The organism is Pseudomonas sp. MHK4 (assembly GCF_054600775.1).
In genome coordinates this window covers 230,687-288,357 of the sequence record NZ_BAAIAK010000002.1, presented here as the reverse complement: position 1 = coordinate 288,357, position 57,671 = coordinate 230,687, and the positions used below count along the sequence as shown (strand labels likewise).

The window sequence follows — 57,671 nt, the reverse complement described above, 5'->3', positions numbered from 1 at the left end:
AGAAAACCTGCAAGTCGAAGGCAAAAAGTAATAGTTCGCAATCCCCCTACTGCCGCATTCTTTCGGATGCGGTAGTTCCCCGCCCCTTTGCGACCCATTGTCGCACCCTCTCCAACCTCACCTTTCGTATCCCCGGATTCGGGTCTACGCTTGGTCGATGCGGACTGGCCCGTGCCGGTTCCAGGTCTTGCTTGCGCGATGTGTTCACCGAATCGGCTGATTGAAAGGCCGCAAAGGCAGGTAGATACCGGCTGTCGTGCCAAATGCCGTCGGTCGGCCGACCAGGCCTTTTCAACACACCCCGTTACAAGGGACCTGAACCCCCTCGCATTTTCCGTTCCCTGCGACATTTTGTCCGAGGCCAATTTTGACCCTACGCGGCGCATGGAAAGGCCGCAGAATCAGCATTTGAACGCATTGACCCAGGTCATGGCGCGTTGCAATGACCCCCTGCTTTCTACATACTTGCGGCCGATTTTTAATCCTAATAAAACACCCAAACCGTGGAACCTTAGAATGAGCACAGCAATCAGTCCGACTGCTTATAACTATAAGGTAGTCCGCCAGTTCGCCATCATGACGGTGGTCTGGGGGATCCTTGGCATGGGGCTCGGTGTCTTCATCGCCTCGCAACTGGTCTGGCCGGAATTGAACTTCGGTCTGCCCTGGACGAGCTTTGGACGCCTGCGCCCGTTGCACACCAACCTGGTGATTTTCGCCTTCGGTGGTTGTGCACTGTTTGCCACTTCCTATTACGTCGTGCAGCGAACCTGCCAAACGCGACTGATTTCCGACAGCCTCGCGGCCTTCACCTTCTGGGGTTGGCAAGCGGTGATCGTCGGCGCCATCGTTACCTTGCCGCTGGGTTACACCACCACCAAGGAATACGCTGAGCTGGAATGGCCCCTGGCTATTCTGCTGGCCATCGTCTGGGTCACCTACGGTCTGGTGTTCTTCGGCACCATCGTCAAGCGCAAGACCAAGCACATCTATGTGGGCAACTGGTTCTACGGCGCCTTCATCGTCGTGACCGCAATGCTGCACATCGTCAACCACATGTCGCTGCCGGTCAGCCTGTTCAAGTCCTATTCGGCCTACTCGGGCGCGACTGACGCGATGATCCAGTGGTGGTACGGCCACAACGCCGTAGGTTTCTTCCTGACCACGGGCTTCCTGGGGATGATGTACTACTTCGTGCCGAAACAGGCCGAGCGTCCGATCTACTCCTATCGCCTGTCCATCGTGCACTTCTGGGCGCTGATCACCCTCTACATCTGGGCCGGCCCGCACCACCTGCACTACACCGCACTGCCAGACTGGGCCCAGTCCCTGGGCATGGCCATGTCGATCATCCTGCTGGCGCCAAGCTGGGGCGGCATGATCAACGGCATGATGACCCTGTCGGGCGCCTGGCATAAGCTGCGCACCGACCCGATCCTGCGGTTCCTGGTGGTGTCCCTGGCGTTCTACGGCATGTCGACCTTCGAAGGTCCGATGATGGCGATCAAGACCGTCAACTCGCTGTCGCACTACACCGACTGGACCATCGGCCACGTACACGCCGGCGCGCTCGGCTGGGTCGCGATGATCTCGATCGGCGCGATCTACCACATGATCCCGAAACTGTTCGGTCGCGTGCAGATGCACAGCATCGGCCTGATCAACACGCACTTCTGGCTCGCGACCATCGGTACCGTGCTGTACATCGCTTCGATGTGGGTAAACGGCATCACCCAGGGCCTGATGTGGCGTGCAATCAACGACGACGGCACCCTCACCTACTCGTTCGTCGAAGCACTGCAGGCCAGCCACCCTGGCTTCATCGTGCGTGCCCTGGGCGGTGCGTTCTTCGCCACCGGCATGCTGTTCATGGCCTACAACGTATGGCGTACCGTACGTGCCTCGAACCCGGCAGAAGCTGAAGCTGCCGAACAGATTGCTGTAGTTGGAGCTCACTGATGAAGCATGAAGCAGTCGAGAAGAACATTGGCCTGCTGGCCTTCTTCATGGTTATCGCCGTCAGTGTCGGCGGCCTGACCCAGATCGTTCCGCTGTTTTTCCAGGATGTCACCAACAAGCCGGTCGAGGGCATGAAGCCCCGCCCAGCCCTTGAACTGGAAGGCCGCGACGTCTACATCGCCAACGGTTGCGTCAGCTGCCACTCGCAGATGATCCGCCCGTTCCGTGCTGAAACCGAACGTTACGGCCACTACTCGGTCGCCGGTGAAAGCGTGTGGGACCACCCGTTCCTGTGGGGTTCCAAGCGTACCGGTCCGGACCTGGCCCGTGTCGGTGGTCGGTACTCCGATGACTGGCAGCGTGCGCACTTGTACAACCCGCGCAACGTGGTGCCTGAGTCGAAAATGCCGGCCTACCCGTTCCTCGTGGAAAACAAGCTCGACGGCAAGGACACCGCCAAGAAAATGGAAGTCTTGCGTACGCTCGGCGTTCCCTACACCGACGAAGACATCGCCGGTGCACAGGATGCTGTGAAGGGCAAAACCGAAATGGACGCGCTGGTGGCCTATCTGCAAGGCCTGGGCACCATCATCAAAAGCAAACGGTGATCTAAATGGATATCGGGATGATTCGTGGCCTGGGCACCGTAGTCGTGATGGTGGCCTTCGTCGGTCTGGCGTTGTGGGTATTCAGCCCCAAGCGCAAGTCGGAGTTCGAAGACGCTACCTTGCTGCCTTTCGCGGATGATCCCGAAGCCATCAAGCACGTCGAGCAAGCTTCTAGGAGTAACAAAGAATGACTACATTCTGGAGTCTGTATGTCACAGTCCTCAGTCTCGGTACGATCTTTTCCCTGACCTGGCTGTTGCTGTCGACCCGCAAGGGCCAGCGCACCGAGGCGACCGAAGAGACGGTTGGCCACTCCTTCGACGGGATCGAGGAGTACGACAACCCCCTGCCGAAATGGTGGTTCATGCTGTTCGTGGGCACCATCATCTTCGCCCTGGGTTACCTGGTGCTGTACCCGGGCCTGGGCAACTGGAAAGGCCTGCTGCCGGGTTACAACTACCTGGATAACGAGAAGCAGACCGCGTTCGCCAACGGCCAGACCGGCTGGACCGGCGTTCATGAGTGGGAAAAGGAAATGGCCCGGTCGGACGCCAAGTTCGGGCCGATCTTCGCCAAATTCGCTTCCATGCCGATCGAAGAAGTGGCCAAGGATCCACAGGCGCTGAAAATGGGCGGCCGCCTGTTCGCTTCCAACTGCTCGGTCTGCCACGGTTCCGACGCCAAGGGCGCCTATGGCTTCCCTAACCTGACCGACGCCGACTGGCGCTGGGGCGGCGAAGCGCAAACCATCAAGACCACCATCATGGGTGGCCGTCACGCAGTGATGCCGGCGTGGGCTGAAGTGATCGGCGAGCAAGGCGTTGCGGACGTTGCCGCGTTCGTCCTGACCAACCTCGACGGCCGCAAGCTGCCGGAAGGCACCAAGGCCGACCCGGTTGCCGGGCAGAAACTGTTCGCGGCCAACTGCGTGGCGTGCCACGGTCCGGAAGGTAAAGGCACCCCCGCGATGGGCGCGCCCAACCTGACCCACCCGGCCGCGTTCATCTACGGTTCGAGCTTCGCGCAACTGCAGCAGACCATCCGTTACGGCCGTCAGGGCCAGATGCCTGCGCAAGAGCAGATGCAGGGCAACGACAAGGTTCACCTGCTGGCCGCGTACGTCTACAGCCTGTCGCATGGCGAGAAGGCCCCGGCGGAAGATGCCCAGTAAGGCAAACGCTTGATGCAACAAATGAGGCCCCGTCATCTGACGGGGCCTTTTTTTATCTGTCGAACAATGACCGGCGGTCGAGCGTTCGTACGACGACGTTGCGGGACACGCAAGTAGGTAGTAACGTTGCTACATCAGAACATTCAGGAGGCGCAGGCATGATGGCCATCACCACTATTTCCAGCCGTGAATTCAACCAGGACACAAGTGGTGCCAAAAAAGCCACGCTTGAGGGGCCGGTTTTCATCACTGACCGAGGCAAACCGGCGCATGTACTGCTAAGCATTGAGGACTACCAAAAACTGACCGGCACCAGCGCCGATATCGTCGAACTGTTGGTCATGCCGGAAGCGGCAGACATCGAGTTCGAAACCGAGCGTGCCGTGATCACTCACCGCCCCGTGGATTTGTCCTGATGTATCTACTCGACACCAATGTGATTTCCGAGCTGCGCAAACCCCAGGCTGACGCCAATGTCGTCGCCTGGGCCAAAAGCATCATCGCACCGCGCATGTTCATTTCAGCCATTACCTTGAAAGAACTGGAGACCGGGGTCCTGCGCATGGAGCGTCGCGATCCCGCCCAGGGAAAGGTCTTGCGCACCTGGCTCAAGCGCCACGTCCTTCCCGCTTTCGATGCCCGGATCCTGCCGATCGATGCCGCCGTGGCGCTTCGCTGCGCCAGGTTGCACGTTCCGGATTGCGCCAACGAAGCAGACTCCCTGATTGCCGCGACGGCACTGGTCCATGGGTTGACCGTGGTCACCCGCAACGTCAGCGACTTTGAATCCAGTGGTGTGCAGTTGATCAACCCATGGACCGATTGAGCGCTGACAGTCACAAAACCGTCCATAATTCTCAAGTCAATTGATTCAAGTCATTACACCATCGATTAAATTCTCCCAACGTGACCAAAGGTCGCACCCTTGAGCTAGAGCGACAGGCGTATCATTGGGCCACTGCGACACCTCTTTTTGACCGCGGTCGGCACGTACTGACCGAGGCATTTTTCCACTGCCGTGGGATGCAATGATGAGCAACCAGATTCCGGTACACGACGTCACCCCGCCCGCCAAGAACGCGAACAACAGCGTCGACCTCTACGCCTCCAGGGAAAAAATCTACACCCGCGCCTTCACCGGCCTGTTTCGCAATTTGCGCATGGCGGGCGGCGCTTTCCTGTTCCTGTTGTATTTCGGTACGGTGTGGCTCAACTGGGGCGGGCACCAGGCCGTCTGGTGGAACCTGCCGGAGCGCAAGTTCTTCATCTTCGGTGCCACCTTCTGGCCACAGGATTTCATCCTGCTGTCCGGCATGCTGATCATCGCCGCCTTCGGCCTGTTCTTCATCACGGTGTACGCCGGCCGGGTCTGGTGCGGCTACACCTGCCCGCAAAGCGTGTGGACCTGGATCTTCATGTGGTGCGAAAAGGTCACCGAGGGCGACCGCAACCAGCGCATCAAGCTCGACAAGGCGCCGATGAGCGCCAACAAGTTCCTGCGCAAATTCAGCAAGCACGCTCTGTGGCTGCTGATCGGATTCGTGACCGGCATGACCTTCGTCGGCTACTTCTCGCCGATTCGCGAACTGGTGATTGAGTTCTTCACGGGCCAGGCGGATGGCTGGTCGTATTTCTGGGTCGGTTTCTTCACCCTCGCCACTTACGGCAATGCCGGCTGGCTGCGTGAGCAGGTGTGTATCTACATGTGCCCGTACGCACGTTTCCAGAGCGTGATGTTCGACAAGGACACGCTGATCGTCTCCTACGACCCGCGCCGTGGCGAAAGCCGTGGCCCGCGCAAGAAAGGCATCGACTACAAGGCCCAGGGCCTGGGCGACTGCATCGATTGCACCATGTGCGTCCAGGTCTGCCCGACCGGGATCGACATCCGCGACGGCCTGCAGATCGAGTGCATTGGCTGCGCCGCATGCATCGATGCCTGCGACGCGATCATGGACAAGATGGAGTACCCGCGCGGCCTGATCAGCTACACCACCGAGCACAACCTGTCCGGGCAGAAAACCCATAAACTGCGCCCGCGCCTGATTGGCTATGCCGTGGTGCTGATGGCGATGATCGGCGTGCTGGTGACCGCGTTCTTCATGCGTTCGCTGGTCGGTTTCGACGTCAGCAAGGACCGCGTGCTGTACCGTGAAAACGCTGAAGGCCGGATCGAGAACGTCTACAGCCTGAAGATCATGAACAAGGACCAGCGCGACCACAGCTATGTGCTCGAGGCCACCGGCCTGCCGGACCTCAAGCTGCAAGGCCGGCGCGAGATCAAGGTGGCGGCTGGCGACATCATCAGCCAGCCGGTCGAACTGTCGGTGGCGCCGGAACAATTGCCGTCGAGCACCAACGAGGTGAAATTCATCCTCAAGGACGCCGACGATGCCAGCATCCACGTTGAAGCCAAGAGCCGATTCATCGGCCCACAAAATCGTTGAGAGAAGTGATCATGCCCGCAGCAACTGCCGCAAGTCCCTGGTACAAGCACCTTTGGCCGTGGATCATCATCGGGATCCTGGCCTGCTCGGTGACCCTGACCTTGTCCATGGTGACCATCGCGGTGAAGAACCCGGACAACCTGGTCAACGACAACTACTACGAGGCCGGCAAAGGCATCAACCGTTCGCTGGACCGTGAACTGCTGGCGCAGACCCTGCTGATGCGTGCCAGCATTCATCTGGATGACGTGACCGGTGAAGTCGACCTGCGCCTGAGTGGCAACAGCCAGCCTGCGACGCTTGAACTGAACCTGATTTCGCCGACGCAACCGGAGAAGGACCGCAAGATCACCCTCACCCGCAGCGACACCGAAACGGGCCGCTACATCGGCCAGTTGAGCGACAAGATCGAAGGCCGCCGCTTCATCGAATTGCTCGGCAGCCAGGACGACCACATCTGGCGCATGTTCGAGGAAGAACTGGTCAACCACGACAAGGCGCTGCTGCTGGGTGACGAGCCGCTGCAAGGCGCGGAAGACCTGAAGAAATAGAAAGCTGCGCTTCGCGCATCGCTGGCAAGCCAGCTCCTACAGGATCGCGTGACTCCTGTAGGAGCTGGCTTGCCAGCGATGGGGCTCTCCCGGACGATATAGATTCCAGCTCATGAGTACTCCTACCCCCTGCTACCACTGCGCCCTGCCCGTCCCGCCCGGCAGTCGCTACACCGCCATCGTGCTCGGGGAGTCACGGGAATTCTGCTGCCCGGGCTGCCAGGCCGTGGCCGAGGCCATCGTCGCCGGTGGGCTGGAAATCTATTACCAGCATCGCAGCGAAACCTCCGCCAACCCCGAAGCGCTGCCTGTGCAATTGGTCGATGAACTGGCGCTGTACGACCGCGTCGACGTGCAGCAGCCCTTCGTTCGCCACGAAGGTGAACTGGCTGAAACCACGCTGCTGATCGAAGGCATCAGTTGCGCCGCCTGTGGCTGGCTGATCGAGAAACACCTGCGCACCTTGCCCGCCGTTGCCGAAGCTCGGCTGAACCTGTCCAACCATCGCCTGCATGTACGCTGGGCGGACGCGCAATTGCCACTGAGCCGAGTGCTCGCCGAGCTGCGCCACATCGGCTACGCCGCCCATCCCTACCAGGCCGACCGCGCCAGCGAACAACTGGCCAGCGAAAACCGCCGGGCCCTGCGCCAACTCGGCGTGGCCGGGCTGCTGTGGTTCCAGGCAATGATGGCGACCATGGCCACCTGGCCGGAATTCAACATCGACCTCAGTCCCGAGCTGCACACCATCCTGCGCTGGGTCGCGCTGTTCCTGACCACGCCGATCGTGTTCTACAGCTGTGCGCCGTTCTTCAAGGGCGCCATGCGCGATCTGCGCACCCGGCACCTGACCATGGACGTGTCGGTTTCGCTGGCCATTGGCAGCGCCTACATCGCCGGGATCTGGACCTCGATCACCGGGGTCGGCGAGCTGTATTTCGATGCGGTCGGCATGTTTGCGCTGTTTCTGCTGGCCGGGCGCTACCTGGAACGGCGCGCCCGGGAACGCACCGCCGCCGCGACCGCGCAGCTCGTCAACCTGCTTCCCGCTTCATGCCTGCGCCTGGGTGGCGACGGCCAGAGCGAGCGCATCCTGCTCAGCGAACTGCGGGTTGGCGATCAGGTGTTGGTGCATCCCGGGGCGATCCTGCCGGCCGACGGCAAGATCCTCGACGGTCGGTCGAGCATCGACGAATCGCTGCTGACCGGCGAATACCTGCCGCAACCACGCACCCCGGGCGATGCCGTCACCGCCGGCACCCTGAATGTGGAAGGCCCGTTGACCGTCGAAGTCCTGGCCCTCGGCCAGGACACCCGCCTCTCTGCCATCGTGCGCTTGCTCGACCGTGCCCAGGCGGAAAAACCGCGCCTGGCGGAAATCGCCGATCGCGCCGCGCAGTGGTTCCTGCTGCTGTCGTTGATCGCCGCCGCCGCCATCGGCCTGCTGTGGTGGGAGCTGGACCCTTCGCGGGCGTTCTGGATCGTGCTGGCGATGCTGGTCGCGACCTGCCCCTGCGCCCTGTCCCTGGCGACGCCCACCGCCCTCACCGCCGCCACCGGCACCCTGCACAAGCTGGGATTGTTGTTGACCCGCGGGCATGTGCTGGAAGGCCTGAACCAGATCGACACGGTGATTTTCGACAAGACCGGCACCCTCACCGAAGGTCGCCTGGCGCTGCGTTCGATCCGCCCCCTCGGCGCCCTCGACAGCGATCAGTGCCTAAGTCTCGCCGCGGCCCTGGAGAACCGCTCCGAACACCCGATTGCCCGCGCTTTCGGACGCGCGCCGCTCGCCGCCGAGGACGTTCACAGCACGCCGGGGCTTGGCCTCGAAGGGCGGGTTGGCGTTCAACGCCTGCGCATCGGCCAGCCCGGTTTTGTCTGCGCACTCAGCGGCGCTGCCGTGCCAACCATTCCGGACGAAGCCGGTCAATGGCTGCTGCTCGGCGATAGCCAGGGGCCGCTGGCGTGGCTGGTGCTCGACGACCGTCTGCGCGCCGATGCCCCCGCCCTGCTGGCGGCCTGCAAGGCACGCGGCTGGCGTACCTTGTTGCTGTCGGGCGACAGCTCGCCGATGGTCGCCAGTGTCGCGGCTGAACTGGGTATCGATGAGGCTCGCGGCGGCTTGCGCCCGGACGACAAGCTGCAGGTCCTGCAACAACTGCACAAGGAAGGCCGCAAGGTGCTGATGCTCGGTGACGGGGTCAACGATGTGCCGGTACTGGCCGCCGCCGATATCAGCGTGGCCATGGGCTCGGCCACGGACCTGGCGAAAACCAGCGCCGATGCGGTGCTGCTGTCCAACCGCCTCGATGCCCTGGTACAAGCCTTCAGCCTGGCGCGACGCACCCGTCGGGTGATCATCGAGAACTTGCTGTGGGCCGGGCTGTACAATGGCCTCATGTTGCCGTTCGCCGCCCTCGGCTGGATCACGCCAGTATGGGCCGCAGTCGGCATGTCGATCAGTTCGTTGACCGTGGTGCTCAACGCCCTGCGCCTGACTCGCCTGCCGAGCGCGCCGGCTGCCCGCACCACGCCAGCAACCCGCCCGCTGCCGGCCTGAGCCGCGCGGGCATGGAGTCCAGATGCCAGCTCTCTACGTGATGATTCCGGCCGCGCTGTTGATCGTGGCCATCGCCGTCTACATTTTTTTCTGGGCGGTCGACAGCGGTCAGTACGACGACCTTGACGGCCCGGCCCACAGCATCCTGTTCGACGACCAGGACCCGAACCACACCGCGGCAGTCGACGAGGCCAGCGGCCACCCGCCCAAACCCGACGACAAGGCGCCGCCCCATGCTTGAATTGGCGCCCCTGCTGGTATCGGCGCTCATCCTCGGCCTGCTCGGTGGCGGGCATTGCCTGGGCATGTGCGGCGGCCTGATGGGCGCATTGACGCTAGCCATCCCCAAGGAACAACGCAGTCGACGCTTTCGCCTGCTGCTGGCCTACAACCTGGGGCGCATTCTCAGCTACGCCACCGCCGGCCTGCTGATCGGCCTGGCCGGCTGGGCGGTGGCCAACAGCCCGGCAGCGATGTTCATGCGTGTGCTCGCCGGCCTGCTGCTGATCGCCATGGGCCTGTACCTGGCCGGCTGGTGGAGCGGGCTGACGCGCATCGAAAGCCTCGGTCGCGGCCTGTGGCGACATATCCAGCCGGTGGCCAACCGCCTGCTGCCGGTGTCGAGCCTGCCCCGAGCACTGCTGTTGGGCGCGCTCTGGGGCTGGCTGCCGTGCGGCCTGGTCTACAGCACCTTGCTGTGGTCGGCCAGCCAGGGCAATGCGCTGGACAGTGCGCTGTTGATGCTGGCGTTTGGGCTGGGCACCTGGCCGGTATTGCTTGCCACCGGGTTGGCGGCCGAGCGGGTGACGGCGTTGTTGCGTAAACGCAGCGTGCGCATGGCGGGTGGGTTGTTGGTGATGTTGTTTGGGGTCTGGACGCTGCCGGGGCCGCATCAGCATTGGCTCATGGGGCATTGATCCGCGGCGCGCCCTTCGCGAGCAAGCCCGCTCCCACATTTTGAAATGCGTTCACCCTGTGGGAGCGGGCTTGCTCGCGAAGGGGCCCGCACAGACAACACAACTCCACACCCTTGACGCAAATCAAGATGCCCCACCACCCCGCCCCCTAGAATGGCCCACACTGCCAGCCTATCCGGGGGAATGCCCGCATGATGCTCGACGCCATTCGTTGGGACACCGATCTGATCCGCCGTTATGACCTGGCGGGACCGCGCTACACCTCCTACCCGACCGCCGTGCAATTCCACAGTCAGATCAGCCCCTTCGACCTGCTGCATGCCCTGCGCGACAGTCGCAAGGCCGTGCGTCCGTTGTCGCTGTATGTGCACGTGCCGTTCTGCGCGAACATTTGCTACTACTGCGCCTGCAACAAGGTGATCACCAAGGATCGCGGTCGCGCGCTGCCCTACCTGCAGCGCCTGGAACAGGAGATCCAGTTGATCGCCTGCCACCTCGACCCGATGCAAAAAGTCGAGCAACTGCACTTTGGCGGCGGCACACCGACCTTCCTCAGCCACGATGAACTGCGCCAGTTGATGGCGCACCTGCGCAAACACTTCAATCTACTGGACGACGATAGCGGCGACTACGGCATTGAAATCGACCCCCGCGAAGCTGACTGGTCAACCATGGGCCTGCTGCGCGAACTGGGTTTCAATCGGGTCAGCATCGGCCTGCAAGACCTTGACCCGGCCGTGCAACGCGCGGTCAACCGCCTGCAGAGCCTGGAGGAAACCCGCGCGGTGATCGACGCCGCCCGGACCCTGCAGTTTCGCTCGATCAACATCGACCTGATCTACGGACTGCCCAGACAGACCCCGGAGAATTTTGCCCGCACCGTCGACGAAGTCATCAGCCTGCAACCGGACCGACTCTCGGTGTTCAACTACGCGCACCTGCCGGAACGCTTCATGCCGCAACGGCGGATCAACAGCAACGAGCTGCCGACGCCGGCGCAAAAACTACAGATGCTGCAGGGCACCATCGAACAGCTGACCGCCGCCGGCTACCGCTACATCGGCATGGACCACTTCGCGCTGCCCGACGATGAACTGGCGATTGCCCAGGAAGAATCGACCCTGCAACGCAACTTCCAGGGCTATACCACCCACGGACATTGCGACTTGATTGGCCTCGGCGTGTCGGCCATCAGCCAGATCGGCGACCTTTACTGCCAGAACAGCAGCGACCTGAATCAGTATCAAAATACCCTGGCTTCGTCGCAGCTGGCCACCAGTCGTGGCCTGCTGTGCAATGCCGATGACCGTCTGCGCCGCGCCGTGATCCAGCAGCTGATCTGCAACTTCAGCCTGGAGTTCGCCAACATCGAACAAGCCTTCAACATCGATTTCCAAGGCTATTTCGCCGAACTTTGGCCGCAATTGCAGTGCATGGCCCAGGATGGCCTGATTGAGCTCGACAGCGAACGCATCACTGTGTTGCCGGCTGGCCGCCTGCTGGTGCGCTCGGTGTGCATGGTGTTCGATGCCTACCTTGCGCAACACAGTCACCAACGGTTTTCCCGAGTGATCTAGACCCTGCGACAAATCCGCCGCGTGCTGGCCTCAATGTCCTACAGTGGGTTACCCTTACGTCTTATGTGTGTTTTCCCACAAGGATTGAAGAAATGTCCGAGCCAGTAAAATTGCGCGCTCACACTCAGGCACATTGCAAGGATTGCAGTTTGGCCCCGCTGTGTTTGCCACTTTCTCTGAATCTGGAAGATATGGATGCGCTGGACGAAATCGTCAAACGGGGTCGCCCGCTGAAAAAGGGTGAGTTTCTGTTCCGCCAGGGTGACAAGTTCGACTCGGTCTACGCCGTGCGCTCCGGCGCCCTGAAGACGTTCAACCTGAGCGATGGCGGCGAAGAACAGCTCACCGGCTTCCACTTGCCGAGCGAGCTGGTCGGGCTGTCGGGCATGGACACCGAAAAGCATCCGGTGTCGGCGCAGGCGCTGGAAACCACTTCGGTGTGTGAAATCCCCTTCGAACGTCTCGATGAACTGGCCCTGCAACTGCCGCAGTTGCGCCGTCAGCTGATGCGCGTGATGAGCCGCGAGATTCGCGACGATCAGCAGATGATGTTGCTGCTGTCGAAAAAGACCGCCGACGAGCGGATCGCCACCTTCCTGGTCAACCTGTCCGCACGCTTCCGCGCCCGGGGCTTCTCGGCCAATCAGTTCCGCCTGAGCATGTCGCGCAACGAAATCGGCAACTACCTGGGCTTGGCGGTGGAAACCGTGTCGCGGGTGTTCACGCGCTTCCAGCAGAACGAACTGATCGCCGCCGAGGGCAAGGAAATCCGCATCCTCGACCCGATCCAGCTGTGCGCCCTGGCCGGTGGCTCCCTCGAAGTCTGATTCGGCCGATCGCGGCTGAGCGAAACGGTTCAGCCGCCGTTATACTGTGTCGTTTGCAGCCTGCCAGGACACCTTCGATGGTCTTCGACTCCTTCGACATCAAATCCCTCATCCGCCCCGTGATCGACTTTCCGAAGCCCGGCGTGATCTTTCGCGACATCACCCCGCTCTTCCAGTCGCCCACGGCCCTGCGCCTGGTGATGGACAGCTTCGCCCACCGCTATGTCGAGGCGGATTTCACCCACATTGGCGCGATGGATGCCCGGGGTTTCCTGATCGGTTCAGTGCTGGCCTATCAGCTGAACAAGCCGCTGGTGCTGTTTCGCAAGCAAGGCAAGTTGCCGGCCGACGCTCTGGCCGAAGGTTATGCGACTGAATACGGCGAAGCCTTTCTTGAAGTGCACGCCGACAGCCTGTGCGAAGGCGATTCGGTGGTAATGTTCGACGACCTGATCGCTACAGGCGGTACCCTGATTGCGGCAGCGAACCTGGTTCGGCGCATGGGTGCGCGGGTTCATGAAGCGGCGGCGATTATCGATTTGCCGGAGCTGGGTGGTTCGCAGCGCCTGGAAGACATGGGGATTGCGACGTTCTGCCTGACGCAGTTTGCCCTGACCGATAAATAAGTAGCGCCTGAAAGGGCCTCTTCGCTGGCAAGCCAGCTCCTACAAAAATTCGTGGACGACGCCTATCTCTGTAGGAGCTGGCTTGCCAGCGAAGGCGTCAGTCGCAACACCACAAGACTTAGAGCCCCATCTGCTTGCTGATGATCTCGTTCATCACTTCCCGCGTGCCCCCGCCAATCGAAAGAATCCGGTTATCCCGGTACAACCGTTCCACCAGGCTCTCGCGCATGTAGCCCAGGCCACCGAGGATCTGCACCGCATCGTGGGTGATCCGGTCCGCCGTATCGGTGGCAAAATTCTTGGCCATGGAAATCTCCTTGATCACGCTCTTGCCCGCCGCCATCTTCGCCGCTTGCCGGTAGGTGAATTCCCTTGAGACTTCCAGCACCGTGGCCATGTCCGCCAGGCGATGCTTGATCACCTGGAACTTGCCGATCGGTTTACCAAAGGCTTCACGCTCGCGCGCCCACTTGAGGCTCTCCTCCAGGGCCAGCTGCGCAGTCATGTTGGCCATCAATGCCAGGGCCAGGCGTTCGTTCTGGAAGTTGCCCATGATGCAGGCAAAGCCCATGTTTTCGCTGCCGATCAGGTTGCCTACAGGCACTGGGCAATCATCGAAGAACAGTTCGGCCGTGTCCGACGCCCACCAGCCCATTTTCTTCAATGGCCGTCCGACGGTGAAACCCGGGGTGCCCTTCTCGATCAACAACAGGCTGATGCCGGCGAAACCCGGCTCGCCGGTGCGCACCGCGACGGTGTAGAAATCCGCCCGGACACCGCTGGTAATGAAGGTTTTACTGCCGCTGACCCGGTAGAAGTCGCCATCACGCACGGCGCGGGTTTGCAGGTTGGCGACGTCGGAACCGCCGCCGGGTTCGGTGACCGCCAGGGCGCTGATTTTTTCGCCGGACAACACCTGTGGCACGACCCGGTCACGGACTTCAGGCCTGGACCACTTGAGAATCGGCGGCAAGCCGATGTCCAGCGACCCCAGCCCCGCCACCAGGCCACCGGAGCCACAGCGCATCAGCTCCTCACTGGCGGCGACCTTGGCGAACACATCGCCCTCGTGGCTGCCGCCCAGGCTCTGTGGATAACCGATGCCGAGGATGCCCGCCGCGCCGGCCTTCAGATAGAGTTCACGGGGGAAGTTTTCGGCTTCTTCCCATTGGTCGATGTCCGGAAGAATCTCGCGCTCGACGAAGCGTCTGACGCTGTCGCGAACCATTTGGTGGCTGGGGTCGAAGTATTCCTCGAAGGCAGGCATCGGCGAACTCCACTGAAGGGTTCAGCGAAGTTAACCGAGCGCTTGCTTGGCTTTCAACAGGAATGAGTGAATCAGACAGACCGGGGTGCGCCCTTCGCTGGCAAGCCAGCTCCTACAGGATCGCATGATTTCGGATCAACCCAATTCTGTAGGAGCTGGCTTGCCAGCGAAGGCGTCAGTCAAAATACCGCGCACCTTAGAGCGAAATCGGCTTGCGCCCCGCAAACGAATGAGCCAGCGTTCCGCCATCCACCAACTCCAACTCGCCCCCCAGCGGCACGCCATGGGCGATGCGTGAAGCGATCAGGCCTTTGCTGCTGAGCAACTGGGCAATGTAGTGTGCGGTGGCTTCACCTTCCACCGTCGGGTTGGTGGCGAGGATGACTTCGGCGAATGTACCCGCCTCCTCGATCCGCGCCATCAATTGCGGAATGCCGATGGCCTCCGGCCCCAGGCCGTCAAGCGGAGACAGGTGCCCCTTGAGCACGAAGTAGCGGCCACGGAAACCGGTCTGCTCCACGGCGTAGACATCCATCGGCCCTTCCACCACGCAGAGCAAGGTGTCGTCACGCCGGGTATCGGCGCATTGCGGGCAGAGGTCGTCTTCGGTCAGGGTGCGGCACAGGCGACAGTGACCGACCCCCTCCATGGCCTGGCTCAGGGCCAGTGCCAGGCGCGAGCCGCCACTGCGATCACGCTCGAGCAATTGCAACGCCATGCGCTGGGCGGTTTTCTGACCCACGCCGGGCAAAACTCGCAAGGCGTCGATCAGTTGGCGAATCAAAGGGCTGAAGCTCATGGGGAAAAGTCCGACGAAAACAACGAGACGCGGTTTATACCCGCGCCTCCGTTGAGCGTCAATTATTGCGCGGGCGCGACCCGTACCACCAACTTGCCGAAGTTGCGGCCTTCAAGCAGGCCGATGAACGCATCGGGCGCATTCTCCAGGCCATCGACCACGTCTTCGCGGAACTTCACCTTGCCGTCCCGCACCCACGGCGCCATCGCGCTGATGAATTCCGGCTGGCGATCACCGTAGTCGTCGAACACGATGAACCCCTGGATCCGCACCCGCTTGGTCAACAGCGTGCGCTGCAACAGCGGCAGGCGGTCCGGGCCGCTCGGCGCTTCGCTGGCGTTGTAGGACGCAATCAGGCCGCAGAGCGGAATTCGTGCCTTGGGGTTGAGCAAGGGCACCACCGCGTCGAACACCTTGCCTCCGACGTTCTCGTAATAGATATCGATGCCCTTGGGGCACGCCTGCGCCAGCTCGTCGACGAAGTCCGGGCTCTTGTGATCGATGCAGGCATCGAAGCCCAGCTCTTCGACCACGTAACGGCACTTGTCCGCGCCACCGGCCACGCCGACCACCCGCAGGCCCTTGATCTTCGCCACCTGGCCCACCACCGAACCCACGGCGCCAGAGGCCGCCGCGACCACCAGGGTCTCGCCTTCCTTTGGCTGGCCGATGTCCATCAGGCCCATGTAGGCAGTCATGCCCGGCATGCCGAGCACACCCAGGGCCATGGACGGGCTGGGCAGCCCCGACGGTACCGGAATGATGCTGCGACCGTCGTTGTTGCTGTGGCTCTGCCACCCCGTGGCGCCGACCACCAGGTCGCCTTCATGGAACTTGGGATGGCGCGAACGCTCGACCCGACTGACCGCACCGCCGGTCATCACCTCGCCGATTTCCACCGGTGCGGCGTAGGACGGCGCATCACTCATGCGCCCACGCATATAGGGATCCAGGGACAGATAAAGGGTCTTGAGCAGCACCTGACCCTCTTCCAGATCAGGGAGCGCGACCCGCTCCATGCGGAAGTTTTCCGGTGTTGGCGCGCCGACCGGGCGTGAAGCCAGGACGATTCGTTGGTTGAGGGTCATGGGGTCGGACATGGCAGCGTCTCCTTTGATCGATGAGGTACGGTGATATAGGGAGCAGACCTTTGTGGCGGTATGGCGTTCGATGTTTGTTCGGTTGGACCGAGGGGACTTTATCGCCAGCAGGCTGGCTCCCACAGGGATCACCTCGATTCTGTGGGAGCCAGCCTGCTGGCGATAGCGACCGGGCAGACACCGCACCTCTACCTGCCAGAAACAAAAATGCCAGGCGCGATGCCTGGCATTTTTTGTAACTCATCTGAGGCCTGAAGGCGAATCAGAATGGCAGTTTCATGCCCGGTGGCAGTTGCATGCCAGCGGTCATGCTGCCCATTTTGTCCTGGCTGTTGGCTTCGATCTTGCGCACGGCGTCGTTGACGGCCGCGGCGAACACCGCCTCGAGCATTTCCTTGTCATCTTCGCTCAGGCCTTCGACCAGGCTTGGGTCGATGGTCACGCGCTTGACGTCGTGACGACCGGTCATCACCACAGTAACCATGTCGCCACCGGCTTTACCGGTGACTTCGGCGTTGGCCAGCTCTTCCTGCATCTTGGCCATTTTTTCCTGCATCTGCTGTGCCTGCTTCATCAGGCCGGCCATGCCACCTTTCATCATGGGAATCACCTCGAAAGTACTTGGATTAAACGGCGCCCGGCCCGATCGGGCGAGCGCCTTCAGTTATTAGCCCTGACTGGCCAGGGCCTCGACAGGTTCAATAGTATCGTTACGGATCACCGCACCGAACTGCTGCATCATTTGCTGGATGAACGGATCACCGTGGATCGACTCCTCGGCCTCGCGCTGACGATCGGCACGCCGACGGGACGCCGCCTGGGCCGGGGTTTCCTGCTCGGGCTTGATCAGCTCCATGGTCAGGGTCAGGGTCCGCCCGTGATACTGGTTCAACGCTTCGTTGAGGCGCCGTTGTTGCGTAGCGTTGAACAAGGCGCTGTGGGCCGGGTCCAGGTGCAGCAACCAGTTGTCGCCATCGACCGCGATCAGCGTGCAGTTGGCGGCGATGCTGCCGGTCATGCCGGAGATCGGCAGGTTCGGGAACAACTCCAGCCATTGCAGGGCCAGGCCGGTAGCGGGCGCTGCGGCAGGCTCAGGCTCGGGCTCTGCGGCCGGCTCGGCGGTGTGCTCGCTGGCCAACTCGTCGAGGTAGCTGTAGGCCGAGTCCATGTCTGGCTCGATGTAATCTTCGTCCAGCGGCGGCTCGTCATCCAGGTCCATGCCCGGCGTGGCGGCATCGACTTCGGCTACCGACGGCTCCGGTATGGGCGCGGCAGCCCACTCCGGCGCGTCCGGCACCACGCTGTCCGGCGTCGGCAACGGCATCGGCGGCAACTCGGGCTGCTCGCTGGTGGTTTCCAGCACCGGCTCGACGGCGGGCTGCTGAACGACTGCAGGTTCGACCGGATCATTCCACGGCAGGTCGACCACCTCTTCGACCACGACCGCCTCGACCACGGGCTCTGGTACCGGCTCGGACACAACAGCGGGAGCCACTGGCGCAGGTGCCGGAGGCATCGCAGCAACGGGCGCAACGGCTGCTGGCGCAACGATCGGCGTGGCAGCCACTGACTTGGCGGAATCAACCGTGGCCTGGCTGATCCCCACTGGCTTTAGCGGTTGTCTTGGCGCGTCCGCGCTGTCGGCGGGGCGGAACGCCAGCATGCGCAACAGCACCATTTCAAAGCCACCACGGGGGTCTGGCGCCAGCGGCAGGTCGCGGCGGCCGATCAGGCCCATCTGGTAATAGAACTGCACGTCTTCGGCCGGCAAGGCCTGGGCCAGGGACAGCACCCGGTCGCGGTCGCCATGACCGTTGTCGACGCCTTCAGGCAAGGCCTGGGCAATGGCCACACGGTGCAGCACATTGAGAATTTCCGAGAGCACCCCGTTCCAGTCCGGACCCTGTTCGGCCAAATGGCGGACTGCTTCGAGCAAGGCCTTGGCGTCGCCCTCGATCAGCGCATGCAATACGTCGTAGACCTGGCCGTGATCGAGGGTGCCGAGCATCGCCCGCACGTCAGCGGCCATGACCTTGCCTTCACCGAAGGCGATCGCCTGGTCGGTGAGGCTCATGGCATCGCGCATCGAACCATCGGCGGCGCGACCGAGCAACCACAGCGCATCGTCTTCGAACGGCACGTTCTCGACGCTCAGCACGTGGCTCAAATGCTCGACGACCCGCTCCGGGGTCATGTTCTTCAGGGAGAACTGCAGGCAACGCGAGAGAATCGTTGCAGGAAGTTTCTGCGGATCAGTGGTGGCCAGGATGAACTTGACGTAGGGTGGCGGCTCTTCGAGGGTTTTCAACAGCGCATTGAAGGAATGGCTGGAAAGCATGTGCACTTCGTCGATCAGGTAGACCTTGAAGCGCCCGCGACTGGGGGCGTATTGCACGTTGTCGAGCAGCTCGCGGGTGTCCTCGACCTTGGTGCGGCTGGCGGCGTCGATCTCGATCAGGTCGACGAAGCGGCCTTCATCGATCTCGCGGCACACCGAACACTCGCCACAGGGCGTTGAAGTAATACCTGTTTCACAGTTCAGGCATTTGGCGATAATCCGCGCAATGGTAGTCTTGCCGACTCCGCGCGTACCGGTGAACAGGTACGCGTGGTGCAGCCGCTGGCTGTCCAAGGCATTGATCAGAGCCTTGAGCACATGGGTCTGGCCGACCATTTCGCGGAACGAGCGCGGACGCCATTTACGTGCAAGAACCTGATAACTCATCGAAAACCGTCGCAGCGAAGGAAGCAGAAGCGGCTAATGCTAGCGGAGCAAGGCACAAATTGCATCCGGTGCGCTCGTCTAATCTGGCTAAGCTGCACTTTGGAAGGATTTATCGGAGCGTTTATGCGGCTGGGCTTGGGGGCACTGCTGTTGATCAGCCTGGACGGCGCGGCCGCTGACGCGCCGTTGCGCTTCGTGATACCTGACAGCTGGGCAATGCCGATGGTGCAACTTGAACGCGGGCGACCGACCCAAGGCATCCTGTATGACGTGATGCTCAGTCTCGCCACCCAGGTCGGCGTACCGGCGCAGTTTCACGTATTGCCCCGTGGCCGGGTACAGACCGCCATGGAACAGGGCGAGGTCGACATTCGCTGCTACGCCGCGCAGTCATGGACGCCGAACCAGTCCGGCGACTATATCTGGAGCATTCCGCTCTGGACTCAACCCGACCTGCTGATCAGCCGGCCTGACGCAATGACGTCAGTCACCCCGACACAGTTGCCACATCAATCGATCGGCACGGTTCTCGGTTATAGCTACCCAACCCTGCAACCGCTGTTCGACGCCAACCGGCTGCACCGCGACGATGCACGCAACCAGGAACAGGTGCTGGAGAAGCTGCATGCCGGGCGCAACCGTTATGCGGTCAGCAACCAATGGACCCTGGACTGGTTCAACCAGCGATTGCTGCCGCAGCAACAACTGCAAAGCGTGGCGCTCCTGCAGGAACAACAGGTCGGCTGCTACGTACGCAACGACCCCAAGGTGCCGGTGCAGCGCATTCTGCGCACCCTGCTGCGGATGAGGATGTCAGGGGAGATCGATGACATCATTCGGCTCTACATCGGTGGCAAGGCTGAAGCCAGGCCGTGACCGCAGACGGGAGCATCTGCCATTGCCTGTGCCCAGGCCTTGGAGTCGGAAACAAATCGCGTACGACAAAAAACCGCGATGGGCAGACGCCATGACAGCACAGGAAAAATGGTTTCATGGAAATAACGCGAGAGAGGGTCTCGCGGTTCGTTAAGGTGGTAACCCCACCAGCCACACCCCGGCACACAATGTCACCGCTGCGGCTGCTCCCTTCCAGGCCTGACCGGGTTCACGGCTGATCGTTGCGGGGGGACCGATGGGGTCACCATAACGACGCTCACCTGACGGCGAGCCGCGCCATTGTACCTATCTGAGACGAACTTACAACCGTTCCAGTGGATTAAAAAACATGAACCGGTTCAAGGACATGCAATGAACTTGAAAATCTCGTAGTGGAGATCGAGATCCGTACGCATGCCCCTGTAGGAGCTGGCTTGCCAGCGAAGGCGGCCTAAAGTTCACCCAATCACTACTGTGGGAGCCGGCCTGCCGGCGATGGTCGTCAACGATAACGCGTGTCAACTGACTCACCGCAGCGCTCTTGCGTTTTTCGCTGGCAAGCCAGCTCCTACAATTCCCAATCGGCCTTGGCAATCTGCAGCCCATGCAACCCCTTGTACGCCGCACGCTCCGGCTGGCTCCAGCCCTCGAGCAACGCATCATCCAGGCGATAGACCTCCACTCCCAACGGGCGGCACACGCTCAGGGGGTCCTGCGCATCCGGCCCCCACATGGCCAGCGACAGATCGCCACCCGGACAGGTCGACAATGCGCAGAGCAAATCGATTTCGGCAAAGAACTCAAGGTAATCGCCCTTCTGCGCCGGACAGGCCTTCATGAAATACATGTCGTCGTGGTTCAGCCCCGTGCACTGGAAGATGTTCAGCACGTCATGCACGTCGAATTCGGTCAGGCCGTGGGGCAGTACCGCGCGGGTCAGGTTGGAATGACAGTGATGATGAAAGTCCTCGCCGGTGAGCATTTTGTTCACATAGGGATCGCAGCGGGTACCCAGCAAATCGTGCAGGCGCCCGCCATGTTCATCGATACCGTACCCGGCTAGGCTGTCGTCAGTGATGGTCACCAACGGTCGCAAAAAAGGCAGGTTCGACCACAGCCTGTCATGGGTGCTGACGTGCGCCCCCTGCAACTGCCGGGTCCGCGCCGCCCACAAGCGTTCACGCGGATCGTTGGCGTTCCAGACATTGAAATCTCCCACTTGCGGTCCGACCGGCGTGGTGATGCGAAACACGTGGCCGGCCGGGACCTTCCAGGCACGACCGGTGCGAATGGGCACTTCGAACGACTCGACCAAGGCGCGCCCGTCCTTCGCGTCGCGAACCCGCTCGTAGAAGGCCTTGTCCACCTGCAAGGCCGAGCCTTTGCTGACTTGATAGGCCGCTGGATAGTCTTTGTACATGGCACAGATCCTCGATCAGTGATGGGACGAAGGGACAAGCATTTGCAACAGCAGGTGTTCGGAGTCGTCGAGATACAGGTTCATGGCGTCTTCAGCCCCACGCTTGTCACCCTCGATAAGCAACTCATGGATCTGTCGATCGCGAGCAAGCCAAGGCGCCTGAAAACGTGATTCATCGGGGGCGCTACAGAACACCAGGCGCAATTGCGCGACGACGTTGGTAAAGAACTCGTCGAACAAGGGGCTGTGCATCAGCCCGACGATATGTTGGTGAAAGGCCAGGCCATGGGTGCCGACGGCGCGCCAGTCCTCGCGCTCCCGGGCGAGTTCGGCAGCCTCCAGGGAATCGAGCATGCGGTCAGACTGATACTCGCGCAGCGGCTGGCTGACATTGATGGCCTGCAATTCCAGCGTGCGACGAACCTGGAACAGGTCCCGCACATCCTCGATACCCAATCGGCGCACCATGACACCCTTGTTGCGCACATAGCGGGTCAGCCCCTCCTGCCCCAAGCGGTGCAGGGCCTCCCGAATGGTATTGCGCGAAGCGTTGTAGGCTGCCACCAGATCGTTTTCCACCAAGGCCATGCCGGGCAGCAAGCGTCCACCGATGATGTCGGCGCGTAGTTCCAGGGTGATGTGATCGGCCAGTGACAGTCCGCTGCTCATACTCGTTACCTCGGATTGTTCAACAATCGGTAAATAATGAGTAATCACTATTCGTGCCATATTCCATTGGCTTTTGAATCATGTTCGACGCATCTGCATGCTTTTTAGAAATAGAAGTACAGTCACCATCCAATTTTCATTGGTTAATATGGCGCATCGATGTGGAGATATCAGATGCGTTACTCGCAGGACCATAAAGCCCAGACCCACAAACGCATCATCAAGGAAGCTTCCGTACGCTTTCGCCGCGACGGCATCGGCGCCACTGGCCTGCAGCCCCTGATGAAAGCGCTGGGCTTGACCCACGGTGGCTTTTATTCACACTTCACGTCCAAGGACGAATTGGTGGAAAAAGCATTACAGGCGGCCGGGGATGAAGTGGATGTCAGGTGCGCGGAGCTTTTTGCCCAGGACCGCCCGCTGGAGGCATTCATCAACGCCTATCTGTCGCAATGGCACCAGTCTTCGCCCCACGAAGGCTGCCCACTGCCCACCATGTCTTCTGAACTTGGCATGCGCGGCCAGCCGAGCCCCACTTCAGACGCAGTACTCCATGCACGACTGCGCCAGATTCAAGGCACGCTCGAGGGCGAAAACACCGAGCACCGCAGCATCGTCATCATGTCCACGTTGATCGGCGCGCTGCTGCTTTCGCGCAGCGTCGAGAATCCCGAGCTGGCCGCCGAGATCCTCGAGGTGACACGTACCTACCTCAATCGATCCGGGGCTAGCCAACCCAGCGCTTGAACAGCACGCTGGCATTGACCCCGCCAAATCCGAAACCATTGGACAGCGCATACTCGATCGCCATGGGTCGAGCCTGGCCGTGGACAATGTCCACGCCCTCGGAAGCCGGGTCCGGGTTATCGAAATTGAGGGTCGCCGGCACAATCTGATCGCGGATCGCCAGCAGTGTGAAAATGGCTTCGATCCCGCCGGCGGCACCGAGCAAATGCCCGGTGGCCGACTTGGTCGACGTCACGGCAATGTTGTTGTTCGCACCGAACAACGCCTTGATGGCTGCCAGCTCCCCCAGGTCGCCCACCGGTGTCGAGGTGGCGTGCGCGTTCAAGTGCTGAACCTGCTCCGGCAAAATCCCTGCCTGCGCCAATGCCAGAGACATGGCCCGGCGCGCGCCACTGCCATCCTCAGGCCCCGCGGTCAGGTGATAGGCGTCGGCGCTGGTGCCGTAACCCACCACTTCTGCCAGGGGTTGAGCGCCCCGGGCCAAAGCATGTTCCAGGGATTCGACCACCAGCAGTCCCGAGCCCTCGCCCATGACAAAGCCGTCGCGATCGCGGTCGAACGGTCGCGAGGCGCGCTCCGGGGTGTCGTTGAAGCCGCTGGACAAGGCACGCGCCGCGGCAAAGCCGGCGAGACTGACCCGATCGATTGCCGCCTCCGCGCCGCCGCACACCGCAACATCCGCCTCGCCGCAACGAATCAGCCGCACCGCATCGCCAATCGCCTGGACGCCGGCCGCACAGGCTGTGACCGGCGCCCCCAGCGGGCCCTTGAACCCATGCTGGATCGACACATGACCCGCCGCCAGGTTGACCAGGAACGAAGGGATGGTGAACGGCGACAAACGTCGGGGCCCACGGCTGTCCGTCGTGCGCACCGCATCGGCAATCGCGCCGAAACCACCGACGCCGGAACCGATGATGGTTGCCGTGCGCTCCTGGGCCTCGGCCGTTTGCGCCTGCCATCCCGCCTGCTCGATAGCCTGACGCGCCGCCTCCATGGCGAACAGGATGAACCGGTCCATCTTCTTCTGTTCCTTGGGCGGTGTGGCCCGATCCGGATCAAAACCCGCCTCAGGATCCTCTGCCAGGGTCGGCACGGCCCCACCGACGCTGGTCGGCAGATCCGCCACCACCTCGGCTGGCAAGTTGCGCAACCCCGAACGCCCGGCCAACAGCCGCGCCCAGACCGCTTCGACGCCGCTACCCAGCGGAGACACCAGCCCCATGCCTGTCACTACCACTCGACGATCACTCATACCGCAACCACCTCATACCGGTTCGCCCGCGTCATTTGTAACGCGCGGCAGCCTTGCTTTTGGAAAGGTTAGGCGCCATGACGAGACGCGCCGCCACAAATGCATCCCAGTCGCCAGCATTCGGCAGTGAAGGAATGGTCACCAGTTCACCCTGGTCCAGACCCGCCAGGGCGGCATCGACCATCTCCCCCGCCTCCATGACCATCTCCTGCGGAATCTGCGAAGCATCGATACCCGAACGCTCCCAGATCTCGGTACGCGTTACCCCTGGCAACACAGCCTGGACCTTGACACCGGTGCCGTCGAGCTCAGCGTTCAGCGACTGGGTCAGGCTCAACACATAAGCCTTGCTCGCGCTGTACGTCGCATTGAAACGCTCGGGAAACAATGCCACCACCGATGCAATGTTGATGATCGTGCCCCGACCTGCCTTGGCAAAACTCGCCGCCGCAGCCGAAGCCAAACGCGTGACCGCGGTGATATTCAACTGAATCATGCGCTCCAGCTGGTCCAGATCGGCATTGGCCAACAACCCATCCGCCGCCACCCCCGCATTGTTCAGCAACAGGCTGATGCTCGAATCACTGCGCAGACGCTGCTCAAGCTTCAGCACGTCATCCTTCTGCGTCAAATCCGCCTTGAGCACCTCCACCTGCACACCATGGGCATCGCGCAACGCGCTCGCCGCCGCTTCAAGCCGCTCTTGATCACGGGCGACCAACAACAAATCAAAACCACGCGCCGCCAAACGCTGCGCGTAGACCGCACCGATACCGGAAGAAGCACCGGTGACGAGGGCGGTACCTTGGGACTGAAGGGAAGTCATGACGTTGCTCCAGGGAGATGCCAGAGAATGGATAAGCGCCGAATCTCAGCGCGCTTCGACGAAACAGGTATTTATTATATGCATAATCTAATTAACATATGATAGTCGTAATTTTTTCACTGCTGACGAAAGGCAAAACCGCGCCGCATTCGCCAGAACGCAAAAAGGCCGGTCAATGACCGGCCTCCAAGGCTGGGTTACAAGCTTAGTTCACCTGAAGCTTCTCGCGATTCTTATCCAGGAGCGCCTTGCCGAAACCCTTCACTTCGAGCAACTCCTCGACGGATGCAAACGGCCCATTACTTTCACGATACGTAACAATCGCCAAAGCCTTGGCCTGCCCCACCCCGGACAACTCACGCTGCAAGGTCGACGCATCGGCCTTGTTGAGGTCCACCTTGATCAATTGCGAATTCGCGGAAGCCTCCATCGTCACCGGAGCCTTGGAAGCCTCCGGCTTGGCTGCAGGCGCAGCATTGGCAGTGATAGAGGCGCTGGTGAGCAGGGCAAAAACCAGGGAATAGAAATAGCCTGTACGCATAAATGACGCTCCATGACATCGTTTGAGGAAGCAGCTTTTCCGCAGCTGCCTCCTCAAGTTAGGTGATCTGGGGAGGGTGTCAAAAGTGTGTCTATTGCGGGATGTGAGACAATCCGCGATCAGGCCAAGTCATGATCAACAAACAGTCAACGCACTAGCGACTGACCTGCTTCGGATTAGGCGCATCAGGGCGAATGACGTTGGTGTCGCCCGCACTCAACCACGCATTGACACTGGCCACGCTACCTTCCGAGAGCTTTCCAGCCCAACGGTTGAGCGCAAACAGGTTTATGACAAAATCGTATTGGGCCTTGAGCAGATCGCGACGCGCCTTGAATTCGTTCTGCACACTGGCCAATACATCCACAGCGTTCACCACACCATAGGTAAACGCCTTCTGAGCAGCAATGCTGGACTGGCTGGCCGAAGACAGCGCATTTCGGCTCGCGCGAATCTTCTCGACACTGGATTGAGCGGTCAGGTAGGCATTAGTGGTTTCCTTGACCACTTGGCGCCTGACGCCTTCCAGCTGCTCCTCTGCTACTTGCTGATCGTCGTACAAGCCACGAACACGCGCCGAGGTGGAACCACCGCTGTATAACGGCACTTTCACACCCAGGGTGGCGACGTAGCTGTCGCTGCGCGGGGTCTGCGTGTTGTCATACCCCACATCACTCTGCTGGCCGCTCAAACTGAACGTCAGGGACGGATAATGCCCCCCCTTGCCTTCACGCACCGCCGCTTCAGCCGCTTCGACACCGCTCTGGCTAGCCTTCAGGGCCGGGTTACCACTCTCTGCCAGCTGCAACCAGTTATCCAGGCTTTCCATAGGCGCCCGGAACTCCACATCACTGCGCACGCGACTCAAGCGCTCATTGATGGGTCGCCCTACCAACTCGGCCAGCGCCGCGCGACTGAGGCGCACCTGGTTACGCGACTCGACTTCCTGGGCCGCCAGGCTGTCCACCCGTGCCTGCAGGTCCAATTGATCGGTGATCTTGGCCATTTGCCGGGCATACAACGCATTGACCTGGTCGAGATTCTTTTGCGTCGCCCGCCGCTCGGCCATGACCAGCTCCAGATCGTCATCGGCCGCCAACGCGATGAAATAGCGCTTGGCCAGATCCACCGTAGCCTCAGCCTGAGCCTCATCGGCTTCCGAGACCTTTTGCCGGCTGACGCTCTTGGACTTCTGCCAGCTTTCCCAAGCCTGCTTGTTATAGATGTATTGGGTCAGGCTCAACCCATAATTGTTGTTGTCATAAATTTCCCGGGAAGCGTCGTCCTTGCGCAAGATCCGGTTATAGCCGCCGTTGGCCGAGACCTGTGGGAGCAAACCACCCAGCGCGGCGCGCTGCTGTTCGGACGCGGAACGAGCCTTGGCGTAGGCCGAGATGATGCGCGGGTCTTCCAACCGTGACTCGCGATACAGCGCCATGAGGTCAACCGAATAATCATTGGCACTGACACCGCGCTGTTCCTGCATGGGCGCCGCTTGAACCTGACAAACCGATAAACCGAGGAGCACAACGGGTAACAAACGCACAATCATTCCTCGATCATCGACTTGGCGAACATGTTGCGAGCCGGTTTCAGGAGGTACTGCAGCATGGTTCGATCACCCGCATTGATCAGTACTTCGGCCGGCATACCTGGCAACAACTTGCGATCGCCGAGCTTTTTCGCACCATCGTCGGTGAGTGTCACCCGCACCAGGTAATAGCTGTCACCCGAACGCTCATCGGTCAAGCGGTCCGCGGAAATTCGACTCACCTCGCCCTCGATAACCGGCGTGGTCGCATTATTGAATGCGGTGAAGCGAACGTCCGCCGTCTTGCCCAACGAGATTCGATCAATATCATTGGTGCCGACGCGCGCCTCGATCACCAACTGGGAGGCTTCGGGCACGATGTCCATCAAGGGTGTTGCCGAGCTGATCACACCACCAACGGTATGCACCTTCATGTCCAGCACCATGCCACTCTCCGGGGCCCGGATGACAATCCGCGAGAGCCTGTCCTTGAGTGCGCTGACTTTTTCCTGCAACTCAAAGACCTGGCTCTGCACATCGGCAAGGTCTTTCACCACCTCGGAATTGAAGTTCTTGGTGAGCTGAACAATCTCCAGTTGCGTCTCGTTGATCTGCAAACGGGTGGTCAGGATGTTCGACTTGTGGTCGGCCACTTCCGACCTGAGCATGTCCAGCTTGCGCTCCTGCTCCAACAACCTTTGCTTGTCGACGAACCCTTGGGCCAACAGCTCCTTGAGCTCAGTGATCTCACCACTGTAGGACTGCTCCAGCCCCGCCTTGGTACGGACCATCGTCTCCAGACCGGTGATCTGCTGACTGAGCTGTGCGATGCGCTCTTTCTTGACCGCTATTTCCCCAAGACGCGAACCACGCCGAGCATTGAACACGTGGATTTCGCCCTCCAATGCCTCCTGCGCGCGCTGCGAATCAGGGCCATCAATCGACACCGTCGGCAACGCCGGCAAGTCATCGCGTTCAGCTCGCAAGCGGGCTTCCCTGGTTTTGGCGGCAATCAGCTGGCTACGGGTAGACTCATATTCGGAACTGATTTGCGACTCATCCAGCACAATCAACGGATCGCCTTGGTGCACCAGGTCACCATCATGCACGAGCAGCTCCTTGACGATGCCCCCCTCCAGATGCTGAACCGTCTTGCGATAGCTCTGGACGGTGACCTGCCCACTGCCATATACGGCGTTATCCAACGGAGCGAAGGCGGCCCAGCCGCCAAAAAGACCAAAGGTCACAAGCACAATGCCGAGACCAAGCCTGCGTATATTTCGGTCAGAAGTAGGCACCTCATCGAGTTCATCATCGTTGAGGGTTATCAGGGTAGTACGGGTCATCAATGGATTCCTTTCACGCGCCGGCCGAAGCCGCATCTGGAGCGGCCGCTTGGGCTACCCGCTGCTGAGTCTTGGCTTGCTGAGCCGCCAGCTCGGCAATAACTTGCTCCCGCGCCCCATACAGACTGATGGTGCCGGCATTCAGCACCATCACGCGATCGAGCCGGGCAAGAATATTGGGGCGATGGGAAACGATGAACACCGTGGCACCGGTTTCCTTGATTTTCTGCAAGGCGACACCCAGAGCACGCTCACCGACATCGTCAAGGTTGGAGTTGGGCTCATCCAGCACAATCAGTCGCGGGCTACCGTAGAGAGCCCGAGCCAGGCCAATGCGCTGGCGCTGACCGCCAGACAGGTTGACACCGCCACTGCCGATGACCGTGTCGTAACCGTCGGGGAGCATCAGGATCATTTCATGCACACCCGCGACCTTTGCCGCGTGCACGGTTTTCTCGGCATCAATGACTTCAAAACGGGCAATGTTTTCGCTGATACTGCCCTCGAACAACTCGATGTCCTGCGGCAGGTAGCCCACGTGCGGGCCCAGGTCGTGCTTGTCCCAGGTACTGATATCCGCACCGTCCAGGCGCACAACGCCATGTTGTGACGGCCATATCCCCAGCAACGCCCGAACAAGTGTCGACTTGCCCGCTGCGCTTGGTCCGACAATGCCCACCACGGTACCGGCCGGAGCGACGAAGCTGATATTACGAATAACGGGAGCTTTCGCGCCCGGCGGGGTCACGATCAGGTTCTCGACTTGAATATGCCCTTGCGGCGCGGGCAACTTCATGCGCTCAGGTTCGGCACTGAGCTTTTCCAGGGTCTCGTTCAGACGGTTGTACTGCACCCGGGCAGCGACAAAGCCCTTCCAGCTGCCGATCATATGGTCGATAGGGGATAAAGCGCGCCCGAGCAACAGCGAACCGGCCATCAACAAGCCCGGTGTTATCTCGTGGGTGATCACCAGGTATGCACCTAGCGCCAGCATCATGGACTGGGTCCACTGACGAAACGTCTTGGACACCGATGTAATGATGCCGCTCTTGTCGCTGGCATACGACTGCAGCCTCAATACCTTGCGCTGGCGCTTGGCCCAGCGGCTCATCAGGGTGCGAAGCATCCCCATTGATTCGATGACCTCGGCATTGCGCAGCGTTTTGGTGGTGTGCAGGGAGGCTGCAACGTTTTCCTTGTTGGCCTCTACCAACGCCCTGCCAGTGAAGCGCTGGTTCAACACAGCCAGGCAGATCAGTACGACCGCGCAACCAACGGTGACCCAACCATATAAAGGGTGGAACATGAACATGACCGCGACATAAATTGGCAGCCACGGCGAATCGAAGAATGCGAACAGGCCGTTGCCGCTCAGGAACTGGCGCAGGGACGTCAGGTCATTGAGCGACTGCGCCGACGCATCCATTCCGCCACTGTCCAGAGCCCTGCGGAAGCTGGCTCGATAAACATCATGGCTCAACAGCGCATCAAGCCGGTTGCTGATACGCACCATGATCCGCGAACGTACCCACTCCAGTGAACCCAAGGTCAACATCAATACCGTCAGGATGAGTGTCAGCATCACCAACGTAGAGACGCTACTGCTGGGCACAACGCGACCGGAAACCTGGATCATGAAGAACGTCGGAACCAACATCAGCGCATTAATGAACAAACTGAAGAAACCGACGGAAATAAAGCTGCTCTTGCAAACCTTCAAGGCAGCCTGCAAGTTGTTTTCGGGTAGGCGACTCATAGCATCCATACTGTCTGGGAAGGCGTAAAGCGCGGGAGTGTACCACCCACCTCCGGCACCGGCAGCCAGAAAAGCGCCTAGTAAAGGAAGTTTAATGATGGAGGCGACGAATGACGCCAGCTGGAATTAACCCCCCTTCTTACCGCCCCCCTACCGCCGACACTTCCTCTCGACTAAATTGATAAAGTGTAACAATCCACCCTTATATTGACTGACGGGTCAAAACCACCTTTAGGCACCCGGCAGCAAGTCAATTTTCTTTAGGGCGCACCAGAAAATATTTTTTTGCGAAGCGAGAATCGAGTCGACCACTGGTCAAGACAATTCGTTTTTTTGCCTCTAACATAGCCCCCAATTTGCATGCCCAGCCGAACACCCAGATCATCAGGCGGGCTCAAAAGCACAACTAGCATGATCCACCCAAAAACGCATGACCTGCTTTTTACTGACTTCCCAAATCCATGAACATACTGTCTGCCAATCAACATATTGTCGGTCTGCGTCAACCTGCCGTGCAAGATTTTACCCAGCCAAACACCAGATCCGGGCCATGAAGTTGCGCCGCGAGATTTCGGCCGTCGCATCAGGTAAGACGGGCGTTTGCGTCGATCAGCGAGGGGACGGATGCCGTATTTCACGGGGTTCAGACAAGTTTTTTGGCAAGACTCAAAAATTGGATCACGCCGAAAAACCGACCGCTTCCCTTGCCATGAAAAAATTGTTTCGAGACAGGATTGTTTAAAAAATCCAAATAGCTTAATCTTCCTGCCGTCAAGGAAGCCACCAATCCGCCATTAGCCTTTATTTATATAGGCCACATGCGTTCAACAGATACCTGTCGAACCCTGTTTGGATTATCCAGTTCAAGGATTGAAGGAGTTTTACCGCGTGTCTTCGCAAAGCACTGATGGACTTAAGATCACGTCCCGGGTCACTCTTCTTGAGCCAGGGATGTATATCTTTCGTTATGCCTCACAAACCAGTACAGACAAAACTGTTTGCATAGCGCTTCAACAAGCGCCCCTTGGCAAAGGTCTTATCGACTTTTTTCCAGCCGAGGGCGTTAGCAAAAACATGCTGACCAAACTGGGTGACTGCATCATCGGTCGCGTCAAAAACGGCGTAACTACCGTACTGATTACCGAATACCACTTGGCCAATGTCCAAGTCGATCCTGTTGATCTGCGCATCGACCGAATCGACACTTCCGCCGCCATCATGCGCAACTTCGCGCCCCCCGCCCCCGCCAAAGAAACCAGCAGCGAGTTACAGCCTGCGGTTGCGCCGGGGACTTTAAAATTGATCGGCCATATTCAGTCCCGCGGCGACGTCACTGCCACCCAAGAGTGGCTCGGTGAGCGCCAAGGCACGACCGGCATTGAAGGCTTCCTGGTTGACTGGGCAGACCGTCCCGATGGCGTTGACCTGGCGTACACCAGTACCGTCGCCGGCTCAGGCCCCAGCCCCAAAGTTCTTTCCGGTCACTATTGCGGTACCCGCGGCAAGGCCGCGGCCCTGATCGCTGTCGGCTTCAGCCTGACCGGCCCCAACAGCAGTCGCTATCGACTGGCTGGCGAGGTCGCCTTCGCTGGCGCCGAACCGCAACCCATTGTTGCTGACCAGATGTTTTTCGGCCCGAGCGGCCAGGAACCCCTGGTTGGTATCAAGCTTTCCATCTTCGCCCATCCTGAGATCAACGCTCCCCGCTATAAGTCTCCCTGGGAAAACCTTGCGACTACGCAAACATATAGCCATGAGGGCCAACTGGCCTGATCTACAGGAATTGAAGCATGCAATACGATAACCCGTTCTTGGCCGCCGACGTCAAAGACGCCCTGACTGCAAACACCAGCATCTCCAGCAACACTGCTGACGCCATCTCGCAAATCCTCAATCTGGATAACGCAGAGACCGTAGCTATCGGTTCGTGGGATGGTGTGGGCAGCGTCGTTGCCCCAACCGGTTCCAACGCCCAGGCGATCTTCGCTGACATCGCTGGCGCTGCCGGTACTGATGTCACTGTTGACCTGACCACCGAAGGCCTGGCCGACGCCAAGGCATTTGTCTTCGCCAGCGACGCCAACCTGACCCTGGACTTCACCGCTGCTCCAGCCGTGAACCTGTTCTCCGCTGATCTCCCAGCCGATGACATCGATCGCGTAATCGTCAGCGGCAACGGTAGCGACCACATCACCGTTGGCGACGGCAACACTACTGTCGACACTGGTGCCGGCAACGACACCGTGACCCTGGGTAACGGTGACAACGTGGTTATCGCCAACAGCGGCGACAACCAGATCTCGACTGGCACTGGCCGCGACACGATCTACACCGGTACTGGCAACGACACCGTCGATGCTGGCGAAGGTTATGACGTGGCTCATGTTGCAGGTTCGCGTGCCGATTTCGCAGCATCCGTATCGGGCACCTCGTTGAACCTGAACGGTGGTGATCACGCCGTCAGCACTTCGAATGTTGAATTCATCAGCTTCGACAATGGCGAGTCGATCGTTGTTGCCAGCACCGATGAAGAAGCGGCTGCTCTGCGCCTCTACAATGGTCTGCTGGGTCGTGACGCTGACGCAGGTGGCGCCGAGGCTTGGGGCAATTCTGCTTCCGGCATTGCACTGACTGACATCGCGCAAGACTTCCTGGGCTCTACCGAGTTCCAGAACAACATGAACAGCGAGTTCATTCAAAGCGTGTACTCCACTCTGCTGGGCCGCGATGCGGACGCTGGCGGCGAGGCGGCATGGCTGAACGTGCTGGCTCAAGGTGCAAGCCGTGCCGACGTCATTGCTGGTATCTCCGGCTCCAACGAAGGCCAGGGTGCAAGCGCAAGCGCCGACGACAGCGATTTCGTCAAGGCGCTGTACACCAGCGTACTGGGTCGTGAAGCCGATGATGCAGGTCTCGATAGCTGGGTTGCTGCACTGACTGCCGGTGTTGACCGTGCCTCGATCGCACAAGACATCAGCAGCTCGGCCGAGTCCAATGCCAAATCGGCATCCGACTTCATCGATGAGCTGTACACCAACGCACTGGGTCGCACCGCAGACGCGGAAGGCAAGGCTGCCTGGACCAACGCTCTGGAGCACGGCGCTACCCAGGCTGAAGTGGCCATCGGTATCGTCGGTTCCGACGAAGGTATCGACCACAACGGCAACGTGGTTGTAGTACACGGCGTAGCGTAACGCTGCACCTTGCAACAAGCCTGAATATCTCCAGCCGCAAGGCTGGAGGTATTTGAAAAGGGGCTCCTTCTCGGGGCCCTCTTTTTTTGTCTTCACAGCGAAACCCAGATAACCATGTCAAAGCATATAGACCATAAGCCGGGATCGCTTATGGACCACTTCCATCGCGACCGCCAAGCCGGTCTCCATGACAGTGCCGAGGCTCACCTCGAATGTGCCTTGCATACCCCCGAATATCGTTCCGAGGCCCTGATCTGGAAAGGGATCGAGGCCTTGCAACACAAAGACCCGCAGCGCGCCTTTCTCTACCTGAGTGGTGCAGCCCATCAGCTACCTCAGCGTACCGACGTTCGCGCACTGCTCGCTCGCAGCCTCCTGGCGCAAAACAACGCCAATGCAGCGACGCGATTACTCAGCGCCGCGTGGCGCGACCAGCCCCATGACCCAACGTTGCGCATGACCCTCTGGCAAGCGCGCAGCCAGTGCGAACAGCCGGCAAAACTTTGCCAGCTGATCCTGGCCCACCTGCCCGAAATCAACGACAGCAACGAACTGAAACTGGTGCTTGGCCTGCTGGCCGCACTACCCCATGCACCCAAAAACGTGGGTGTGGTGCGCTATGACACCGAGAGTGGCGAGATCCGAGGCTGGGCACTGAACCTGCGCGCCCCGCAAACACCCCTGCGCCTGCAACTGCAAGCCAACGGACGCACGACGCAGTTCCCGGCCGACTCAGCTCACCCTCTGCTGCAGCAGGCGGGAATCAGTGCGAACCATGGCGGCATTCAGGTTCAGGTCCCACAACCGACCCCGGAACTGCATATCCGCTTCAAGGATGGCGCCGCTCTTCTGGGCAGCCCACTGTCGGTACTTGCCCCCTTCGTTCCGCCGACGCCAGTCCCAGGCAACGTTGCCCGGCAGCAACCCGTCGATGTGCTGGTCCCCGTGTACGAAGGCCTTGCCGAAACCCTGGAGTGCATTGACAGCGTGCTGCGCAACCGCGGCCTCAACCAGACCGAACATCGATTGGTGGTGCTGGACGATGCCAGCCCGAACCGGGCACTGAGCCAAGCCCTCAAGAATCTGGCCGCCAGCGGCCAGATTCACTACGTGCGCCAACCGACCAACCTGGGCTTTATCCGCAACACCAACCGCGGCATGGCCCTGAGCCCGGAGCGAGACGTGGTTTGGCTGAACGCCGACACCCGCGTCAACGGCAACTGGCTAGACCGCCTCCGCGCGGTGGCATACGAGGCCGAAGACATCGCCTCGGTCACCCCCTTTACCAATAACGGCGAACTGATGAGCTTCCCGCTCAGCCGCGTCAGCCAGGACATGCCCAGCGCCGAACAACAGGCGCAACTGGACCACTTTGCCAGCCAGACCGACAGCGCTGCTGTCGAGATCGAAACGGGCTGCGGCTTCTGCCTGTATATAAAGCGCAACGCGCTGGATCAAGTGGGCTACCTGGACGAGGTCCACCTGTCGCGCGGCTACGGCGAGGAAACCGACTGGTGCCTGCGTGCCCGCACCTTCGGCTGGCGACATATGGGCGCCCCTCGGGTATTCGTCGCGCACCAGGGCGGCATCTCTTTTGGTGATGAGAAGATCCTGCGCGTGGCCCATAACAACGCCATTCTAAGGCGGCGATACCCCGATGCCGAATCGCGCTACAGCGCCTTTTGCCTGCGCGATCCATTGCAACCCGCTCGCCAGGCGCTGCAGCGAGCTCGGTTGGCGCAGTTGCGCAGCTGGATGTCCAGCGAGAAAGGGTTCCCGGGAACACAGGACCTTTCTATCGAGAGTGACCTCCCCTCGACCGCGCCCCTGGCTTTGAAATACCTCAATCGCGGTCAGGACACCGAGGTGACTCTGCTTGCAGCGCTGCCCGGCCTGCCACTGTCACTGGAATACCGGCTGCCTACAAATGCAACGCAACTGCTGGCCGATTTGCAATCACTGCCACTCCAGCAACTGACCTATCAGCAACTCGCCGGCTGCCCCGTAGAACTGTGTGATTTACCGGCCCAGCTGCAACGGCCTTACCAGATCAACTGCCGCGACGACCGCTTGCTTGCCGAACAGGGTGACCTGTACTGGCGGGGCTTCGCCAATCAGGCACAAAGCGTTCAAATGGTTTGGCAAGCACTGAATGCCCGCTATAACGCCGCGCTGCCCCAGGCAAAAGTACAGCGTTCAGCCCCACCCGCCCCCCGCCCAATGAAAACCCGCGCCGTACCCAGCACGCTCTTGATCGCCGATCGGCTGAACAACGCCGATGTGGCGCAGCGTTGGCTCAAGCTTGGCCAACGCATCAAGCGCGAGCAACACCCGTGCCTGCTATTGGTGGTCGGAGAAAGTCCTTGGCTGAGCACACTGCTGTCGACCGGTGCGGTACAGGCATTGGCCCAACTTCCAGGCCTGAACATGACCGAAACCCTTGCCTTGGCAGGGTGTACCGCCGCCCTCAGCCTGGACCCAGCCCCTGGATCTGATTGGGCCGCAGCAGCCCTGGCTAACGAACATGGCTTGGCCCTTTACGCCGAGCCTGGTGATGTCGCTCTGGAAGCCGGTGCCTTGCCAGTGTCTCAACTGTCCGTTTTCTCGACCCCAGCCCCCGCGCCAGTGGATGCCCTATGAATAGCATGACCCTCACTCCACACTCCGAATACCAAGGCGAGATCACCGGGCTATACGGCGACGTGCTACAGGGTTGGGCCCTGGACACGGCCCGACCTGATGCACGCCTGGTGATCGAGGTCCTGGTAGACGGCGCAGGCGTGGCCCTGGCTCGGGCCGATCAGTTCCAACCCAACGCCACCACGGGAGATCAGTTCAACGGCTTTGCCGTACAACTGAAGGACGCCTGGTTGAACAACGCGAGCCGGATCAACATAAAGGTCGCTAACCAAACCGACCTGCTCGCAGGCAGCTTGCAACTGCCCGGCCGACCCGCCAACGAGCCAGCCGCCATCGCCTCCCAGGTCTGGTACAACGGTGGCTTGGGCCTCAGCGGCTGGAGCTGGGATCCGCAAGCCCCCCATCGGCACATGCAGGTCATTGTGCGCGAAGAAAGCCAGGTCCATGCCCGAGTGACCTGCGACCAGCGCCATGTGGCCTTGGTCAATCGCAGCAGCGCTGACCATGGTTTCACCATCGAGCTGCCCTGGTTGTTGGCCGACGGTGAGCCCCATGTCCTGCACATCGAAAACGACCTGGGCCAGGCTCTCTCCGGCAGCCCGGTTACGCTGTGCTGCTGGCCCCAGGGCCTGGAAGGACTTCTGCACGATCACGCAAAGTCACCCAATCCCGACACTTTGAAATTGATCACTCAGTTGGCCAGCGAACAAAACCGCTGGGCACCCAAAAGTGCCGGCTTCCACCATTACGCGCAGTGGTTCGAGTGCTTTCAGCAGGCCGAACCGATGCCGGCCCGGTTGCCGCCGGGCAAGGTCGGTGTATTGCTGATCAGTGCCGGTAACCAGCGAGATGATGCCGTCACTCTGGCCAGCATCCACCAGCAACGCATGGCCGTCAGTGAAGTCGCCGAAGGCCGTATCGAGAACATCCTGCCGGCACTGCTCAAGCTGTTGAGCACTGGCTGCAACACCATTGTCCCGGTCCAGGGTGGCGATCACTTGCCCAGTCACGCGATCGACCATTTGCATGCGACCTTGAGTGGCGGCGGTGCCTGGGCTTTTGCCGACTGTGATCGCGACGGCCCTTCATGGGAGCGCAGCCTGCCCTGGCTGAAACCGGTGTGGGATGTCGATCTGTTTATCGGCGCAGACCTGTTCAGCCCCGGTGCGGCGTTCAGTGCAGACATTCTCCAGCACGCACTGTTGCTACTCACCCCCGACCATGGCCTGCAGGCACTGGATTGGCATCACTTGCTTGCAGCTGTTGCCCTGGCCAGCGAGCGGCGCAAGGCAAGGGTGGTGCACCTGCCAAAGGTGCTTTACCACCGTCAATACCATTCACCGGCAAGTCCCGCTGACGCACCAGCCTCGCCAGATCGCCGCGAAGCGATGGAATGGCTGAGCCAAGGGCTAGCGCGCGGTGCACGCGTTCAATCATTACCGAACTACCCCGGCCTATTGCGCACCCATTGGCCACTGCCGCGGACACTGCCAAAAGTCAGCCTGATCGTACCGACACGCGATCAGGTCGGCCTCTTGCGCACCTGCATGGAAGGCCTGCTGGGCAACACCGATTACCCTGACCTCGAAATAATCGTGGTGGATAACCAGTCCAGCGACCCGGCCGCGCTCGAGTACCTCGCCCAATTACCGGCGCTTGGCGTGAAGGTATTGGCCCATCCCTATCCGTTCAACTACTCCACCATCAACAACCGCGCGGTAGAACTGGCCAATGGCGAACTGATTGGCCTTGTCAACAATGACATCGAGATCATCGAGCCTGATTGGTTGAAAGAAATGGTCAGCCAAGCGATTCGCCCAGGCGTCGGCGCCGTCGGTGCAAAACTCCTATGGCCCAATGGCATGGTGCAGCACGGTGGTGTTGTGGTGGGTATCAACGGCCTGGCTGCGCACACCGGTAATAACCTCCATCAGGACGATCCAGGCTACCTGGGCATGAACCAACTGGCTCGGCAACAAAGCGCAGTCACTGCTGCCTGCCTCCTGCTACGCAAATCACTGTACCAGGCACTGGGTGGACTGGATGAACGCGCCTTCCCCGTGGCCTTCAACGACGTCGACTTGTGCCTGAAAATCCAGCAAAGCGGGTTGAACCTGATATGGACCCCCTTTGCACAACTCATTCATGCCGAGTCTGCGAGTCGCGGCAAAGACCAAACCCGGGAAAAACTAGCCCGCGCCCAGCGCGAGCAACAGGGGTTTATTGAGCGCTGGTCTTTGGCGGGCCAGCATGACCCGCACTACCATCCGGCATTAAGCCTGGACTATCAGAGTGGTCCGTTTGGAGGATTGGCGTTACCACCAAGGACGAACTTGGCTCGGGAAAGCGCTCCTCGATTGATTCGTCCAAAAGTACTGCAGATGGAACAGCAATTTTTTAACTCCTTGCACATTCATAAGGAAATGGCGTGATGAAAATCGCGGGCGCAGCTACTGGTGACGTTAGTCAATTGGACTCAAAAGTCCTTCTCGCCGAACAGACAGCACAAGAATTAGCTCTTGAAATCGGCACATCTTCAAACAAAGTCATTGAGCCTCAAGAGCAAATGAAAAAACAAAATAGCGGAAACATCGCAAACTTAACTGTGCCTGAACAAGCAATATTAGAGACAACCCTTGAAAACGATATATTACTAAACAAAATTTTTGAACTCCAAGAAAAGCTAGAGCAACTAGAGTCAAATAAAAATACATTTAGCACCGAATCCCGCAGCATCGGACACGGTGAAATCCTGATTAAAGAAGTCGAACACGAAAACGAGATTTTAACCACGCAACTGTTGAAAACCCAAGAATTTCTTGAAACAACCTTATCGAACAAAGAACTTCTTAAGGAAAAATACAGCCTGCAAACCGCTAGACTTCAAAAACTAACAATCAAACTTTCCAGCCACTGGGAAGCAGAAAGCTTTGAGGCCAAGAAAACTAGCGGCGAAGAAACTACAAAAACAATAAAATGGAAATTTCATAATCTATACCTCGGAGAGCGATTTTTTCCACAGCTGAATTTCACCACCGAACTGATAGAAACTCATGTAAACCTCAGAATTGAGCGTTCCGTTCGTGGCAGCAAACAACCCTGCCCCCTACTACGCTGGCCAGACTCCTTTGCTCTTGAAGACACCCTTCCTTGCATGCCTATAGCGGGAACAAGTAACCAAGGGACAAACGCAGCAATATCTGAACTGGGCGCATCTGACTGGGTTTTCCTTCTGGACCTCGTTAAAAAGCTCATCGATTATGCTCAAAATCCATTAGAAAGCACGCCTGAAATTATTAAGCACTCGTCCTTTCTGATCGGCCTGAAAAAATTATATAACACGCTTAAATCCTGGCCTTTGCAACTGCGATACGACCACGCCAGCATTAAAGAAATAGACGGGCGCGCCAATTATGCAGGATTGAAATTCAATCTGACCGGTTTAAGTTTCGGAGAAAAACACTGGCCATCACTAAACTACATACTGTCCACAGTCGATGACCTCCGCATGACATTCGGGACTAACCCCAGATTGGAGTTCCCAGACACCGGTTCGAAAAATGTTTTGTCCAGTTGGTACGCAGAGCAAAACGATGAACACGGCCAACGCTTTGAATTGCGATTTGCGCAACCCAACATAATGGACATGCGAGTTTGGAACTCACTGGAAAGCCCTGACCAACTTCTGATTACAGCACTAATAAGCCGTATGCCTCGCATGCTATCACAGCACAAGAATAATAAGATACGTAATGAGAATCCACTTATAGACTGGATTGCACTGGCGGAATCGCTCAGAACCAATCTTGCCTATAATACTATTCCACGCATGCGCCGCAACAAAAAAACGGCTTAAACTACAACATTGCTCTGCACAAAGAACTCAGGATCCTTATGAATAGTGAAACCAAGCTAAGTTTATTAGCATTAGCCAACGCGGCGATGAGAGAAAAAGATTACACTAAAGCTATATCGCTGTATAAGTCCGCGATCAAAGAAAATGCCTCACTCAGTGAACAGGTTAACTTCAATATTGCCTTGGCTGAAAACCGTTTAAAGAGGCAATCCCAGCCAGTTTTATCGTCCGTATTGAAATCGGAAAAAGAATCGCCTGCACCCGTACAGATCGCAGTGACGGTAGAAAAAAAATCCCCTGCATTTGCGCAAACTGCCGTTCCAGAAGTACCAAAAGCACCAACAACTAAAGAAGCTAAAGAAGCTAAAGAAGCTAAAGAAGCTAAAGAAGCCAAAGAAGCCAAAGAAATAAAAGAAATAAAAGAAATAAAAGAAATAAAAGAACATCCCGCGCCATCGCCGGCGGCTGTAACAGTGGAGAATGCCCCCCCTCCCCCTCCACCACCAACAAATATTCAATTCTCACTAATCGAAACAAACACAACAATTAAACCTGGTCTGAGGGGACATATCGACGTAGTGGACCAGAACTTCGTTCACGGGTGGATCTACGATCAAAACACCTTGGATGAATGTATTCATCTGGACCTTTATGCCGACAATGTAAAGCTAGCAACGACGAAAGCTGAGCTTATCCGAAGGGACGTCCAAAACGCCGGAGGTAAAGCCGAGTGCGGATTTAAGCTAGAGCACGGAAAACATACCAATATGGTTGGATTTTCAGAGTTACGCATTTACGTATCAGGCACAACAGATTTGGCCTTCTCCCAAATCATAGAAGTGAACCTGCTATCCGCGCAAGTAGCTGGCATTTCAAAGCTGGCTAAAATCATAAAAAGGGAATTGGCTACACACTCAGACCCTTCAATGCTTTGGCTATCTTCGACACTGATCCCGAAGCTAATGGAAAAGACACGAAAAGGGGAAGTAGAGAAGTCACAATCGAAACACAAAAACTACAATTACTTAACTCAGCCTAAATCTGATGTAGTTAGCGTAATCATTCCTGTGTATGAAGGATATGAGGAAACACTGAACTGCATAAATAGCGTGCTATCTTCAAAAAATGAGCACGCCTATAAACTGACGGTCATCAACGACTGCAGCCCCAATGAAAAACTTACTCAAAAGCTGAGACGTCACTCACAACACCATAAGTATGAGCTGGTAGAAAACAAAAACAACCTAGGATTCGTAGGCACCGTTAATCGGGGCATGCGCCTGGCCGATAAGAATGATGTCATCCTCTTAAACTCAGACACATTAGTACCTAACAAGTGGTTAGACCAACTGGTCACCGCTGCATATTCAGATCCTATCATCGGTACAGTCACGCCATTCTCAAACAATGCAACCATTTGCAGTTACCCAAATTTTTGCCAAGACAATACGTTACCGATCGGACATGATGTAAATTCGCTAAACTCCGTATTCCACGGTTTGAACAACGGAAAGGTCTTAGACCTACCCACAGCACATGGCTTCTGCATGTTCATTAAACGCGCCGTCATCAACGAGGTGGGGGTATTTGATGAGCATAAATGGGGGAAGGGATACGCAGAGGAGAATGACTTCTCGCTGCGCGCGGAGCAACACGGATGGAGAAACGTACTCGCTGTTGATACATTCGTTCAGCACTTGGGTTCGGTTTCATTCTCCTCAAACACCGAGGAGTTTGTTCGTAAAAACCTGAAGATACTGAATGGCATTTACCCAGACTACGCTGCCAGGGTATCTCAGTTTATCGAAAATGACCCCGTGCGAAAGTATAGAAATACTATATCTCGAGATATTCTCTTCCATAAATTAAACAGATTAAAAACCAACTCCAAAACCCCTGGAAATTTTGTACTGTTTGTTTCGCTGACAATAGGTGGCGGCACCCAGGTAGCAACTGACGAGCTTTCAAAGCATTTGACAAAAGAGGGCGCCCCCACCCTGATGCTCACATCTCCCGGACCAGATATCTGGCGGCTTTCGCATACTAAGTGGGATATATATCTAGATTACAAAAACCCACACGAAATCGAAGAACTGATCAATGACCTGAAAGCGCTAGGCGTATGGCATATCAATTACCACAACACAATTGAATTTAGCAAACATGTCTGGGACCTGCCTCACCAGTTAGGTTGCGAGTATGACGTCACGGTTCATGACTATCTTTCAATTTGCCCCCGTGTAAATCTCATAGACAATACACGAGCATACTGTGGAGAGCCGACTGCTGTTGATTGCAATGCGTGCATCAAAAAAAATGGCGCTCACGAAAGTTCTGCCTTGCAGATCTCCGACTTCAACTCTGACATTAGTCAGTGGCGGAATTTTTATGAGGATCGATTCAGCAGTGCTCGCAAAATTTTTGTGCCAAGCAACGACGTTGGCAAACGCCTTAACAAGTATTTTAAAGACTTGGAAATCTTGGTGCGGCCACACCCCGAACCTGTAAAAAATATACTGATAAAAGGTGCATGCAAAACAGAGACTATCAATGTAGCTTTTCTTGGCGCCATTGGAATTCACAAAGGCTATGACTATCTACTGGGATGTGCAAACTACGCAGCGGAAAAAAACCTTCCCATTAAATTCCACGTTATTGGATACACCAAAGACGACCAAGAAGTAAGCAAACTTCCGAATGTAGTTTTGCATGGGCAGTATACAAGATCCGAACTTCCCCATTTGCTAAAAAAATCAGGATGTCGCATAGCAGCAATCTTGAGTGTATGGCCAGAAACTTTTAGCTACACATTCAGCGAGGCTTTGGAGTGCGGCTTGAAAATTTTAACTTTCAACATGGGCGCCCCGGCGGAGCGATTGCCAGCTGGATGCGGCGGTGTTGTAGAGCTAGGGGATGATTATGAGAAAATCTGTTTGAAAATAACCGAATTATCGTCTCTACCAGAAGTAAAAATAACCACAGGTAAAACATACCCAAGCTATCTATCAGAATACTATGACTTTGAATCTATCAATTAAGATTGATAGTTGCATTGACCAGCACAATCCATATTAATAGGATTTAACATAGCGGTGCTGGGACACCTTGAGAAGCGGAGTGAAAAAGACATGGACGCAAAATCCCCGCAACTGGTAAACGTTGCATAAGTGCCCATGCCTGAGATAGCAGCCGTGTGTTTTAGTTCCGCAGGTATGAAGCGCGGTGGTTGCCAGTCAACCGCCGTACACCCAGGATCGACCGTTGAGAGTCACCATTGTCAATATTGTTTTTTACAGCAAAAAGTGCCATATTGGGTTAGGCACGCAAATTTTATGCTTTTAATAAGTTGATTGCTTAGGTGGATTATGAGTGGTGTGACATTCAGTATTGAGAAAAATAAAGACTTTGATCTGCGATGGTTTTTAGATTCGATAAAATTCGATACTGACAGATTACAGCGAGGTGAAACAATAATCGAGGGCTGGGTTATTGGTGACGAAAACCACGCGACTGATTCAATAATTATTGAGAAAAATAATCAAACGATTGAGTTCCCTTTAAATATATCGCGACCAGATGTAGTTAATAAATTCTACCCGATCGACAATGAAACTGGCGGCTATAGACCCGATCTAAAATGTGGATTTAGAGTATCGATTGATTTTAGTCAGGAAATTTTAAAACTTGGCGTAAAAATAAATCATAAAACGCATTGGGCCGCCAGCATCAAACCAAAAAAACCAGACACTTTAATTGGTGCAACTGGATGGATTTTTCTCGACAACGATACAAATGAGAGTGTACCCCAGTTTCTTGGAGAGAAAAAAGTTTCGGAAAGCTGGACACGAGATTGGAAAAATTACTTTCTATCTACCTCAGAATACTTGAACGAACTGTGTAAATACACTTTTCTTATTGCCCCCTCCAAAGAGGAAATTCTCCAAGAAGAATATCCATATATTAGAACAAAAGAAACTCTCGCTGAAAAATTGATACTGAACTTTGGTGACCATATCACATGGCCTGCTGCAAAGCTGAAGGATCAGAAGTATCTTTGTTACGACATGGCAGAAACACACTGGTCTGACCACGGCGCTAACATAGCACTATCTAGCTGCTTGTTAGACATGGAGGAAAACCATCTGAGTAATATAAACTCAACATACAACGTAGTTTCTATCAGAGGAGACCTAGGGGACAAAGTCACTCCTGCAGTGAGGTCAGTTCGACTTAAAACGATCACATCTAACTCCGCAGCCTTACTTACAGATAACAAAATTGTAAATCATGGAAACATAAAAGTTTTTAAGAACAGCGCCCCCTGCTCAAACAAAAAACTTTTAATCTTTGGCGGCAGCTCAGCTAACTTTATGCTACCCCATGCCGCCAATATATTTGGAGAGGTTATGTTTGTGCATTCAACAGGCTCCATTGACAAGAGCATCGTTGAGAGGTTTTCACCAGACTTGGTTATACTTCAAACCAACCAAAGGTTCATTGCCACACCTCCAAAACCTTTTATTAACAATGAAATATTTATAAAAAAAGTCAAGACACCTATTTAACAGCATCTATGAATAGACACCATTTATCCCCCTCAAAAAAATGAAATATTATTATTCAGCTTATGGTATAACTTAAACGGGAACGTCGGGAACTTGCCTAGTATCTATATTGATAGTGAATTGAGTGACAATTCATTTATCTATTCATAACGACATCTTGTGCGTCCAATGTCATTAAGAAGTTATGCGCATGACCCGACCGATTTCCACCTTCGCATAAATGCTGGCTGATATCCCGCTGCGATCCACAAACCTTACATTCAACAAGTTGCTTCCGACTGCTGGCCACTCCCTGGACAAGGAACTGACGATGCGCCCTTACTCCAAATAATTGTGATGCTGAGGATATTTTGCAGTTCTGTTATTTACTTTTGATGAAAAAATTTATTTCTTAGGCCCTACTTCTGTTTAGCAACATACTGTTTTTGCTGCCCGGCGAAAATGACGGGATACAGATCCCGTCTGCTTGCCGAAGTTAAATAAGATCAGGCCGCCAGTTTGTCCCTGTTCTAACGACTCGCGCGGGAGCTCCTACCGCAACGCAATTGTTGGGTATCACACTAGTAACGATAGATCCCGCCCCGATAACCGAATCCTGCCCAATGGTTACACCTTTCATTACATTAACCCCGGCAGCAAGCCAAACGTGGTTTCCTATTATGATATCGCCTGCTTGGTTAATACGATCTCCAGTCTCTATATCATAAATTGTGTGCATATCGCTTGCCATCATCAGCACATTATTAGCGATCAAACATTTTTCGCCGATGGTGATTGATGCAGGCTCATGCGCATAAATTTTAGATTGAAAGGTACATGAAACTCCTTCGCCAATCTTGATCTGTGCTGAATTTACGCAGTAAATATCGACCTTATTCATCTTGCAATTCTTGGAAATTTTGATAATGCAATTGCTACCTACTCGTATTAATGCATCTTTGAATATACAGCCACTTTCTATCGTTACAATATTATTATTACCACTGATCGAAATTTTAGCGTCAGACTTCTCATTCGAACTACTATCAATAGATATTGTGTTGTTCAGCCCTGAGTCAAGTACAGTTATAGACACGTGATATCCTGTTGTAAGAGTTCAACCAAGTTCTGAGTCAACTGGCTTTCCCAGAAAATCTTAAGTAGCCTCAAATTGGTGGTAGAAGCATTGTTACTAGGTTTGAGCTAAACATGTGCAATGGTTTATTGCTGGTAACTGGTATTCTACAGCAGTCACGGCGGGAATAAACCTTGATATCTTTACTTACACGCACCTACATCACCATACTTTCCAACTGCTCGCCGACATGTTCGTCAATGGTGCGCTAACCCAGTCACGGATGCGCATCGGGGGAATGCATGAATGACCTCAATATACAGTATCTTTGTTGGCATCAACTGCCGTTTTTCTTGATACTCATTCAACGCAAAACCGCCAACTTTCGATCCACTCAACGCTGACTGGTCAGCGCGGTTTGCTCCGAAACTCACGACCTTGGACTGCAGCTTGTGCATACCGGGTCATCTGGATGAAGGCAGGTCCACGAAGCATGCCCTGAATTATACCGAATCAGGCCCTCGTAGCGTCAAACTTAATGCGGCCGATTGGGCACTTGGACTGACAGGTTGCCAAAAGATTTTAGAGAAACCACTGACTTGGGGCTGATGTAGACTTTTTAGGTTTTTTCGCCAGAGCCCATCATGAATACGTGCCCCAGAGTTAAGTCGGGAGAGCAGTATCGAGGACGCAGATTACAGCATTCAATTAAGAGATCATGATAACACCAAAATACAATTTGACACCTCAGCACCATGAAATGCATCAAACACCCGCCACAATGCTAGAAAACTAAGCGCATAGAACTTTACTAAAAACGATGATTCTGATCTCCGGCGCATTGACCCACACCAGCAATTAACGAAAATCTTCCGCTCCAACTTATCATGACACGAAGAAAAATTCGAACATATTTAAAAATATTTACACCGCCCAATATCCGCAAAACTTCGACATCAGTTCTCAATCCCACTGATAGCTCAGCACGACTACGGCCCTCACTGGAGCGACAGGCATTAAAAATCATCTCTGAAAAATATTGCCTAGCAATGGCATTCATCCATTTCGTTTTCAACAGACAACCTAAGCTCCACCCTTAAAAAGGTTATATTAATTTCATAGCTCGCAACCTGCATCCAGTATGTTTTTTTTACAAATCACCTCTATATCTGTAATAATAAGCGGGCATTTCAGACTTTAACCGCCAAGAGATATTACGGATGATCTTAATCACAGGCGGAGCCGGGTTTATCGGCTCCAATTTCGCTCAGCAATGGTGTGCACATAGCAGCGAGCCTATCTTGAATCTGGACGCACTGACCTATGCCGGTAATTTGGCGAACCTACAGTCGTTAGAGAATTCGCCACAGCATACATTTGTCCATGGCAATATCCTGGACGCCGAGCTCCTAGCACGCTTGTTCTCCGAGTACGCGCCCCGCGCAGTGGTCCATTTTGCAGCTGAGTCCCATGTGGACCGCTCCATTCACGGGCCGGAGGCATTCGTCGAAACCAACGTGAACGGTACGTTCCGCTTGCTGGAGGCCGCACGGGCTTATTGGTCGGGTCTGGACGCTGAAGCCAAAAGCGCCTTCCGTTTTCTTCACGTCTCCACCGATGAGGTCTACGGAACATTAGGTGCGGACGATCCCGCATTTAGCGAAACAACCCCGTATGCGCCTAACAGCCCCTATTCGGCCAGCAAGGCTGCAAGCGATCACCTGGTGCGGTCGTATCACCACACCTACGGCATGCCGGTGCTGACCACCAATTGCTCCAACAATTACGGTCCTTTCCACTTTCCGGAAAAGTTGATCCCGTTGATGATTGTCAACGCACTCGCCGGCAAGGCGCTGCCTGTTTACGGTGATGGGCAACAGATCCGTGATTGGCTCTTTGTTGAAGACCACTGTGCAGCCATTCGTCGAGTTCTTGAAGCAGGGACTCCAGGAGAGGTTTACAACGTCGGCGGCTGGAACGAGAAGGCCAACATCGACATCGTGCACACCGTCTGCAATTTGCTGGACGAGTTGGCCCCGGCAGCAGGGCGCGGTGTTCACCATGCGTTGACCGGTGCCCCGGTTGAACGTTATGTAGAATTGATCACCCACGTCACTGATCGCCCCGGCCATGACCGTCGCTATGCCATTGACGCGCGCAAGATCGAGCGTGAGCTGGGCTGGTTGCCCGCCGAGACATTCGAGACGGGTATCCGCAAGACAGTGCAATGGTACCTGGCGAATCAGCCTTGGGTGAACGGCGTGCTCGACGGCAGTTATCGGGAATGGGAAAAACTGCAATACAAGACCGAACACGCATGAAGATCTTGATACTGGGCAAAAATGGTCAAGTGGGCTGGGAGCTCCAACGCGCCCTCGCCCCTTTGGGCGAGGTGATTGCGCTCGATCGCCAGGGTGAGAATGGATTATGCGGTGACTTGGCAGACCTCGAAGGTCTGGCAGCGACTGTTCGACGAGTAGCGCCCCAGGTGATTGTCAACGCAGCGGCTTACACCGCCGTGGACAAGGCCGAAAGCGAGCCAGAGATCGCCTTTCGTATAAACGCCGAGGCCGCCGGTGTCCTCGCGAGGGAGGCTGTGGCTCTTGGTGCCTGGCTGGTTCACTACTCCACTGACTATGTATTTGATGGCAGCGGTGACCAGCCCAAAGATGAAACCACCGATGTAGGGCCGTTGTCCGTCTACGGTAGCAGCAAGCTTGCGGGTGAAGCAGCTATTATGGCTTCGGGCGCCAAAAGCGTCGTGTTCAGGACCAGTTGGGTCTACGCAGAGCGTGGTAACAACTTCGCGAAGACCATGCTTCGACTGGCGCAGGAACGCGAACAACTGAACGTCGTCGACGATCAGATCGGAGCGCCGACCGGCGCAGACTTGATTGCCGACGTGACAGCACATGCCATTCGCTTGCTGATGTCAAACGACAGTTACGCCCTGGCAGGGATCTATCACCTGACGGCGAAGGGCGAAACCTCATGGTGCGGATTCGCGCGCCATGTGCTGGAGCATGCCGAAAAGGCAGGCATTCCTCTCAAGGTCAGCGCCGCCCACATCGGCGCAATCATGACCGAGGCGTACCCACTGCCCGCAACACGACCACGGAACTCACGCCTTGATTGCAATCGGCTGGAGTCGACTTTTGGCCTGAGACTGCCCCATTGGCAAATCGGCGTCACGCGCATGCTGAATGAAATAATCAACTAGGAGGCAACATGGCACGTAAGGGAATAATTCTGGCGGGTGGATCGGGAACTCGACTGCACCCCGCGACTTTGTCGATATCCAAGCAACTTTTGCCGGTTTACGACAAGCCGATGATTTACTACCCGCTCAGCACATTAATGCTGTCAGGTATCCGCGACATTTTGATTATTTCTACTCCCCAGGATACCCCTCGCTTTGAACAGCTGCTGGGCGACGGTAGCCAATGGGGCATCAATCTTTCCTATGCCGTGCAGGCGAGCCCAGATGGTTTGGCACAGGCCTTTGTAATAGGCGCCGATTTTATTGGCAACGATCAATCGGCACTGGTTCTGGGCGACAACATTTTCTACGGTCACGATTTCCAACCGCTGCTCGACAGTGCCATGCAACGTGATACGGGCGCGACGGTGTTCGCCTACCATGTGCAGGACCCTGAGCGTTATGGCGTTGCGGAGTTTGATTCGGCTGGCCGTGTACTGTCGCTGGAAGAAAAACCTCTCGTACCGAAATCCAGCTATGCGGTGACCGGCCTGTATTTCTACGACAATCAAGTAGTTGATCTGGCTAAAGAGCTGCGACCGTCACCTCGGGGCGAGCTGGAAATCACAGACCTCAACTCCCTGTATCTTGATCAACAGAACCTGCATGTGGAAATCATGGGCCGTGGCTATGCATGGCTTGACACCGGCACCCATGACAGCTTGCTTGAGGCCAGCCACTACATTGCAACCCTTGAAAGGCGCCAAGGCTTGAAAGTGGCCTGCCCTGAAGAAATCAGTTTCCGGGCAGGCTGGATCGATGCGGAACATTTACTGCGCCTGGCGCAACCATTGGCTAAAAATGGTTACGGCAAGTACCTGCAAAACCTGCTGAAGGACAAGGTGTATTGATGCAAGGCGTTCAACTGGCGATTCCTGAAGTCGTATTGATTACTCCCAAGGTGTTTGGGGATGAGCGCGGATTCTTCTATGAGAGTTTTAGCGCGGGTGCCTTTTACGAGGCCACGGATCTCAAGCCCAACTTTGTGCAGGACAATCATTCCAAGTCGGTGAAAGGTGTTCTGCGCGGACTGCACTACCAACTGCCCCCGCACGCACAAGGCAAGCTGGTACGAGTCGTTCAAGGCGAAGTCTTCGATGTGGCGGTGGATATCCGCCGTAACTCCCCTACATTTGGCCAATGGGTAGGTGAAATTCTTTCTGCCGACAACAAGCGCCAACTGTGGATTCCACCTGGATTTGCCCACGGTTTTGTCACCTTGAGCGATACGGCTGAATTCCTCTACAAGACGACCGATGTCTACACGCCATCTTGCGAGCGGTGCATCATGTGGAACGACCCTGAGATTGGCATCGACTGGGGATATGACGGCGAGCCTATCCTGTCTGGAAAGGACCAGCTTGGTGTCTTGCTCGCCAATGCCGAAGTCTTTTGAAGGTTTGAGCTGAAGTAATAGCAAGTGCTGCACAAGCCCCACCGGAAAATCTCAGGTGGGGCTTTCAATGTTTGGCATTAAAAGCGTGATGCGCTAAACACTATGCGAAACATTCAGGGCTCCAAGCGACGCTGCTGGTAAATCCAGTCGACAATATCGCCGTCAGGGGTGTAGCCGCTGACCGTGTCACGCAGTAGCTGGCGTACTCGTGTGTAATCATCCTTTTCAACGGCGCTGAGCAGTTCCGACAGTTTATCCTTGAGTACTTCCCAGGGCAGGTGATCTTCATTGGCGCTCATGATCATCGGGTGCTGGGTGGCACTTACGTTGTCGCCAATCAGCAGCTCTTCATAAAGCTTCTCGCCGGGGCGCAGTCCGGTAAATTCGATCGAGATATCGCCCTGGAGATTTCTCTCCGAGCGGACACTCAAACCGGACAAATGAATCATCTTCTCTGCCAACTCGACAATCTTCACCGGCTCGCCCATATCGAGCACGAACACATCCCCGCCCTGCCCCATGGAGCCCGCCTGGATCACCAGTTGCGCGGCCTCCGGAATGGTCATGAAATAACGAGTGATTTTCGGGTGAGTGACCGTCAATGGTCCGCCAGACTTGATCTGCTTATAAAACAGCGGAATCACCGAACCTGAAGACCCCAGCACATTCCCGAAGCGAACCATGGTAAAGCGCGTCTTGTTGACTCTGGACACATTGGCCTTGTCGCCGAACAGCACCGGCGCAATCTCATGACTCAAGGCTTGCAGCATCAATTCGGCCAGACGCTTGGTACTGCCCATCACATTCGTGGGACGTACCGCTTTGTCGGTGGAGATCAGTACAAAGTTGGAAACACCTGCCTGCAACGCGGCCTGAGCGGTGTTGAGCGTACCGATGACGTTGTTCAACACACCTTCTGCAATATTGTGCTCGACCATGGGCACGTGCTTATAGGCCGCGGCGTGGTAGACCGTGTCTACATCCCAGGTCTTCATCACATCCACCAGCTTGTCCTGATGACGTATGGAGCCGAGTATCGGCAACAGTCGGATTGGGAACGTCTGCCGGGATCCACGCTGCTCCAGTTCCGTGAGAATGCTATAGAGGTTGAATTCGCTGTGATCAAACAATAAAAGCGTGGTCGGGGCCAGCGAGAAGATCTGCCGACACAGCTCCGAACCGATCGATCCCCCAGCTCCTGTCACCATGACTGTCTTGCCTTTGATGCAGTGCTCGAGCAAGTCCGGTTGTGCAGGCACCGAATCGCGTCCCAGCAAGTCAGCGATATCGACTTCCTGAATGTCTTCGACCTTCACCCGGCCACTGGCCAGGTCGCTAAAATTTGGAACACTGCGAATATGCAGCGGGAAGCGTTCCAGGAAAGTCAGAATCTCCCGACGTCGTGCACGGGTCGATGATGGCAGCGCCAGAAGAATCTCCTGAGCACCCGTCTCACTGATCATCTGCTGTATATGCTTGGGTTTGTAGACCTGCAGACCGGCAATCACCCGATCCGCGATGCTTTGATCGTCATCGATAAACGCCACGGGCCGCATGACCCGCCCCATGCGAAGCGCCGCAACCAGCTGATTGCCAGCCACTCCCGCACCGTAGATCGCGACCTTGGTGAGGCCGTCATCGCGACTTGTAAAAGGTACATGCTGCGCGCCCGCGAACCAGTCGCCCATGAAGTAATGGCGCATGCACAGACGTAGCCCTCCAATGATAACGAGGCTTAACCACCAGTAGTTGAAGACGATGGATCGTGGCACCACTGTCTGGTGATTGCTGTACCAATAGACCACGAGCGCCAGGATCAACGAGGAAAGACTGACTGCCTTGATTATGGCAATGAGCGCGTCATTGCCGAAGTAGCGCATGACTGCGCGGTACATGCCGAACCTGATGAATAGAGGTATGGCGACGAGAGGGGCACTGACAAACAACCATAAATGAACCCTGAAAGGGTTGTACATATCGTCGATACCCAGCCGCACGAGGAAAGCCAACCACAGAGCCCCCCAGACCAGAATAATGTCTGTGGTGACCTGTATCAGTCGCTTGCGGCGCCTGGGAAGCCCTACGAGGCCTGCCCTGACCTTATCCATGAAGTCTTCAAACACCACTGCCTTCTCCCCTCAACTGCCCTATCACCGTAGTGGCCTTGTAGGCCATCTTATCCACTTCAGAATCGAAATGATCGAACTGTCACTCAGGGTTTCACCGGTGGGGTTTCAAGTTCACCCGCGTGAAACTTGATGGCCAGCGCAATTAATGGAGCATAGGCCAGAATCAATCCCACCCCTGCGTTCAGGCCAAAATGTGTAATGCCTACTGCAATAGGCAACAACCAAAGCAAATTGATCGCCCCCACGACCGCTGTAACCATCAAATGGCTGCCAAACCGACGAGAGGCGAACTGATAGGCGTGACTGCGATGCGCTTCATAGACCTTGTCGCCACGAAGCAAGCGGCGAAAAAGAGTGAACGTTGCATCGACAATGAACACGCCCAGCAGGATCAGCCAGCCCCACAGCAAGTCTGCCGAGACCCACGCTGCCTGGAGTGAGAGCCCCCCAAGGACAATCCCCAGAAAACCACTCCCGGCGTCCCCCATGAAAATTTTTGCGGGGGGGAAATTCCAGACCAGGAAACCGGCTACGGCGATTGCCAGCAATAACGGAGCCCAGATCAAGTGCGCCGCATCACTCACCCAGTACAACAGACAAGCCCCGAGACAAACACAAATCGCCTCGACACTGGCAATTCCGTCGATACCGTCCATGAAGTTGTAAAGATTGAGCAGCCACACCAGATAAAACACCGCTAGTACATGACCCAACCATCCAAGGTCAAATGCATACCCGAATAACTCGACAACGGGCAAGCCACCGAGCCAGAACAGCAACCAGATAGATGCAGCGAAATGCCCCAACAAGCGCCAACGGGCGGCGATGTGTCCGTGGTCGTCCATGAATCCGATAACGGCAATCAGGGCACCGGCGCCAGTAATGCCGAGAAACGCCGGGAAGGTCATCAACTTTGCAAACCAAAGTATGAACAGCGCCAAGGTAAAGGCCAGGACAATTGCCACTCCTCCACCCCGAGGCGTGGGTATCGAGTGGGAGCTGCGCGCATTGGGGATATCCATCAGGCTTCGCGCCAGGGCATAACGACGCAGAGCCCAAGTCAGGGAAAAAGACACAGCGACAATGACAGGGATAAACCAGCCATAACTCATGATTGATGGGAGTCCAGAAAATGTTGCGCCGTCAGGGCCAAAGCTTGATCGAGTGTGACCGGAGGTATCCAGCCCAATAGTTGGCGGTTTTTGCTGATATCAACTTTCAAGGACCCAAGAACACGGTCAGCCAGTGCTCGCTTGCCAAGTAACGTGGCAATACCACTCATGAGTCGCGCCGGTACGGGCAACAATCTGGCTGGCTTGCCCAAGGCGGTCGCTAACTTGTGCAACAGTTGCGTGGTCGAGACGTCTTCACCGTCGCTGACCAGGAATACTTGATTGGCGGCCGCCGGATGATCGGAACAGGTGAGGATCAAGTCCACCAGATTGTCTACGGCAACCAGGCTACGCCGATTGTCAACCGCGCCAAAAGGTAACGGAACGCCACGATACAACCAACGCATCATACTGAGAAAGTTGGCTTTGACGCCGGGGCCATAGACCAATACGGGACGGATGATGACCACCTCCATCCCCGTGGTTGCGGCGAGCTCCATCAACCCTTTCTCTGCCTCAAGCTTGGAGATGCCGTAAGGGTCAATGGGGGCTGGTACATCATCTGCCCGGTATACGGCGCCAGGCTGAGTGCCTTCCCCATTGACCTTGATGGAACTGATGAAGATAAAACGCTTCACTCCGCACGCCGCAGCCTGACGGGCAAGGTTCAGAGTAGCCTCGACATTGACTTCACGAAACGCCGCCAACGGGTCCAAAGCCACTTCATTCATGACGTGAACCCGAGCAGCCGCATGGACAACTACATCGACGTTTGTCAGGGCAGTCGTCCAATCGTTTGTGCCATCGAGGTTGCCCAACCGCAGCGAACGCACACCCACGGGCAGCGTGGCGGGCGGCGTCCGCAGAGGCGCCATGACAGAACATCCAGGGATCTGCACCAATCGATTGATCAACGCCCGCCCCAGAAATCCGCTGCCGCCGGTAACCAGAAATGCCCTAGATCTCATGAATGGCCCTTGGAATACAAATAAACTTCAATGCCCGGGCAATGTGCCGCAATCTTTCAAAGCAGTGAGCGATAAATCTCGGCATAGGATTTTGCCATCGAATCAGAAGAGAACACCGTTTCGAAACGCCGCTGCGCTGCCTCTCCCATCGCTGCCGCCACATCCGGTTGATTCCAGAGCAGGGTCATTGCCGCGGCCAGCGCGACAGCATCACGGGGAGGCACGACCAAACCGGTCTCCCCTGCGATGTTGATGTAAGTGGTACCGGAACCAATTTCACAGGAAATCATCGGCTTGCCGTACATCGCCCCTTCAAGCAAAGAAATCCCGAAAGACTCAGAGCGCAGGTGTGAAGGAAAAACGAACGCGTAGCACAGCTGCAGAAGAGCAGCCTTGTCTTCGTCAGGCAACCCACCCAGGAAATGCACATTGGACAGGCCCAATTGCTTGGCCTTGGCCTTGAGCTCAGCCTCGAGCCCTCCTCCTCCCAGAATGACGACGGGGAGTTGAGTCGTTTTGGCGGCCTCTAGCAGGTAGTCCAGCCCCTTGTAGTAACGCAACGCACCGACGAACAGGAAAAAACGCTCTCCCAGGCGCGCACGCCACAATGCTAGTTTCTCGGCCGAAGGCGTAGGGTAGGTTTTACGGTCCAACCCATAAGGCACGACACGAACCTTGTCTTTGAAACGCGTTAATACCGGACTACTTTGAGCATAGTTGGGCGAAGAAGCAACGATGCAGTCAACACTGGACAAGAAGCGATTCATCAACGGTTGATAAAGCTTGAGAAGCGTTTTTTGCTTGACGATATCCGAGTGATAACTGACGACAGCTGGCTTGTTGATTCGACTGACAAAGTGCACCAGGTCCATGTAAGGCCATGGGAAGTGGTAGTGAACAATGTCTGCCTTTTTCGCCAGCTCGGCAAAATCCTTGAACGCCGATAGCGAGAAACCGGTGGAGGCGATATGCAAATCGAGTTTGGAGCGATGAGTTAAATGGTGCCCTACCCTTTCATTGCGCGCCGCACCTCGCTCACTGAGATAAAGCACTTCAGATTCAAACCCGTGATGGATCCCGCCCTCGGCAATCTGAAAAATGACTTGCTCAATTCCACCCATGGTCTCCGGATAGTACGTCTTGAAGAAGTGCAGTACCTTGATCATTTCCCCTTGATCACCTTCTGGTAAACCTCAAGTGTTTCCATTGCACAGCGCTCCCATGAAAATCTGGCCGCATGCAGCAAGCCTTGCTCGACGGCACTGGCACGCCACATCTCATCTTCCAGACCTCGCTGAATGAGCTCGGTCAGTGTTTCCGTGTCCTGGGCGTCGCACATCAATGCGGCTTCACCGGCGACTTCCGGTAACGAAGAGCTGTTTGAGCAGATCACCGGGACACCTGAGCTCATCGCTTCAAGTACCGGCAATCCAAACCCTTCATAAAGCGATGGAAAGGTAAATAGACGAGCCCCGGCGAACAACAACGGGAGATCTTCACTGGGTACAAAACCCAGGTAATAAGCCCAGCCCTCGCGTTTTGCACTTTCCAGACGCTGGTGAATGTTCTCGTTGCGCCATCCATGATAACCGGTCAGCACCAACGGCCAGCGCTTGCGCACATCGAGCGGAAGCCGGGAGTACGCATCAAGCAGCGTCTCGATGTTCTTGCGAGGCTCGATTGTCCCGACAAACAGGCTATAACCACCCACCTTGAGACCATGACGCGAAAGCGTGCTAGTGAGTTCTTCCGTGTTACGAGGATGAAACTCTGCAGAACTGGCGAGCGGTACCGTATGGATACGCTCGATAGGCCAGGAAAAGTAATCAGCTAACTCTTTGCGCGTGTACTCGGAGTCAGTGATCAGCGCATCTGCCCGCTCCAAAGTGGTTTTAAGCTCTTTCTGCAAATAGCGCACAAGCTGCGGCGCATGGCAGTGAGACCAGGTAAAGGGCGACAAATCGTGGAAGGTTGCAACACTGCGGCCGGCAAAAGGCGGCAGATAGTAGTTAGGGCTATGGTAAAGAAAATCACCATGGCCTTTTAAAGCGTGCTTCCTGAGCAATGGCATCAGGAGCCGATAGGCTTCGACCGCCAGGAAGTTTTTCTGCACGGCCCGTTTCAGGCCGTAACCGCTGCCTGACGCTTCGGAAGCCGTTGGCAACGCGGGTAAAAACCGGCGACCGGCAAAAAACTGCAGGTCGGTAATTTCCGGACTCTGCTGCAGTCGCAGCGCCAATTCATAGGTGTAACGACCAATACCGGTTAGCGGGAAGCGAACCGGTTCAACAGAGAGAATTAACTTCATTTAATCAGCCGTCAGCATCCAGTTCAGGGTTTCGCCCAAGGATGGCGTTGCCCAGCCAGGTACTAGCGCCAGCAATCTGGAGTTATCTCCGCACAGGGTCGTTACCTCATTGGCACGTACAAAGGCAGGATTCACCTCGACCTCGATATTGTGCCCGGTAAACCCTTTGCACAACTCGATGACCTCACGCAGCGAATGGGTATACCCCGAACTGACATTGATCGTCTGACCAAGCGGCCTCGCTTCAATCAATCCCCGATAAGCAGCCACTAACGCACGAACATCACTGAAGTCGCGCCAGACATCCAGGTTGCCCAGTTCGATCCTCTGCGCCTTGTGGCGGAAATGAGAAACTATTTTTGGCAACAGGAAGTTTTCGGCCTGACCAACACCTGTGTAGTTGAAAGGACGAGTGATGACGATCGGTAGACGGTCGTGCCAGAGGTTGACCATGTACTCCATGGCCAACTTGCTGACCGCATAATCGTTGGCTGGCGCCGGAGGGGTGGTCTCCGACAACAAGCCCCCCGATGCGTTGCCATAGACGTTGGCGCTACTGGCAATCAATACGCAATCCGGCGTCTTGCCACTGGCTGCGATGGCTTCCAGCAAATTACACGTGCCAATCAGGTTTACCTGATAGAACGCATCCGCTGCGCCATGCCCAACAAACGCCAATGCTGCGAGATGCACCACAACGTCAGGCTGAATCTTTGCCAGCAACGCACGCAAACCCGGGCCATCGGCCAAGTCTACCTGATGATAATTTTGCTCTTCGGAGGGCTGACTGCCCAATCCGAAAACCTCGTAGCCATGAGCTCGAAGTTCAGCAGTCATGTAACGACCGGTGAAGCCTTGAATACCCGTAATCAGCGCACGTTTGCCAGCATCGATCATCAGAACGAGAATCCTTGTTCATTACGACGCAGGTCAGCATCAACCATCATGCGGCACAGCTCTTCCAGGGTAGTTTTTGGCTCCCAACCGAGAACTTCCTTGGCTTTGGCCGGGTTACCGATCAGCAACTCAACTTCAGTCGGGCGGTAGAATTTCGGGTTGATCGTGACCAGCACCTTGCCAGTTGCT

Annotated in this window: 50 protein-coding genes and 1 other RNA gene (2 of these 51 running past the window's edge); 29 read left to right on the top strand and 22 right to left on the bottom strand. The window is 56.8% G+C overall.

Features of this window, described 5'->3' with window-relative positions:
- The 15 genes from ccoP (ACYP2Q_RS06240) to ACYP2Q_RS06170 all read left to right on the top strand — a co-directional run.
- Positions 1–31 carry the end of a cytochrome-c oxidase, cbb3-type subunit III gene (gene ccoP, locus ACYP2Q_RS06240; protein ID WP_459729710.1) on the top strand. Its footprint begins 920 nt before the window's first position, so 31 of the gene's 951 nt are visible here — the last part of the coding sequence; its start codon lies off the left edge, out of view; it ends in the stop codon at positions 29–31.
- 485 nt (positions 32–516) lie between these two features.
- Positions 517–1,959: a cytochrome-c oxidase, cbb3-type subunit I gene (gene ccoN, locus ACYP2Q_RS06235; RefSeq protein ID WP_459729708.1), complete on the top strand. Its 1,443-nt coding sequence runs from the start codon at positions 517–519 to the stop codon at positions 1,957–1,959.
- A complete protein-coding gene (ccoO, locus tag ACYP2Q_RS06230) occupies positions 1,959–2,567 on the top strand; it encodes a cytochrome-c oxidase, cbb3-type subunit II (RefSeq protein WP_459729707.1) in 609 nt (202 codons plus the stop codon). Before ccoN ends, ccoO begins: the two co-directional genes overlap by 1 nt.
- Before the next feature lie 5 nt (positions 2,568–2,572).
- Positions 2,573–2,758, top strand: a complete 186-nt coding sequence (locus ACYP2Q_RS06225; RefSeq protein ID WP_032831505.1) for a CcoQ/FixQ family Cbb3-type cytochrome c oxidase assembly chaperone — start codon at positions 2,573–2,575, stop codon at positions 2,756–2,758.
- The gene (gene ccoP, locus ACYP2Q_RS06220) at positions 2,755–3,738 is read left to right on the top strand and encodes a cytochrome-c oxidase, cbb3-type subunit III (RefSeq protein WP_459729706.1); all 984 of its coding nucleotides are present in this window, start codon (positions 2,755–2,757) and stop codon (positions 3,736–3,738) included. The genes ACYP2Q_RS06225 and ccoP (ACYP2Q_RS06220) overlap by 4 nt, the downstream gene beginning before the upstream one ends.
- 161 nt (positions 3,739–3,899) lie before the next feature.
- Positions 3,900–4,154, top strand: a complete 255-nt coding sequence (locus ACYP2Q_RS06215) for a type II toxin-antitoxin system Phd/YefM family antitoxin (protein ID WP_459730083.1) — start codon at positions 3,900–3,902, stop codon at positions 4,152–4,154.
- Entirely contained in the window at positions 4,154–4,564 is a 411-nt protein-coding gene (locus ACYP2Q_RS06210) for a PIN domain-containing protein (protein WP_459729705.1), read from the top strand. Before ACYP2Q_RS06215 ends, ACYP2Q_RS06210 begins: the two co-directional genes overlap by 1 nt.
- A gap of 205 nt (positions 4,565–4,769) precedes the next feature.
- A complete protein-coding gene (ccoG, locus tag ACYP2Q_RS06205; protein WP_459729704.1) occupies positions 4,770–6,185 on the top strand; it encodes a cytochrome c oxidase accessory protein CcoG in 1,416 nt (471 codons plus the stop codon).
- Positions 6,186–6,196: 11 nt separating this feature from the next.
- The gene (locus tag ACYP2Q_RS06200; RefSeq protein WP_459729703.1) at positions 6,197–6,736 is read left to right on the top strand and encodes a FixH family protein; all 540 of its coding nucleotides are present in this window, start codon (positions 6,197–6,199) and stop codon (positions 6,734–6,736) included.
- 112 nt (positions 6,737–6,848) lie between these two features.
- On the top strand, positions 6,849–9,299 hold the full coding sequence (locus ACYP2Q_RS06195) for a heavy metal translocating P-type ATPase (RefSeq protein ID WP_459729702.1): 2,451 nt from the start codon (positions 6,849–6,851) through the stop codon (positions 9,297–9,299).
- A gap of 22 nt (positions 9,300–9,321) precedes the next feature.
- Positions 9,322–9,540, top strand: a complete 219-nt coding sequence (ccoS, locus tag ACYP2Q_RS06190) for a cbb3-type cytochrome oxidase assembly protein CcoS (protein ID WP_008057874.1) — start codon at positions 9,322–9,324, stop codon at positions 9,538–9,540.
- Complete coding sequence (locus tag ACYP2Q_RS06185) at positions 9,533–10,216, top strand: sulfite exporter TauE/SafE family protein (RefSeq protein ID WP_459729700.1); 684 nt, start codon at positions 9,533–9,535, stop codon at positions 10,214–10,216. Before ccoS ends, ACYP2Q_RS06185 begins: the two co-directional genes overlap by 8 nt.
- A 194-nt stretch (positions 10,217–10,410) precedes the next feature.
- The gene (gene hemN / locus ACYP2Q_RS06180) at positions 10,411–11,793 is read left to right on the top strand and encodes an oxygen-independent coproporphyrinogen III oxidase (protein WP_459730082.1); all 1,383 of its coding nucleotides are present in this window, start codon (positions 10,411–10,413) and stop codon (positions 11,791–11,793) included.
- Between the two features lie 92 nt (positions 11,794–11,885).
- Complete coding sequence (gene fnr / locus ACYP2Q_RS06175) at positions 11,886–12,620, top strand: fumarate/nitrate reduction transcriptional regulator Fnr (protein WP_459729699.1); 735 nt, start codon at positions 11,886–11,888, stop codon at positions 12,618–12,620.
- Between the two features lie 77 nt (positions 12,621–12,697).
- Positions 12,698–13,246 (top strand): adenine phosphoribosyltransferase, encoded by a 549-nt coding sequence (locus ACYP2Q_RS06170; RefSeq protein ID WP_459729698.1) that lies wholly within the window; start codon positions 12,698–12,700, stop codon positions 13,244–13,246.
- Between the two features lie 118 nt (positions 13,247–13,364).
- On the opposite strand, the gene ACYP2Q_RS06165 is transcribed toward ACYP2Q_RS06170, so the two are convergent.
- The 5 genes from ACYP2Q_RS06165 to dnaX form a co-directional block, all read right to left on the bottom strand.
- Positions 13,365–14,513 (bottom strand): acyl-CoA dehydrogenase family protein, encoded by a 1,149-nt coding sequence (locus ACYP2Q_RS06165; RefSeq protein ID WP_459729697.1) that lies wholly within the window; start codon positions 14,511–14,513, stop codon positions 13,365–13,367.
- Positions 14,514–14,709: 196 nt separating this feature from the next.
- Positions 14,710–15,312 (bottom strand): recombination mediator RecR, encoded by a 603-nt coding sequence (recR, locus tag ACYP2Q_RS06160; protein ID WP_419711196.1) that lies wholly within the window; start codon positions 15,310–15,312, stop codon positions 14,710–14,712.
- A gap of 62 nt (positions 15,313–15,374) precedes the next feature.
- Positions 15,375–16,412, bottom strand: a complete 1,038-nt coding sequence (locus tag ACYP2Q_RS06155) for an NADP-dependent oxidoreductase (protein WP_459729696.1) — start codon at positions 16,410–16,412, stop codon at positions 15,375–15,377.
- A 262-nt stretch (positions 16,413–16,674) separates the two neighbouring features.
- Positions 16,675–17,013, bottom strand: coding sequence for a YbaB/EbfC family nucleoid-associated protein (locus ACYP2Q_RS06150; RefSeq protein ID WP_007933349.1), 339 nt, complete (start codon positions 17,011–17,013; stop codon positions 16,675–16,677).
- Positions 17,014–17,079: 66 nt separating this feature from the next.
- On the bottom strand, positions 17,080–19,137 hold the full coding sequence (gene dnaX, locus ACYP2Q_RS06145; protein WP_459729695.1) for a DNA polymerase III subunit gamma/tau: 2,058 nt from the start codon (positions 19,135–19,137) through the stop codon (positions 17,080–17,082).
- Between the two features lie 123 nt (positions 19,138–19,260).
- Between dnaX and ACYP2Q_RS06140 the strand changes: the two genes are divergently transcribed.
- Complete coding sequence (locus ACYP2Q_RS06140) at positions 19,261–20,013, top strand: substrate-binding periplasmic protein (RefSeq protein ID WP_459729694.1); 753 nt, start codon at positions 19,261–19,263, stop codon at positions 20,011–20,013.
- 162 nt (positions 20,014–20,175) lie between these two features.
- Here the strand turns inward: ACYP2Q_RS06140 and ffs are convergent.
- The 3 genes from ffs to ACYP2Q_RS06125 form a co-directional block, all read right to left on the bottom strand.
- An RNA gene (gene ffs, locus ACYP2Q_RS06135) (signal recognition particle sRNA small type) lies at positions 20,176–20,272 on the bottom strand.
- 309 nt (positions 20,273–20,581) lie between these two features.
- A complete protein-coding gene (locus ACYP2Q_RS06130) occupies positions 20,582–21,433 on the bottom strand; it encodes an urea carboxylase-associated family protein (protein ID WP_459729693.1) in 852 nt (283 codons plus the stop codon).
- Positions 21,434–21,448: 15 nt separating this feature from the next.
- Positions 21,449–22,102 (bottom strand): GntR family transcriptional regulator, encoded by a 654-nt coding sequence (locus ACYP2Q_RS06125; protein ID WP_459729692.1) that lies wholly within the window; start codon positions 22,100–22,102, stop codon positions 21,449–21,451.
- A gap of 174 nt (positions 22,103–22,276) precedes the next feature.
- On the opposite strand from ACYP2Q_RS06125, the gene ACYP2Q_RS06120 reads away from it, so the two are divergent.
- Positions 22,277–22,849: a TetR/AcrR family transcriptional regulator gene (locus ACYP2Q_RS06120; RefSeq protein ID WP_459729691.1), complete on the top strand. Its 573-nt coding sequence runs from the start codon at positions 22,277–22,279 to the stop codon at positions 22,847–22,849.
- Here the strand turns inward: ACYP2Q_RS06120 and fabF are convergent.
- The 6 genes from fabF to ACYP2Q_RS06090 form a co-directional block, all read right to left on the bottom strand.
- A complete protein-coding gene (fabF, locus tag ACYP2Q_RS06115) occupies positions 22,830–24,104 on the bottom strand; it encodes a beta-ketoacyl-ACP synthase II (protein WP_459729690.1) in 1,275 nt (424 codons plus the stop codon). The two genes, ACYP2Q_RS06120 and fabF, sit on opposite strands and share 20 nt — an antisense overlap.
- A gap of 31 nt (positions 24,105–24,135) precedes the next feature.
- Positions 24,136–24,930: an SDR family NAD(P)-dependent oxidoreductase gene (locus ACYP2Q_RS06110; protein WP_459729689.1), complete on the bottom strand. Its 795-nt coding sequence runs from the start codon at positions 24,928–24,930 to the stop codon at positions 24,136–24,138.
- A 205-nt stretch (positions 24,931–25,135) separates the two neighbouring features.
- The gene (locus ACYP2Q_RS06105; protein WP_459729688.1) at positions 25,136–25,471 is read right to left on the bottom strand and encodes a ComEA family DNA-binding protein; all 336 of its coding nucleotides are present in this window, start codon (positions 25,469–25,471) and stop codon (positions 25,136–25,138) included.
- Positions 25,472–25,625: 154 nt separating this feature from the next.
- The gene (locus tag ACYP2Q_RS06100; protein ID WP_459729687.1) at positions 25,626–27,023 is read right to left on the bottom strand and encodes a TolC family outer membrane protein; all 1,398 of its coding nucleotides are present in this window, start codon (positions 27,021–27,023) and stop codon (positions 25,626–25,628) included.
- The gene (locus ACYP2Q_RS06095; RefSeq protein WP_459729686.1) at positions 27,020–28,348 is read right to left on the bottom strand and encodes an HlyD family type I secretion periplasmic adaptor subunit; all 1,329 of its coding nucleotides are present in this window, start codon (positions 28,346–28,348) and stop codon (positions 27,020–27,022) included. The genes ACYP2Q_RS06100 and ACYP2Q_RS06095 overlap by 4 nt, the downstream gene beginning before the upstream one ends.
- Before the next feature lie 13 nt (positions 28,349–28,361).
- Complete coding sequence (locus ACYP2Q_RS06090) at positions 28,362–30,104, bottom strand: type I secretion system permease/ATPase (protein ID WP_459729685.1); 1,743 nt, start codon at positions 30,102–30,104, stop codon at positions 28,362–28,364.
- A gap of 550 nt (positions 30,105–30,654) precedes the next feature.
- On the opposite strand from ACYP2Q_RS06090, the gene ACYP2Q_RS06085 reads away from it, so the two are divergent.
- From ACYP2Q_RS06085 to ACYP2Q_RS06050, 8 genes are all read left to right on the top strand, one after another.
- Positions 30,655–30,846, top strand: coding sequence for a hypothetical protein (locus tag ACYP2Q_RS06085; RefSeq protein ID WP_459729684.1), 192 nt, complete (start codon positions 30,655–30,657; stop codon positions 30,844–30,846).
- A gap of 209 nt (positions 30,847–31,055) precedes the next feature.
- Positions 31,056–31,877, top strand: a complete 822-nt coding sequence (locus ACYP2Q_RS06080) for a hypothetical protein (RefSeq protein ID WP_459729683.1) — start codon at positions 31,056–31,058, stop codon at positions 31,875–31,877.
- A gap of 17 nt (positions 31,878–31,894) precedes the next feature.
- Positions 31,895–33,298, top strand: a complete 1,404-nt coding sequence (locus tag ACYP2Q_RS06075; RefSeq protein ID WP_459729682.1) for a DUF4214 domain-containing protein — start codon at positions 31,895–31,897, stop codon at positions 33,296–33,298.
- A 150-nt stretch (positions 33,299–33,448) separates the two neighbouring features.
- Entirely contained in the window at positions 33,449–35,938 is a 2,490-nt protein-coding gene (locus ACYP2Q_RS06070; RefSeq protein ID WP_459729681.1) for a glycosyltransferase, read from the top strand.
- Entirely contained in the window at positions 35,935–38,370 is a 2,436-nt protein-coding gene (locus ACYP2Q_RS06065) for a glycosyltransferase family 2 protein (protein ID WP_459729680.1), read from the top strand. Before ACYP2Q_RS06070 ends, ACYP2Q_RS06065 begins: the two co-directional genes overlap by 4 nt.
- A complete protein-coding gene (locus tag ACYP2Q_RS06060) occupies positions 38,370–39,794 on the top strand; it encodes a hypothetical protein (RefSeq protein WP_459729679.1) in 1,425 nt (474 codons plus the stop codon). Before ACYP2Q_RS06065 ends, ACYP2Q_RS06060 begins: the two co-directional genes overlap by 1 nt.
- A 38-nt stretch (positions 39,795–39,832) precedes the next feature.
- A complete protein-coding gene (locus ACYP2Q_RS06055; RefSeq protein ID WP_459729678.1) occupies positions 39,833–42,832 on the top strand; it encodes a glycosyltransferase in 3,000 nt (999 codons plus the stop codon).
- A gap of 327 nt (positions 42,833–43,159) precedes the next feature.
- Positions 43,160–44,359 (top strand): hypothetical protein, encoded by a 1,200-nt coding sequence (locus ACYP2Q_RS06050; protein WP_459729677.1) that lies wholly within the window; start codon positions 43,160–43,162, stop codon positions 44,357–44,359.
- Between the two features lie 475 nt (positions 44,360–44,834).
- On the opposite strand, the gene ACYP2Q_RS06045 is transcribed toward ACYP2Q_RS06050, so the two are convergent.
- Entirely contained in the window at positions 44,835–45,239 is a 405-nt protein-coding gene (locus tag ACYP2Q_RS06045; RefSeq protein WP_459729676.1) for an acyltransferase, read from the bottom strand.
- 1,394 nt (positions 45,240–46,633) lie between these two features.
- Here ACYP2Q_RS06045 and rfbB point away from each other — a divergent pair.
- Genes rfbB through rfbC form a run of 4 tightly spaced genes read left to right on the top strand, consistent with a single transcriptional unit; the run spans position 46,634 to position 50,068 of the window.
- Positions 46,634–47,734 (top strand): dTDP-glucose 4,6-dehydratase, encoded by a 1,101-nt coding sequence (gene rfbB / locus ACYP2Q_RS06040; protein WP_459729675.1) that lies wholly within the window; start codon positions 46,634–46,636, stop codon positions 47,732–47,734.
- Complete coding sequence (gene rfbD, locus ACYP2Q_RS06035; RefSeq protein WP_459729674.1) at positions 47,731–48,633, top strand: dTDP-4-dehydrorhamnose reductase; 903 nt, start codon at positions 47,731–47,733, stop codon at positions 48,631–48,633. Before rfbB ends, rfbD begins: the two co-directional genes overlap by 4 nt.
- Before the next feature lie 8 nt (positions 48,634–48,641).
- Positions 48,642–49,523, top strand: coding sequence for a glucose-1-phosphate thymidylyltransferase RfbA (rfbA, locus tag ACYP2Q_RS06030; RefSeq protein WP_459729673.1), 882 nt, complete (start codon positions 48,642–48,644; stop codon positions 49,521–49,523).
- Positions 49,523–50,068, top strand: coding sequence for a dTDP-4-dehydrorhamnose 3,5-epimerase (rfbC, locus tag ACYP2Q_RS06025; RefSeq protein ID WP_459729672.1), 546 nt, complete (start codon positions 49,523–49,525; stop codon positions 50,066–50,068). Before rfbA ends, rfbC begins: the two co-directional genes overlap by 1 nt.
- A 113-nt stretch (positions 50,069–50,181) precedes the next feature.
- Here the strand turns inward: rfbC and ACYP2Q_RS06020 are convergent, their stop codons facing one another.
- From ACYP2Q_RS06020 to gmd, 7 genes are all read right to left on the bottom strand, one after another.
- The gene (locus ACYP2Q_RS06020; protein ID WP_459730081.1) at positions 50,182–52,176 is read right to left on the bottom strand and encodes a polysaccharide biosynthesis protein; all 1,995 of its coding nucleotides are present in this window, start codon (positions 52,174–52,176) and stop codon (positions 50,182–50,184) included.
- Between the two features lie 104 nt (positions 52,177–52,280).
- Positions 52,281–53,309 (bottom strand): MraY family glycosyltransferase, encoded by a 1,029-nt coding sequence (locus ACYP2Q_RS06015; RefSeq protein WP_459729671.1) that lies wholly within the window; start codon positions 53,307–53,309, stop codon positions 52,281–52,283.
- Entirely contained in the window at positions 53,306–54,277 is a 972-nt protein-coding gene (locus tag ACYP2Q_RS06010; RefSeq protein WP_459729670.1) for a UDP-glucose 4-epimerase family protein, read from the bottom strand. Before ACYP2Q_RS06010 ends, ACYP2Q_RS06015 begins: the two co-directional genes overlap by 4 nt.
- Positions 54,278–54,333: 56 nt before the next feature.
- Positions 54,334–55,443, bottom strand: coding sequence for a glycosyltransferase family 4 protein (locus tag ACYP2Q_RS06005; RefSeq protein WP_459729669.1), 1,110 nt, complete (start codon positions 55,441–55,443; stop codon positions 54,334–54,336).
- A complete protein-coding gene (locus tag ACYP2Q_RS06000) occupies positions 55,440–56,585 on the bottom strand; it encodes a glycosyltransferase family 4 protein (protein WP_459729668.1) in 1,146 nt (381 codons plus the stop codon). Before ACYP2Q_RS06000 ends, ACYP2Q_RS06005 begins: the two co-directional genes overlap by 4 nt.
- Positions 56,586–57,482, bottom strand: a complete 897-nt coding sequence (locus tag ACYP2Q_RS05995) for a GDP-mannose 4,6-dehydratase (protein WP_459729667.1) — start codon at positions 57,480–57,482, stop codon at positions 56,586–56,588. It lies immediately after the preceding gene.
- On the bottom strand, positions 57,482–57,671 hold the end of the coding sequence (gene gmd, locus ACYP2Q_RS05990; protein WP_008065180.1) for a GDP-mannose 4,6-dehydratase. It continues 842 nt past the right edge of the window; the window shows 190 of its 1,032 coding nt (coding positions 843–1,032); the start codon falls outside the window, past its right edge; it ends in the stop codon at positions 57,482–57,484. The genes ACYP2Q_RS05995 and gmd overlap by 1 nt, the downstream gene beginning before the upstream one ends.

Coding starts and splice junctions, on each gene's coding strand:
- ccoP (WP_459729706.1), top strand. CDS start 2,755: ATGACTACATTCTGGAGTCTGTATGTCACAGTCCTCAGTCTCGGTACG.
- ACYP2Q_RS06075 (WP_459729682.1), top strand. CDS start 31,895: ATGCAATACGATAACCCGTTCTTGGCCGCCGACGTCAAAGACGCCCTG.
- ACYP2Q_RS06140 (WP_459729694.1), top strand. CDS start 19,261: ATGCGGCTGGGCTTGGGGGCACTGCTGTTGATCAGCCTGGACGGCGCG.
- ccoN (WP_459729708.1), top strand. CDS start 517: ATGAGCACAGCAATCAGTCCGACTGCTTATAACTATAAGGTAGTCCGC.
- ACYP2Q_RS06085 (WP_459729684.1), top strand. CDS start 30,655: ATGAAGTTGCGCCGCGAGATTTCGGCCGTCGCATCAGGTAAGACGGGC.
- ACYP2Q_RS06105 (WP_459729688.1), bottom strand. CDS start 25,471: ATGCGTACAGGCTATTTCTATTCCCTGGTTTTTGCCCTGCTCACCAGC.
- ACYP2Q_RS06155 (WP_459729696.1), bottom strand. CDS start 16,412: ATGTCCGACCCCATGACCCTCAACCAACGAATCGTCCTGGCTTCACGC.
- ACYP2Q_RS06125 (WP_459729692.1), bottom strand. CDS start 22,102: ATGAGCAGCGGACTGTCACTGGCCGATCACATCACCCTGGAACTACGC.
- ACYP2Q_RS06170 (WP_459729698.1), top strand. CDS start 12,698: ATGGTCTTCGACTCCTTCGACATCAAATCCCTCATCCGCCCCGTGATC.
- ccoS (WP_008057874.1), top strand. CDS start 9,322: ATGCCAGCTCTCTACGTGATGATTCCGGCCGCGCTGTTGATCGTGGCC.
- ACYP2Q_RS06090 (WP_459729685.1), bottom strand. CDS start 30,104: ATGAGTCGCCTACCCGAAAACAACTTGCAGGCTGCCTTGAAGGTTTGC.
- ACYP2Q_RS06195 (WP_459729702.1), top strand. CDS start 6,849: ATGAGTACTCCTACCCCCTGCTACCACTGCGCCCTGCCCGTCCCGCCC.
- ACYP2Q_RS06165 (WP_459729697.1), bottom strand. CDS start 14,513: ATGCCTGCCTTCGAGGAATACTTCGACCCCAGCCACCAAATGGTTCGC.
- rfbC (WP_459729672.1), top strand. CDS start 49,523: ATGCAAGGCGTTCAACTGGCGATTCCTGAAGTCGTATTGATTACTCCC.
- fabF (WP_459729690.1), bottom strand. CDS start 24,104: ATGAGTGATCGTCGAGTGGTAGTGACAGGCATGGGGCTGGTGTCTCCG.
- ACYP2Q_RS06200 (WP_459729703.1), top strand. CDS start 6,197: ATGCCCGCAGCAACTGCCGCAAGTCCCTGGTACAAGCACCTTTGGCCG.
- ACYP2Q_RS06055 (WP_459729678.1), top strand. CDS start 39,833: ATGAATAGTGAAACCAAGCTAAGTTTATTAGCATTAGCCAACGCGGCG.
- ACYP2Q_RS05995 (WP_459729667.1), bottom strand. CDS start 57,482: ATGATCGATGCTGGCAAACGTGCGCTGATTACGGGTATTCAAGGCTTC.
- hemN (WP_459730082.1), top strand. CDS start 10,411: ATGCTCGACGCCATTCGTTGGGACACCGATCTGATCCGCCGTTATGAC.
- ACYP2Q_RS06065 (WP_459729680.1), top strand. CDS start 35,935: ATGAATAGCATGACCCTCACTCCACACTCCGAATACCAAGGCGAGATC.
- rfbA (WP_459729673.1), top strand. CDS start 48,642: ATGGCACGTAAGGGAATAATTCTGGCGGGTGGATCGGGAACTCGACTG.
- ccoO (WP_459729707.1), top strand. CDS start 1,959: ATGAAGCATGAAGCAGTCGAGAAGAACATTGGCCTGCTGGCCTTCTTC.
- ACYP2Q_RS06100 (WP_459729687.1), bottom strand. CDS start 27,023: ATGATTGTGCGTTTGTTACCCGTTGTGCTCCTCGGTTTATCGGTTTGT.
- ACYP2Q_RS06185 (WP_459729700.1), top strand. CDS start 9,533: ATGCTTGAATTGGCGCCCCTGCTGGTATCGGCGCTCATCCTCGGCCTG.
- ACYP2Q_RS06150 (WP_007933349.1), bottom strand. CDS start 17,013: ATGATGAAAGGTGGCATGGCCGGCCTGATGAAGCAGGCACAGCAGATG.
- recR (WP_419711196.1), bottom strand. CDS start 15,312: ATGAGCTTCAGCCCTTTGATTCGCCAACTGATCGACGCCTTGCGAGTT.
- ACYP2Q_RS06095 (WP_459729686.1), bottom strand. CDS start 28,348: ATGACCCGTACTACCCTGATAACCCTCAACGATGATGAACTCGATGAG.
- ACYP2Q_RS06010 (WP_459729670.1), bottom strand. CDS start 54,277: ATGAGATCTAGGGCATTTCTGGTTACCGGCGGCAGCGGATTTCTGGGG.
- ACYP2Q_RS06110 (WP_459729689.1), bottom strand. CDS start 24,930: ATGACTTCCCTTCAGTCCCAAGGTACCGCCCTCGTCACCGGTGCTTCT.
- ACYP2Q_RS06070 (WP_459729681.1), top strand. CDS start 33,449: ATGGACCACTTCCATCGCGACCGCCAAGCCGGTCTCCATGACAGTGCC.
- ACYP2Q_RS06005 (WP_459729669.1), bottom strand. CDS start 55,443: ATGATCAAGGTACTGCACTTCTTCAAGACGTACTATCCGGAGACCATG.
- ACYP2Q_RS06020 (WP_459730081.1), bottom strand. CDS start 52,176: ATGGATAAGGTCAGGGCAGGCCTCGTAGGGCTTCCCAGGCGCCGCAAG.
- dnaX (WP_459729695.1), bottom strand. CDS start 19,137: ATGAGTTATCAGGTTCTTGCACGTAAATGGCGTCCGCGCTCGTTCCGC.
- ACYP2Q_RS06210 (WP_459729705.1), top strand. CDS start 4,154: ATGTATCTACTCGACACCAATGTGATTTCCGAGCTGCGCAAACCCCAG.
- ACYP2Q_RS06050 (WP_459729677.1), top strand. CDS start 43,160: ATGAGTGGTGTGACATTCAGTATTGAGAAAAATAAAGACTTTGATCTG.
- ACYP2Q_RS06120 (WP_459729691.1), top strand. CDS start 22,277: ATGCGTTACTCGCAGGACCATAAAGCCCAGACCCACAAACGCATCATC.
- ACYP2Q_RS06045 (WP_459729676.1), bottom strand. CDS start 45,239: ATGAATAAGGTCGATATTTACTGCGTAAATTCAGCACAGATCAAGATT.
- fnr (WP_459729699.1), top strand. CDS start 11,886: ATGTCCGAGCCAGTAAAATTGCGCGCTCACACTCAGGCACATTGCAAG.
- ACYP2Q_RS06225 (WP_032831505.1), top strand. CDS start 2,573: ATGGATATCGGGATGATTCGTGGCCTGGGCACCGTAGTCGTGATGGTG.
- rfbB (WP_459729675.1), top strand. CDS start 46,634: ATGATCTTAATCACAGGCGGAGCCGGGTTTATCGGCTCCAATTTCGCT.
- ACYP2Q_RS06080 (WP_459729683.1), top strand. CDS start 31,056: ATGTATATCTTTCGTTATGCCTCACAAACCAGTACAGACAAAACTGTT.
- ACYP2Q_RS06015 (WP_459729671.1), bottom strand. CDS start 53,309: ATGAGTTATGGCTGGTTTATCCCTGTCATTGTCGCTGTGTCTTTTTCC.
- ACYP2Q_RS06215 (WP_459730083.1), top strand. CDS start 3,900: ATGGCCATCACCACTATTTCCAGCCGTGAATTCAACCAGGACACAAGT.
- ACYP2Q_RS06060 (WP_459729679.1), top strand. CDS start 38,370: ATGAAAATCGCGGGCGCAGCTACTGGTGACGTTAGTCAATTGGACTCA.
- ccoG (WP_459729704.1), top strand. CDS start 4,770: ATGAGCAACCAGATTCCGGTACACGACGTCACCCCGCCCGCCAAGAAC.
- rfbD (WP_459729674.1), top strand. CDS start 47,731: ATGAAGATCTTGATACTGGGCAAAAATGGTCAAGTGGGCTGGGAGCTC.
- ACYP2Q_RS06130 (WP_459729693.1), bottom strand. CDS start 21,433: ATGTACAAAGACTATCCAGCGGCCTATCAAGTCAGCAAAGGCTCGGCC.
- ACYP2Q_RS06000 (WP_459729668.1), bottom strand. CDS start 56,585: ATGAAGTTAATTCTCTCTGTTGAACCGGTTCGCTTCCCGCTAACCGGT.